Below are 57,671 nucleotides of genomic sequence, written 5' to 3' on the forward strand. Positions count from 1 at the left end.
CTGTCTTGAAATAGGGTGCGATTAGGTAGTCCTGTGAGCGTATCGAAGCTGGCAAGAAAGCGTAAATCTTCCTCGGCCTTTTTACGTTCTGTAATATCGGTAAATACCGCGACAAAGTGGCTGGTTTCACCTTTTACGTCGATAACTTGGTTAATCTCGAGCCAAACGAGAATCGCCCGGCGGGCCTTATTGCGGATCCAAATTTCCCCCGCCCAATGTTTATGGCGCAGTAACTGTTGCTCGATGCTATTAAACAGATCCCGTTGTTGTCTGCTATAGGCTAGATGAATTAAGAATTTATCGCTGATTTGCCGCTCTGAATAACCTGTGATAGCGCTAAAGGCCGGATTGACTGAGCGAATTCGATAGTCTAAGCCTGCAACGACTACGGCTTCATTCATGCTGTTGAGTACTTGGGATGAGAGCACCAGTTCATTTTCGATCAACTTGCGCGAGGTGATATTACGGGTTGTCCCCGTCATTCGGATAGGGCGTTGCTGTGCATTGGTTTCGACCACTTTGCCCCGCTCAAGGATCCAAACCCATTTGCCCGGTGAATGCTCAATGCGGTATTCGACTTCAAAGAATGGAGAGTGGCCTTGTAAGTGTTCGGTCAGCTCATACTTAAATCTTTCCCTATCCTCGGGGTGAGCATTGTCGTGCAGCAGATGGTGGCCGTTCCATTGCGGAACGGCAATATCGGTATTGGTTCGATACACTTGTTGCTCTTGGATATTCCAGTCCCACAACCCGTCGCCAGAAGCCCAAAGGGCTAGTTTAAGCCGCTCCTCCGAAGCGCGAATGCTGGTTTCAAACTCTTGTTGTTGCGAGCGTTTTAGCTTACGCCACCTAAAAGCCCACCCCATTAAACCCAGAGTTAATAGGATATAAAGCGCATACGCAAATGGGGTGCGATAAAAAGGCGCGTTGACGGTTAAATTGACCAAAAGCGCATAGTTACCTTTGCTGTTGTACTCTAGAGAGTGACGCACGTGCAGTAGGTAGTTGCCAGGATCGATATTGGTAAAGGTGATTTCATTACCAGTGGGTAAATCGTGCCATTGATTATCAAATCCTTCGAGGAAATAACTAAAGCGATTTTTTCCTGGGTAGCTGAAATCCAGTGAGGTCACTTCAAAACTGATTAATTGATCTGCATAGTTCATCACGATTTGCGGAGGATGGCTAAGATCTAAGATAGTCTGTTTTTGACCGGCAATTTTATATGCAGTGAGTGCGACTCTGGCTTCACTTCTTTGATTAGGCAAGGTTTTGGGGTTAAAGCGATTGATGCCATTAATCCCGCCAAACCATAGATCGCCATCACTGTCTTTCAGTTTAACGCCACCGTTAAATTCCAGCGCCTGCAGGCCTTCCTGTTCGTTGAAATTGATGATTTTGCCATTATGAGGATTCAACTTGCCGATTCCTGCATTGCTGCTGAACCATATGTGGTTGTCATCATCCTCCAACAGGGCGTAAATTGTATCGCTGGGCAAGCCTTGCTCGCGGGTATAGTCGCTAAAAATAGGGGATAAGGCTTGAGCTGATAGCCTGCTAATGCCCCCATGGGTAGCAAACCAGGTATCACCATTACTTGCGATGAAAATGTCTCTAATGCGATTGTTGATAATGCTATTTTTATCATGGGGATCATGATAAAAAACTTCGCCATGTTCCGTTTTCATATCCCATTTCACTAGGCCATTAAGCGAGCCAATCCATAGGATATTTTTATCCGATTTAAGCGTCAGCAACAGGTTTTGAATTGGATGGAAATTTTCAATTCCAGTGAGTGGCACAGGGGTGAACTCATCATTTACGCTGGATTTTCGGTATAGCGCATGGGATGTCGCCACCCACAGCCTATCTTGATTATCTAACTCTAGACTACGGATATAGTTAGCTTCTGCTGAAGTATCTTGGCTATCTGCAACATTAAGCAGGTTAAACTCACCATTGGGAGTGAGGCGCCCTAATCCATAATTACTGGCAAACCAGAGAATGCCTTGCTTATCTTGGATAATCGAGCGCAGGATTAAATTTAACTGCTGAGTCTCTTGCCCTAACGCTTTGGCAAAAAAGGCGGTGTAGTGCTCATATGTGGTGCTATTGGCGGCTAAGCGTTTAAGGCCTGCGCCTTCAGTTCCTATCCATAGCGCCTGATCTTGGCTGCGGTAAATGGTGCGAACATTGTTGCTCTGCAGCGGTAATTCGGTGGTATATTCAAACAAATGCTGAAAATATTGCCGGCGGGTATTGATCTTATTTAAACCTGAATAGCTTGTGCCAAGCCACAGGTTACCGAAGGTATCTTCAAGCAGGCACAGGATATTATTTTCACTAATACTGTTTGTGCGCTTCATATCGTACTTATGGTATGAAGCGATAAAATGATCAGCATCTGGCTCTAGTTGGATTAATCCTGCCCCAGGGCCCACACCCCAGAATTGTCCTTGGGGTGTACGGATAAAATCTTTGATATACGGAATATTCTTTTCTGCTTGCCAAAGCATTTTTCCCTGCTGAGTCGCCAGATCATAATGCCAGAGTTGATTATCTAGAGCTAAAGTAATGGCGCGGGTTGAGTTTGCTTTGATTTGATATGCTGTCTTGTCCTGAGGGACGTTGAGTCGAGTAATTGTATTGGCGCTGACTGCAAAAGTCCCACTTGCCTTAGTGCCCGTAAGTAAATAGGTGTTATCAACGTTGGCAAGGCTGGTAATGTAAGGTTCTATGCTAGTCCCTAATGAAACCTGTGTAAGTCGCTTGGTTTTGGTCGAGACTGAAAATAATCCTCCCTGAGTACCAATCCAAAGGGTATTACCCACAATATTGAGTTTAGTGACTCTTGGGTCTGTCAGACCTTGTTCAGCTCCAAAGCGCTCAAAGGTACCCGTTTTTAAATCTAATCGATTAATCCCTTGGCTAAAGGTTCCGACCCAAAGATAGCCATCAGCATCTTGAATAATATCTGATACATAGCTTTCTGAAATGCTTTTAGGATCATTAGGTGAGTGGATAAAAAGATTGAAGTTATAGCCGTTATAGCTATGGAGACCATCCTGAGTGCCAATCCACAGCATGCCAGCATTGTCCATAAAAAGGCTAGTAATCGTATTCTGGTTTAACCCTTCTTCACTACGGATGTGTTCAAATTTCAGCTGTGTGTTAGCTGCATTTAAAGGTAATGCCAAGCCTTTGGGGGGCACCGCAAAAAAACTGATAATGCAGAGCACGCTAAAGATTAGTCTAAGGATTGGTTGACTCAAAGCTACCCCTATAAATCCCAACATTGGGAGGTATTGCTAACTTTACTTTGGGGATATCGCGTTAAGAATAAGGTAGACGCGAACTCAGTTTCAGAATAATGATTAATTTATTCACAGGTTTATGCAGCCCAAAGGATTTTATAATTAGCAGCTGTAACCAAAGCAAGTTTAGCATTTTTTACTGAATGCCAACATATCGGGATTAACTGAGCAGAGAAATAAAAAAGACCTTGCCGGAAGGAGGAGAAGCAAGGCCTTTGGTTGAACTCTATATTGGTTTAAGGTTTCGGCACGCGAACAAAACCTTCCATCAGTACTCGAGCGCTGCGACTCATAATGGCTTTGACTACTGTCCATTCGCCATTTTCCTGTATTGCCTGTGCTCCAACGCGCAGCGTGCCAGAGGGATGACCAAACCGTACTGCTTCTTTCTCTCCACCACCTGCGGCGAGGTTAACTAATGTTCCGGGAATCGCTGCGGCAGTGCCAATGGCAACTGCAGCGGTGCCCATCATTGCATGGTGCAGTTTGCCCATGGAAAGGGCGCGAACCAGAAGATCGATTTCCTCTGCCGCTACGGTTTTACCGCTGGATGACACATAGCTCTTCGGTTTAGCAACAAAGGCGATTTTTGGGGTATGTTGGCGGGCGGCGGCCTCATCAACATGCTTTATCAGTCCCATATGTAGAGCGCCGTAAGCACGGATGGTCTCAAATTTGGCAAGAGCAGCGTTATCGCTGTTGATATCGTCCTGCAGCTCTGTGCCTGTATAACCCAAGTCTTCGGCATTGATAAAAATGGTCGGGATACCCGCGTTAATCATGGTGGCATTGAAGCCGCCAATGCCGGGCACTTCCAGTACATCCACTAAATTACCCGTGGGGAACATGCTTCCCCCTTCACCATCATCATCGGCGGGGTTGATAAATTCGATTTGGACTTCGGCGGCGGGGAAGGTCACGCCATCGAGCTCAAAATTGCCAGTCTCTTGCACCATGCCATCAGTAATCGGCACATGGGCAATAATGGTTTTTGCAATATTGGCTTGCCAAATACGCACGGTGCAGATACCGTTTTGCGGGATGCGCGCAGCATCAATCAGCCCATTGCTGATGGCAAAGGCGCCGACGGCGGCGGTTAAGTTGCCACAGTTACCGCTCCAATCCACAAAGGGTTTGTCGATAGACACTTGGCCAAACAGATAGTCGACATCGTGGTCGGCTTGGCTGCTTTTAGACAGAATAACCGTCTTGCTGGTGCTGGAAGTTGCGCCGCCCATACCATCAATTTGTTTACCATAGGGGTCGGGGCTGCCAATGACGCGCAGCAGTAGTGCATCACGGGCTGGGCCGGATACTTGGGCTGCTTCGGGTAAATCATGCAGACGGAAAAATACCCCTTTGCTAGTGCCACCACGCATATAGGTTGCAGCCACTTTAATCTGGGGCGGGAAAAGTTTATTACTCATGCTATTAACTCCAAGGGGAATAGCGAAAAGGTACGTGTCGATATAGGCGGCAAGTTTGTCGGCATTGCCGCCTTTTAGCGCGAATCTTACTTCAGATTCGACTCTAAAAAATCCTGCGCAAACCGTTGCAGTACGCCGCCAGCTTCATAGATTGATACTTCTTCGGCGGTATCTAAACGGCAAGTTACTGGCACTTCGACACGCTCACCGTTTTTACGGGTGATGATAACGGTCAAATCTGCTCTTGGCGAGATATCACCATAAACATCAAACACTTCAGTACCATCGATGCCATAGGTGGCGCGATTCTCGCCCGCTTTGAACTCCAGTGGCAACACGCCCATACCGACTAAGTTAGTGCGGTGAATACGCTCGAAACCTTCGGCGACAATCGCCTCAACCCCCGCTAAACGCACACCTTTTGCCGCCCAGTCACGGGATGAGCCTTGGCCATAGTCGGCGCCGGCGATAATGATCAGCGGCTGCTTGCGATCCATATAGGTTTCAATGGCTTCCCACATGCGGGTGACTATGCCTTCTGGCTCGATACGTGCCAGTGAGCCTTGCTTAACTTTGCCATCGACTATCGCCATCTCGTTTTTGAGTTTAGGGTTGGCAAAGGTCGCGCGCTGGGCGGTTAAATGGTCGCCCCTGTGGGTCGCGTAGGAGTTAAAGTCTTCCTCTGGCAGGCCCATTTTGTGCAGGTATTCGCCCGCCGCGCTGTCCATCATAATCGCGTTTGAGGGCGATAAATGGTCGGTGGTGATGTTGTCGCCTAATACCGCGAGTGGGCGCATGCCCTTGAGGGTGCGCTCGCCCGCTAATGCGCCTTCCCAGTAAGGTGGGCGGCGGATATAGGTTGATTGTGGACGCCAGTCGTACAGCGGGCTGACCTTATCGCCGTAGTCGACGCTCAAATCAAACATGGGCTCGTAGACTTTGCGGAACTGCTCAGGCTTAACGCTTGTGGCAATCACGGCATCGATTTCAGCATCCGTTGGCCAAATATCGATTAAGCGCACTGGCTTGCCGTCTTTATCGAGGCCTAACACATCCTTCTCGATATCGAAACGAATGGTACCCGCAATCGCATAGGCCACCACTAACGGTGGCGATGCGAGGAAAGCTTGTTTGGCGTAAGGGTGAATACGGCCGTCGAAGTTACGGTTACCGGATAATACGGCGGTGGCGTAAAGATCGCGCTCGATCACTTCCTGCTGGATAACCGGATCGAGGGCGCCGCTCATACCGTTACAGGTGGTGCAGGCAAAACCGACGATACCAAAGCCTAGAGACTCAAGCTCTGGCAGTAAATTGGCTTCTTCTAAATACAGTTGCACCGCTTTAGAGCCAGGGGCGAGTGAGGTTTTCACCCAAGGTTTACGACTTAAACCCTTGGCATTGGCGTTACGTGCCAGCAGGCCTGCTGCAATCACGTTACGTGGGTTACTGGTGTTGGTGCAGCTTGTAATAGCCGCGATAATCACTGCACCATCTGGCATTAACCCTGGCTCGTTTTCAACCACGCCACTGATGCCGCGCGCGGCCAGCTCTGAAGTTGGAACGCGAGCATGGGGGTTAGATGGGCCTGCAATGGTACGCACAACCGATGACAGGTCAAAATGCAGGGTACGTGGGTACTCGGCCTGCTTGAGATCATCGCTCCATAAACCTGCGGTCTTGGCATAGGTTTCAACCAATTTAACTTGCTCATCGCTACGGCCCGTGAGGGTTAGGTAGTCTAGCGTTTGTTGGTCGATATAGAACATGGCGGCGGTGGCGCCAAATTCTGGCGTCATGTTAGAGATAGTCGCGCGATCCCCAAGGGTTAAGGCCTCAGCACCTTCACCGAAGAACTCAAGGTAAGAAGAAACCACTTTTTCCTTACGTAGGAATTCGGTCAGAGCCAGCACGATATCGGTTGCAGTGATACCCGGCTGAGGTTTGCCTGTTAGCTCAACGCCGATAATGTCGGGCAGACGCATATAGGAGGCGCGGCCTAACATCACGCTTTCGGCTTCAAGCCCACCCACACCGATGGCGATAACGCCCAGCGCGTCCACATGGGGAGTATGGCTGTCGGTGCCGACTAGAGTATCTGGGAAGGCCACACCGTTGCGAGCATGGATCACGGGTGACATACGCTCTAGGTTAATCTGGTGCATGATGCCGTTACCCTGTGGGATCACATCGATGTTTTTAAAGGCTTTTTGCGTCCAGTTGATAAAGTGGAATCTGTCTTCGTTGCGTCTGTCTTCAATGGCGCGGTTTTTCGCAAAGGCGTCCTTATCGAAGCCGCCGTATTCTACCGCCAGTGAGTGGTCAACAATTAGCTGAGTTGGCACAACGGGGTTAACCTGCGCTGGATCGCCACCCTTAGCGGCAATCGCATCACGCAGACCCGCAAGGTCAACCAGCGCGGTTTGCCCTAAAATATCGTGGCACACCACGCGGGCCGGGAACCATGGGAAATCCAGTTCCTGTTTTGATTCAATAATTTGTTTTAGTGAGTCTGTGAGTGCTTCTGGCTCGCAGCGACGCACTAAGTTTTCCGCTAACACGCGCGAGGTGTAAGGCAATTTCGCATAGGCGCCGAGGCTGATGGTTTCAACGGCTTCGCGGGTATCGAAATAGTCGAGTGCTGTGCCGGGTAAAGGCTTGCGATATTGGGTGTTCATAACAGTGCTCATAACATCATCCATTTCGGAAAATGAAGTCGGCGCGAGACGCACATTGAGTGAAGTCTCGCGCTAAGTGTGGTCAGTTTTGCTTAACGGTTGGCAATGGGTACCACTTTGCGTGGTGATACACCCACATAATCGGCACTTGGACGAATAATGCGGTTGTTTGAACGCTGCTCCATCACGTGCGCCGTCCAACCTGTTACCCGTGAGCAAACGAAGATTGGGGTAAACAATTTGGTTGGAATGCCCATGAAGTGATAGGCGCTGGCGTGGAAGAAGTCGGCGTTACAGAAGAGTTTTTTCTGTTCCCACATCAGGGCTTCACAGGCGACCGATACGCGGTAGAGGCGATCATCGCCATAATCTGCGGCCAGTTTTTCAGACCATTCTTTGATGATGGCGTTACGAGGATCTGAATCACGGTAGATAGCGTGACCAAAGCCCATGATCTTCTCTTTACGCTCGAGTTTACCCATGAGTACGTCGCGGGCATCGGCTTCGTCTTTCATATCTTGGATCAGTTCCATCGCCGCTTCGTTGGCACCGCCATGCAGCGGGCCGCGTAGTGAGCCGATAGCGCCAGTGACGCATGAATGCATGTCAGATAACGTCGATGCACACACACGGGCGGTAAAGGTTGAAGCGTTAAACTCATGCTCTGCATACAGAATTAACGAAACGTCCATTACCTTAGCGTGCAGCGCCGATGGGGCTTTGCCGTGTAGCAGGTGTAAGAAATGGGCGCCGATTTGCTCGTCAGTGGTTTCGGTGTCGATGCGTACGCCATCGTGGCTAAAGCGATACCAGTAGCAGATAATCGATGGGAAGGCCGCCAGCAAACGGTCGGCAATTTCGCTTTGCTCGCTAAAGCTGTGCTCAGCTTCAAGGTTACCCAGCATAGAGCAACCGGTACGCATCACATCCATTGGATGAGCGTCGGCTGGAATGCGCTCTAACACTTCTTTTAATGCCTGTGGCAGGCCGCGCATGCCTTTGAGTTTGGTTTTATAGGACTCGAGTTGTGCAGTGGTGGGCAGTTCACCGTAGAGGATGAGGTAAGCGACTTCTTCAAAGGTGGCGTTTTCGGCCAGATCCTTCACATCGTAACCGCGGTAAGTTAGGCCGCTGCCCGATACACCTACAGTACTTAATGCGGTCTCACCCGCGCTTTGGCCACGTAATCCTGCACCAGTTAATTTTTTTGCGTCTGACATAATCCTTCCCTTCCGTTAACGCTATGGTTATTGCAGACAAGCTCAATATCGCCGTCTACTTTTTTGGTTAAAGCTGCATAATGTTTGCTAAATACAATGTTTTAGCCTTATGTAGGGTTGCAGCGTGTCGGTGATGAATAAGCCGTTATTTGAGGTCACAGCTTATGCATCTGGGTATCAGTAACAACGCGAAGCCTAAGCTTCTACTGACGTCCATGGTCTGTACTTATCTTTTACTTATCTTGGCTAAACAGTTGGTCTAACTTGTCTTCAAAGGCGTGGTAGCCCAAGTACTTATACAGATCCGTACGGGTCTGCATAGTGTCTAAGACATTGCGTTGATGACCATCATTAATCAACGCTTGCATCACTTTCAGCGCGGCTTGGTTGGCAGCGCGGAAAGTGCCGAGTGGGTAAAGCACCATGTCGGCACCCGCTTCGGCAAGTTCTTCTTTGTTGAATAATTGGGTTTGGCCAAATTCGGTCATGTTCGCTAGGATCGGCGCCTTAACCTGGGCCTTGAAGTGACGGTATTGGTCGAGCTCAGTTAAGGCTTCGGCGAATATCATGTCGGCACCGGCGGCTATATAGGCTTTTGCACGTTCGATACCCGCTTCTAAGCCTTCAACGGCAACCGCATCGGTACGCGCCATGATCACAAAGTTAGGATCAGTGCGGGCATCAACGGCGGCCTTGATACGGTCAACCATTTCCTCGGTACTGACGACCGCTTTGTTGGGTCTGTGGCCACAACGCTTTTGCGACACTTGGTCTTCCATGTGCACCGCGGCAACACCGATTTTCTCAAATTCTTTAATGGTGCGGGCGATGTTGAAGGCGCCGCCCCAGCCTGTGTCGATATCGACCAGCAGTGGCAGTTTGGTTGCTGAAGTAATACGACCTGCATCGATCAGCACATCATTCATCGAGGTCATGCCTAAATCCGGTAAACCGTAGGAAGCGTTCGCGACGCCTGCGCCCGACAGATACAGGGCTTGGAAACCGGTTTGCTCCGCCATCAAGGCGAAATACGCATTGGTGGTGCCAACGATTTGTAAGGGTTTTGAGTTAGCAAGAGCTTGGCGAAAACGTAATCCTGCGCTTTGGGTCATGGTCTTGTCCTTATCCAATTAAAAAGTACTGAATGATCAGTATTCGATGCTTATGGGCTGCGACTTAGCTGATATTGGCTAAGGTTTCTTTCGCGGCGGCGTTAGCTTGTAATTCAATCAAGCGTAATTCGGTATTTTTACGGCCTTGCTCAATATGGCGGCGCATCAACAGGCTAGCGAGTTCACCATCGCGCTGGGCAATGGCTTCGACTATGCGTCTGTGTTCGGCAATGGCTTTTACTGGGCGGTTCTTATTGGTGCATTGATAGCGATACATCCGCAGCAGATGATAGAGCCCGCCAATTAAGGTTTCTTGCAGATGCTTATTGCCGCTGGCTTGAATGATTTGGTAGTGGAAATCGACATCACCTTCCTCTTGGAAATAGGTATCGCCATTGGCCAGCGCGGTTTCTTGCACCGCGAGTAAGTCTTGCAGTTTCGCAAGCTGTTCTGGAGTAATACGGCTGGCGGCGAGTTCGCAGGCCATGCCTTCTAGCACGCTACGTAATTGATATAAATCGTTTAACTCGCTCACTGTGAGTTGAGCGACACGGGCACCGACATGGGGCGCTCGGACTACGAGGCGTTGTCTTTCTAAGGTTTGCAGCGCCTCACGGGTCGGGCCGCGGCTGATGCCGTATTTTTCGGCGAGGGCTTGCTCGTTGATCTTACTGCCCGCAGGCAGTTCGCCTTTGATGATGCTGGTTTGTATTTGCACCAAAATTTGATCGGCTAAGGTGGTCGACGATTTTTCGCTGGCGAGGGATTTCACCTTATTCGTTGGGCTCGTCGCGGCATGAGCCACTGAGCTTTGGGTGTCATCTGTGGGGAATATGGTCTCTTGCTTCAACATACTGCGCATCACTCGTTGATTGCTGGATTGTCGACAATGAGTAAAAAATAGTCCCGTTAAATGCCATTGTCAACAATATGTTTACTTAGACGTAAGTCTATATTTCTGCTGCTTTAGGTTTTAATTGCTGTATTTGTTGATTATTTTGTGTTTTATTTGATTTTTATAATTTTATCTTCTCTATTTTTCAATTGGTAATTGTCGACAATTTTGGTGTTGAGTGATGTCAGATGGTGCGATCAAGCACAGCTTTTACCCCATTGCGACTTATTGAGTACAATGCAGAGGAATTATTGGTCGGCACTCACAGGGTGAAGGTATAGAGGGGCAAGATGGAGAAAATCCTCATTAGCAGTTGTTTGCTCGGGCAGACGGTACGTTATGACGGCGGTCATAATCTGCGGCAAGACGAGTGGATGCTGCGATGGCAACGAGAAGGTCGTATCGTGGCGTTTTGTCCTGAATGCGCGGGCGGATTACCCACACCAAGGCCTGCGGCCGAGCGTGTTGGCGATCTAGTGCTAACAGCGCAGGGTGAAGATGTAACGGCGGCTTTTAGGTTGGGAGCACAAAAGGCGCTTACTTTGGTTCAGGAGCAAGGCATTAAGGTGGCGATTTTAAAGGCGCGTAGTCCTTCCTGTGGCAATCAGCAGATTTATGATGGTAGTTTCAGTAAACGTTTAATCGCAGGGCGGGGGATGGCAGCCGAACTTCTACTGGCGGCAGGTATTAGTGTGTTTAATGAAACGGAATTAGCAGAAGCGGCAATGAGGCTGGCACAGCTAGAAGTGGAATAAGCGGGCTAGGTAAGCCTAACCCGCTATCGACTCACTTACGTTAGTGAAGCTGTATTCGTTAATCTGTATTAGTGAAGCTGTGTGTGGGTGCTGGTGGCACTATCCGTTAGCTGCTGATGTTGCTGCAAGAGTGCAGCAATTTGATCATCTTTCTCGGCCCAAACTTGGTTTAACCAACGTTGGAACTCGACGCGATATTCCGATTCTGAAAAGTAGCGACTGGCATCGACCTGTGGTACTGGCAGAGCGCGCACGCGAACGATAATTTTGCGTACTTTGCCGTTCATTACCCCAAATAACACATCGTCTGGCGCATCGGGGTACACTAACGTCACATCCAGTAGGTTGGTAAATTGCTCACCCATGGCGGAAAGTGTAAAGGCAATACCACCTGCTTTAGGCCGAAGTAAATGACGGTAAGGCGAACCCTGGCGCTGGCGTTTATCTTCGGTAAAGCGGCTGCCCTCAACATAGTTGATAATTGATGTGGGCATGTTTTTAAACTTTTCGCAGGCTCGGCGAGTAGTGGCTAAATCTTTACCCTTAAGTTTTGGATTTTTCTTGAGTTTTGCCGGGCTGGTTCTGTCCATAAAAGGCATGTCGAGCGCCCAGCAACCTAGGCCCATAATGGGGACATAGATCAGCTCTTTTTTGAGGAAGAATTTCAACATGGGGATATGGTTACGCAGCAGGTAAGTCTGCGCAGCAATATCAAAGCCACTGAGGTGGTTACTGATCAGCAAGTACCAACTGTTTTGATTCAGTGATTCAAGTCCTTCAACATCCCATTCGATTTTGGCAATCAAATACAAAATGCCGCCATTGCAGGTTGCCCACCCCCACATAAACCGGTTCATTAACGCCGTGACGGCATTACGCGCGCTTTGAACCGGCATCAACATTTTCACCAAACCACCGAGGCAGACCAAACTTCCCCAAAGGGCAGTATTAATGATCAGCAAGCTCAGACTGAGAATAAACAGTACTGGACTGGGGAGGAAATTCAACATAGGAGCGTTACCTTACTTCTTTGTCTGCTTGGCTAGCGAGTTGGCTAATCACTTGATCTTTAGCGAGCCAAAGTTCGTTCAATTGTTCTTGGAAGCTAATTTTAAAATCGCGATCATTGATATAATCGCCACGCATATCCGGCGAAATATCCGTCACTGTTATGTGTACTTTAACCTTTGGCAGCTTGCCTGTCAGGTAGTCCCAATAGCTTGGAACGCTATCTGGGTAGTAGATCGTGACATCCACTAATTTGTGGATTTGCTCTCCCATGGCCGATAGCGCAAAGGCCATACCGCCCGCTTTAGGTTTTAACAGATGCTGGAACTGTGAGTTTTGCTTTGTATGTTTGGCCTTGGTAAAGCGTGTTCCTTCGACAAAGTTCATCACGCTCACGGGCTTAGTTTTAAACTTTGCGCAGGCTTTACGGGTGATTTCGATATCCTTGCCTTTGAGTTTCGGATTCTTTTTGAGCTGTGCCGTGCTATAGCGGCGCATAAAGGGGAAATCTAATGCCCACCATGCTAGCCCTAACACGGGCACATAAATCAGTTCTTGTTTCAGGAAGAATTTCAAAAATGGGATACGGCGATTAAATACGCGCTGCAGGATCAAAATATCCACCCAAGATTGATGATTCGCAATCACCATATACCATTCTTTGGTGGAGAATTGGGTCTCGCCCGACAGCTCAATGTGCACTGGGTGCAGCACACGTTCAATCACCCCATTGACGCTTATCCAGGCGCTGGCGCAAAAGTCGAGAAAATAGCTTGTCGCCGTTCTTAGCACAGGCAAAGGAATAAGCTTAATCAAGCTACCCAGAACAATGGGCACAACCCAAAACAGCGTATTCACGACATAGCCTAAAAACGCTATGCACCCTTTTAATTGTGAAAACAAGGTCCCCATTCGTGCCCCCTGATAAAAATTGGAGGCCTATGTTACTCGGTGTCGGCGTTTGGCTCAATCTTACAGCAGCTGGTCGGGGCATTTGTTAATACCAATCACATTAAATATCTAATCAGTTCAGAGCCTCACAGGCATCTCAATCCAAGGCGCATTGACGCAGAAATGGTTATTCCCTTTTAAGTCAATGTAACACGGGAGTGAGATGTTTGTGAGGCTCCCGAAGGGCGGGGTTGAACGTGCTTTATACTGCGTTTAAGGCTTTCGACAGAGCGCCACTATGCCTTCAAGCCTTCGCCTTGTCTAAAGCCCGTTTAGCTCCCGCTGAATGAACAGATATTTAATACGATTGGTATAACATTTCGAGCCTCAGTACTGTTGGGATAAACGGGCCAATAATTTATCCATAGCCCGATATCCCAAGGCTTGGGCGAGGTGACGCCTTTCGGTATTGGGGGCCTGTTCAAGGTCGGCAATGGTGCGGGCGACCCGTTGAATGCGGTGGAAGCTGCGCACGGATAATCCGAGTTTGACGACACTTTGTTCTAAAAAACTCAGATCGGTATCACTGAGGCCACTAAATTGCTTAAGTTGTTTACCTGATAGTTCGCTGTTAAGCACGCCCGCTCTGGCGAGTTGAATATCGCGGGCGCATTTTACTCGTTGGGCGATTTGATGGCTGGTTTCGCCTTGCGCCGACTGTTGGGTTAGGGTGCCAGCGGGGAGCTTAGGCACTTCGATAGTGAGATCAAATCTATCGATAAATGGGCCAGAGAGTCTGGCTAGATAACGCTGGATTTGGTCTGGTGTAGCTCTATTGGGGCCGTCGATATCGCCGCTCGGGCTGGGATTCATGGCGGCGATCAGTTGAAAGCGGCTTAAAAAGGTCAGTTTTGCCGCTGCGCGGGAGATCACCACTTCACCTGTCTCCATAGGTTCACGCAAACAGTCGAGCACTTTACGTGGAAATTCGGCGACTTCATCCAAAAACAATACTCCGCGATGGGCCAGTGAGATTTCGCCTGGCTTAGGAATGCTGCCGCCACCGACTAAGGAAATAGAGGAGCAAGTATGGTGCGGCGCACGAAATGGCCGCTTAAGAAAATCCTGAGGTTTGATATTGATGCCCGCTACTGAATGAATTGCAGCGACTTCTAAGGCTTCTTCATAATTGAGTGTCGGTAATAGCGCCATCATGCGACTGGCTAACATAGTTTTGCCAGTACCAGGCGGGCCTAACATCAATAGGTTATGGTTGCCGGCGGCAGCGATTTCAAGTGCTTGTTTAGCTTGGTATTGACCTATCACCTCGCTAAGGCAAGGTGCGGATTCCACTGGCTCATTCGAGATCCACTCGAGTTGTTGCTCCAGCATGGGGAGTGGCGCTTGTCCATGGAGAAACGCCGCTAAACTTTGCAAATGGGAACCAAAGTAGACCTTGGGATAACCAACTAACTCGGCATCGTGGCGATTCTCGAGTGGCAGAATTAACTGATTATTATGGCGTTTAGCCGCAATGATCGCAGGCAGCAGTCCTTGGCAGTGGCGGATTTGCCCTGAGAGGGCAAGTTCGCCGACAAATTCGGTATCCTTAAGGCTCGTGGCGGGGATTTGCTCTGACGCGGCTAGAATGCCGATGGCGATAGGTAAATCGTAGCGGCCGCCCTGTTTGGGTAAATCTGCGGGGGCGAGATTGACGGTTATCCGGCGCATCGGAAACTCGAATCCCGCATTGATCAGGGCACTGCGCACCCGCTCACGGGCTTCTTTGACTGAGGCTTCTGGCAAACCCACCAGATTAAAAGCTGGCAGCCCATTACTGAGATGGACTTCAACCGTGACTTCGGGAGCTTCAACACCACAACTGGCTCGGGTATGTACACAGGCTATCGCCATAAACAAATCCTTTTGTTGATCTTTTTGCGCTGAATTTGAGTGTAGCAGTAATTCGCCTAAGGGTTTTCAATTCATAGGATCGCTGCCCGCCTGCACCGCAAGCTGTTGACTCAGGCTTTAGCGTTAGCGTGATAGCCTCGGCAATTTGAGCTGTTAAGCGATAGCAAATATTTGATAGAAATGATAAAAAGCCAATATTGGAGTCGTGAGGTAAATATGGATATGTTGTTAGCAGAAAATTCCCCCATTCGTCAGCAGCTGCTCGAGCAAAAGTTGGCGCAGTTTAAAGACCCGCATCTTGCCCATACGCTTTCGGCATTTATTCGCAGTAGTGTCGATCTCTATCCCTGTGCAATCGAGGACTATGCCCAATTAGGTAATAGCCGACTGGGTGGATTGCCGGATTTGCCTATAGGCATGGATTATCCAGTGACCTTGGTCGGAAGGGAGGAAATGTTGGATGCTTACGCTGAGGAATTCGACCATACACGCGAGTATATCGAGGAGCATTATTGTTGGTCGCAAGATTCGGACTGGGACGAGGCGGCGCAGGCCTTTCGTGTACCCATGCAATTTATCGCGCAGATCAATTGTAGCGAACTGAAGGCGTTACAATCCTACTTGCCCCGAGAAGGGCGATTGTTGTTCTTTTTGGAGCGCTGGCGATTCTCAGAAATGCTTCGCGGCCATGTCTATTATGTCGCTGAAGATCAGCAACTGAACTCTGGGAAAGCGATTGCTGAACCTAAATTCGACGATGCTGTATGTGGAAACTATGAGTATGAGGCGGCTTATCAACTTCAGGGAATTGCCAGCATTAAGATGATAGCCCCTGACATGATTAATAGTGACAACCCGCATTTAGTAAAGTTAGCCAAGGCACGTTTACAAGCGCTACCAGAACCGCAACAAGCTATGGTGCTGGATGCCCTAGCGGTTGTGGATGATGAATTGGCTCCAGAGTGGCAAGATCAGCTCTATTTCTTTGATCTGATGAAAATGAATAAACACGGGTTAATCCCCGGTCAGATTCTCACTCAAGCGCAGTGGGCGGCACTACCTGAATGGCAGTCATCCAACGTGCAGGAATTGCTCGTTCCCGAGCAGCCGCTGCCTTATTTCGATGGGATAGCCAGTATTAATGGCCATGGTGATAGCCGCTATAAAGCCCCTGAGCTTCACGCCGCGGCTGAATTAGGCGGTAATGCCGAAGATTATCTAGTGCTGCTTAAAGTCGTCTACAGTGAGCATTCTATGCAATTGAATTTTATTATCCACCGAGACGATCTCGCATCGGGTAAATTCGAGCGCATTTACTGCATTTATGATTATTAGTTCATTTAAAGGTTGGCTACAGCCAACCTTTTTGCTTGGCGATACGGGCGGCATCAATTCGGTTGCTCGCATTGAGTTTGGCGATGGCCTCGGATAAATAGTTACGAACAGTGCCTTCGGCAATAAACAGCATCTCGGCAATTTCGGCGGTAGATTTGCCTTCGCTGGCAAAGCGTAAGGCGCGGCGTTCTTTATCATTGAGGGGATCGATATCACCAATTGCCATCATGGCAAGCTCAGGATCGATAACGCGTTTACCCGCCATCACTTGTTGAATTGAACTGACGAGGGTTTCCGAGGGCGCATCTTTTAGCAAAAATCCACCGACACCCGCTTCGATAGCGCGTTTAATGTAACCTGCGCGGCCAAAAGTAGTGATCACCACCACTTTGGTTTGGCTATGTTGCTCCTTTAGCCAAGCGGCTAGCTCTAGGCCGGTCCGTCCCGGCATTTCAATATCCGTCAGTAGCAGGTCAAAATGTTGTTGTTTGAGAAGGGTTAACGCTTCGTCGCCATCGCTGGCTTGAGTAATGGTAAAACCGCCAGCAAGGGTTAGCAGTGCCGCTAGTGCGCCGCGCACCATGGCTTGATCTTCTGCCAATAGAATCTTCATTAAACGGTTGCTCCCTGCAGAGGTAAACTGACGGTAAAGGTATATCCCTGCTCAAGATTATAACTGAAATGACCTCCGAGGCTATCGAGACGCTCACGGATCCCTGTTAGGCCATTACCCTCGATAAAGGGGCTTGCTGAGGCATTATCTTTGACTTCAACAAAGAGCGTATTCGCCTGCTCGCGAAACGTGATACTGCATTGGCTGGCGCTGCTGTGGCGCAAAATATTATTTACAAGCTCGGTCAAAATGAGTCCGAGCTGGCTTTCTGCTCTGGCGGGCAGTTTTGGTAATTCCCCAATCAGCTCCACATAGATGCCTTTATCCCGGAGTGAATGACATAGCTGAGTGATGCAACTTGCTAAGCCTTTGTGTTTATAGTCTGAGACGGTATGCCTTATTTGGCTCAAGCTTTCCCGCGCGATTTGTCCTAGCTCTTGTAGTTGAGTCGTTGCAAGTTGATATTCTTGTTTCGTCAGTAGTTTTTCGGCCAATTCAGCCTTTAGAGCAATCGATGACAAACTGTGCCCCATAATATCGTGCAAGTCTCTGGCGATACGCTCCCGTTCAACCATAGTGGCTAAGGTGCTGATTTCCTGAGCACTTTGTAGTTCCTTCAATCTATGCTGGTAACGTCTTCGCTCTGCTTTACCGAGCATGCCAACCCCTAATATTAAGGCTGAGCCGTACATTGGAAAATAGTAGCTATTGAATTGACTAACATAGTTGAGCAAGAACATTGTAATTAGTATCCCGAGCCAGCATAACAGGCTAACTCTAAAGGAATAAAAGAAACCAATAAAGAAACTGGCAAAGGTAAAGAATGAGATGGACCCGGGATTAATAGGGGTAATGGCTATAGCAAGTACTAACATGCCGATAATAGGCCGATAGGCGCTACGAAAATTACTGCGATAGGTCCAGAAATAGCAGTAAATAAAGGGAGCCAGCACGGCTAAAATTAAGATAATTTGCCAGCTAGGATAAGGCTTAATAAACAGCGGGATCAGATAAAACACGAGATTTATCAAGTAGACCCATGCGAGCTTGCGTTCCAATTGTAGGGGGGTGTTTGTCATATCGCTTCGCCTTAGATCCTTTTGTGGCTGCTGATAGCGGGATTGGCAGCAAAATTGTGCCAATCCGCTGTTCAGGTCGCTTCGCGGTTATTTTGCACTTATTTGCTGATTTTGTTGAAGTAAAAACTTAGCCCAACCATAATCTTTTTCCACTTGCAGCGCCTGTTGCCAATCTTCGATAGCCCCCTGTGCGTCACCTAACTCCTGTTTTGCGAGTCCGCGCCAAGTGTAAGCCTCTGACTCACCCCAGCAAATAGTGTCACAGGGCTGGGCAAAGCGCTCAATAGCGGTACTGGCCAGTGTTTTAGCATTTTGCATGCTGCCACCAAACATGACGGGAGTGTTATAGGCGGCAATAGCCTTAATTAATGCAACGCGAGGATTTTGTGGCTCGAGTTGTTCGGCGCTGGCAATGGCTTTGGCAGATTTTCTGCCAAGTGTGGCTCCCTTACTACTGTCTAAGGCGATTTGCATGCCATAAACGGATGATAAAAGTGCAAGGGATTCGGCATCGGCTTGGCTGTTGGTTAAGGTTTCTAAGCTTGCTTGAGCCGAGGCTAAGGCATTCTCTGCCATTGTTTTTTGTCCCATCACATTAGCGCTGATGGCTAAGCGATAGTTAGCATAAGCTGCCTCGTAATCTTGAGTGACAGTGCTGAGCTGTTGCAATTTATCAATATTCAGCGTGTTAGCCGCTTTGTCTACTTCAGCGATATTGGAGCTTGAGTTCGAAGCCGCGAACGCAGGCGTGCAGGCGAGAGTAAGGCTTGATAACAGTAAAAGTGTTTTCATGGTATTTCCTTATTGAAGTGATAACCCATTGCTTGGGGACGGCTTCATTATCAGAAATACCTTGGTCTGAGTGCAGGCACAAAGGTCATCAATAGTGCATGACAAATGTCATGTCTTAACCCTAAAAGCAAAACACCGGAGTGGCTCCGGTGTTTAGTCAGCTTAGATAATAAATGCTTAAATCGTTAGACTACCGCTTGGGTGCTGGCTTGGTTTACAAGGTAAATCAAATAGCCAAGATAGGCGATAAGCAGTGTGGCACCTTCACGGCGGCCAATACGTAGCCCTGTCCACGCGAAGGGTAAAATAACGACGGCTAACGCGAGCATGACGATAAAGTCTAAGGATTGGAAACCAAGACCAGATACAGGATAAACGACGGCGGTCACGCCAAGAATACCTAATATATTGAATATGTTAGAACCAACAATGTTGCCTATTGCAATATCACTTTGGCCTTTGAGTGCCGCTAAAACTGAAGTCACTAGCTCTGGCATGCTGGTACCGATAGCGACAATAGTCAGGCCGATAATGACTTCACTCACACCAAACACTTTGGCTAAATCAACCGCGCCATTCACAAATAAAATGCCACCGCCGACAAGCATACTGATACCGACAGCAATAAATAGCAGCGATAATAAAGGATTCTTGGGTCCTTCTTCGATAACCTCACCATCAGCATCGTTAGTGTTTTTAGCGCTGAAATAGCTGAAAACTAAGTAGCCCAGCATGAATGATAATAAAATCACCCCATCAATCAGGCTGAGTTCGCCATCTAACAGCAAACCCCAAAACAGCATTGATGCCAAGATCATGATAGGAATATCACGCTTAACCATTTCTGATTTGACTTCGATAGGACGTATTAACGCGGTGATCCCGAGGATCAGGCCGATGTTGACAATGTTGGAGCCAATGACGTTCCCAAGAGAGATACCACTGTTGCCAGCAAGAGCCGCTTTAACGCTGACCGCAAGCTCTGGGGCGCTGGTGCCAAAGGCGACAATGGTTAAGCCAATCACTAGGGGAGTTATGCCTAAACGCAGCGCAATTGTGGTTGCTCCGCGAACTAAGGCTTCTGCGCCCAGGGTTAAAATAATAAAGCCGCCGATAATTGAAAGTGCAATAAGCATTTTGGACTCTGTTAAACCTGATTGATTGAATTAATTTAAGGTGTATCACCTTACGCCGATAGGCGCACATGATACGTGTTTTTAATCTGCTTTGACAGAATATGTCATAAAAAAGCACACCTCAAGGATGTGCCTCAGCCGTTTGAATACTCACATGGATTTTCAACGGTTATTTTGTCACTAACTCATCTTCCCAACGTACTTGAGCACCACGGATCCCATCGACACGTTCGCTAAAGGCTTTCTCGAGTACGTGGCGTTTGATCTTAAGCGTTGGCGTTAACACATCGTTTTCGATAGACCATGGCTCATTCACTACTACAATGGCATCAACATGTTCGTGGGATTCTAAATGTGGATTCACACTATCGAGTGTCGCTTTAAGGGATGTACGCACTTCTTCGCGGGCTTGTAAGTTGGCACCTTCAGAAAGTTGCACTAAAGCGACTGGATGCGGTAAGCCTGAGCCGATAACGCAAATCAGCTCCACATGAGGATCTTGTGCAAGCTTGCGCTCAATTGGCACTGGCGCCACATATTTGCCCTTAGCGGTTTTAAAGTTATCTTTCACTCGGCCGGTAATAGTCACACAACCATCGGCATCGATAGCGCAGAGATCGCCGGTATGGAAGAAGCCATCAGCATCGAAGGCTGCTGCTGTCGCTTCAGGTTGCAGATAATAGGCGGTCATTAGACCTGGGCTCTTGATGAGCAGCTCACCATCCTCACCTTGGCGGATGTGGCAGTCCTGCACGGGTTTACCCACAGTGCCGATTTTGCGCGCATCGAAGGGGTAGTTAATAATGGAGTAAGCACAGTTTTCTGTCATACCCCAGGCTTCACAAATATTCAGACCAATGCTGTGATACCAATGGATCAGTGACGGTGGAATCGGCGCTGAGCCAGAGCCGAGCAAACGGCAATGGTTGAGCCCTAACCCTTTGTGGATTTTGTGCTTCACCAGGCTACTAATGAGCGGGATCTTGAGTAACAGATTGAGCTTGCTGACACCAATTTTGTCGATAATGTTCTTTTGGAACAGGCTCCAGAGGCGTGGAACGGAGAAAAATACCGTCGGTTTAGCCCGTTGCACGTCGGCTACGAAGGAGTCCAAACTTTCAACGAATGCGACAGTACTGCCTGAATAAAAAGACGATCCTTCGATCGCGACTCGCTCGGTAATGTGGGCCAAAGGCAAATAAGATAACAATCTATCGTTACCATTAGTGCGTAGGTCGCGCACCACCGCTTGGCACGTCCAACCATAGCTGGCAAAAGTTTGAATCGCACCTTTAGGTTGGCCCGTTGAGCCCGAGGTATAAATCAGCGTCATTATCTGGTCGGGTTCGGGTAATGGCGCTTCAATCAGCGGGTTGCCCATATTGAGCAATTGTTCCCATTGATATTGGGCTGGCATGGTGTCGTAGGGCATCGCAAGGCGCAATAATTCGCCACCGACGCCAGCCTCTTGGTCAGCCCAATGATCGAGTTTACCGAGGAAAATCGCTTTCGCACCACTGTGTTGCAACACATAGCGAATGGTATCCGGATTCGCCGTCGGATAAATAGGAACGCTGATATAGCCGCCGTGCATCAGGGCGAGGTCGGTGATAAACCATTCGGCACAGTTTTTAGACAGAACGGCAATCTTATCGCCTGGCTCTAGGCCTAAATGACGTAGTGCGCCGGCGAGTTGTTGGACTTTTTCTTGCACTTCATTCCACGTGAAATCAAGATATTGCCCCTTGATTGGTTGGCGCAAATAAATCTCATCCCCACGCGTATTCGCCCAGTGCGCCAGCATTTCAATTGGCGTCTTAATCGCTTTATCCATAGGCAATTCCCTGTTCTTTATTGTTATTTTGAACCCCAACTTAGGTGCTCAGTATGGCGAGTTTTGTGATGCGGCGCAAATAGTTTGCAAGATTGTAAAATTGCTAAATCTACAAAATAGCCTAATGACCGAATATGAAATCAAAATGAACTTAATAACAGGTCAGATCAGAGCTTTTATACCAATCACATTAAATATCTAATCAGTTCAGAGCCTCACAGGCATCTCAATCCAAGGCGCATTGACGAAGAAATGGTTATTCCCTTTTAAGTCAATGTAACACGGGAGTGAGATGCCTGTGAGGCTCCCGAAGGGCGGGGTTGAACGGGCTTTATACTGCGTTTAAGGCTTTCGACAGAGCACCACTATGCCTTCAAGCCTTCGCCTTGTCTAAAGCCCGTTTAACTCCCGCTGAATGAACAGATATTTAATACGATTGGTATTACTGCGCATTGGCGCAATAAAAAAGGCGCCTAAGCGCCTTTCATATCAGTTGAAGCTTACAGCTCCATCACGCCGTCCATTTCGACTTGCGCATCTTTGGGTAACTGCTTCACACCGATAGCAGCACGTGCTGGATAAGGCTGGCTGAAGTAGCGGCTCATGATTTCATTCACTTTGGCGAAGTGGCTTAAATCGGTGAGGAAGATATTGAGCTTCACGATATCGTTGATCGTGCCGCCAGCCGCTGTACAAACAGCGGTTAAGTTTTCAAATACTTGCACGACTTGCGCTTCAAAATCATCGCTCACGATTTGCATAGTGCTTGGCACTAGCGGAATTTGGCCAGATAAATACACAGTGTTGCCCACTTTTACCGCTTGTGAATAAGTGCCAATTGCCGCAGGAGCGTTTTCAGTCGCGATAATGATTTTTTCTGCCATGACGTTCTCTCTAAAATAAGTGGATTAACGATTACGAGATGTGCGTAGCACCTCGGGCAGTACCCGGATACGGCGCATCACGTTAGCTAAATGGATCCTGTCTTTCACCGAAATCCGCAGGTTAATCAGATACACTCGACCATCGCGCTCTTCGGTGCTGAGGTTGTGAATATTTGAGCCTTCGGCGGCGATAATCGAGGTGATCTTGGCCAGCGCGCCTTGGTGGTTAACAATTTCCACCCGCAGATTGGCTTGATACTCAACACCTTCGACATTGTCCCACTGGACGGGAATATATTTATCAGGCTCGCCTTGATAGCCACGAATGTTGGCGCAGTTTTCCATATGTACCACCAAGCCTTTGCCTTGGCTCACGTGGGCAATCACCGCATCACCAGGGATCGGGCGGCAGCAGTTAGCGAAGGTCACTAACATGCCTTCGGCGCCACGGATTGGCATTTGGTGGGAATCGCGATTTTCTTGATTCTCAAGATTATCGCCAATTAAACGTTGGGCGATAACGATACTCATGGCATTGCCAAGGCCGATATCGGCGAGTAAGGCGTTTAAATTGGCGTGCTTAGTATCGCGCACCACCTTTTCAATCTGTTCCGCTGGAATACTATCGAGCTTAGTCTTGCCGAGTGCATGGTTGAGCAGGCGGCGACCGAGTGCAATCGCATCATCACCCTTAAGGCTTTTCAGCACTTGGCGGATTTTAGCGCGGGCCTTACCTGTTACCACAAAGTTCAGCCAAGCAGCGTTCGGGCGCGCGCCTTTGGCGGTAATGATCTCAACGGTTTGGCCGGAGATTAATGGCTGGCTTAACGGATAAGCTTGGCGGTTAACGCGGGCACCAACGCAAGTGTTACCCACATCGGTGTGGACTTCATAGGCAAAGTCGACGGCGGTGGCGTTAACCGGTAATTCTAAAATGCGGCCTTCGGGAGTGAACACGTAAATCTCTTCGGGGAAGAGTTCGGTTTTAACGTTTTCTACGAATTCGAAGGAGGTGCTGGCGCTCTGTTGCAGTTCCAGCAAGCTTTGCATCCACTTACGGGCACGCACTTGTGTTGTCGTGCCTTGGCCATCGGCACCACCTTTGTAGGCCCAATGGGCTGCAACCCCTTTGTCGGCCATTTGATCCATATCTTCGGTCCGAATTTGGATCTCGACGGGCACACCGTGGGGGCCGAATAACGAGGTATGGAGCGACTGATAACCGTTGGCTTTGGGGATTGCAATATAGTCTTTAAAGCGACCGGGGCGCGGCTTATACAGACCATGCATTGCACCGAGCACGCGGTAACACGTATCGATGGAGTCGACAATCACGCGGAAGGCATAGATATCCATGACTTCTTGAAATTGCAGCTCTTTACTCTGCATCTTGTTATAGATGGAGTAGAGATTTTTCTCACGGCCTTTGACTTTGCCTTTAATGCCCGCATCGTTTAGGCGGGTTAACACTGCAGCCTCAATACCTTGAATGAGTTCTTTACGGTTGCCGCGGGCGGCTTTCACCACTTCCTTTAATACCCGATAACGCATGGGATAATAGGCTTGAAACCCCAAATCCTCTAACTCAGTCTTGATATTGTGAATACCAAGTCGGTTGGCAATCGGCGCGTAAATCTCTAAGGTTTCACGGGCAATACGACGGCGTTTGTCAGGACGCAAGGCGCCTAAGGTGCGCATGTTGTGGGTGCGGTCGGCAAGCTTGATGAGAATAACGCGGATATCCTGCGTCATCGCCATCATCATTTTGCGAAAGTTTTCCGCTTGGGCTTCTTTCTTATCGCGAAATTTCAGCTTGTCGAGCTTAGACACCCCTTCAACCAATTCAGCCACCGATTCACCAAATCGCTCGGCCAAATCCTCTTTGGTGACATAGGTATCTTCGATGGTGTCATGCAGCAATGCCGCCATCAGCGTCTCATGGTCGAGACGCATTTCGGCGAGGATGCGGGCAACCGCAACCGGATGGGTAATATAAGGTTCGCCGCTAGTGCGCATTTGCCCTTCATGGGCATCACGCGCAACTTGGTAAGCCTGCTTGAGCAATTCTACCTGTTCAGGTTCTAAGTAACCGGAAGCAGACTCCTTTAGACCTTCAAACAGATACAAGTGGCAGCTCTCCTTTACCCAAACAGGTGTGACTCAATCAAACTTATAGTGAACGGCCTTCAGCGATAGCTGCAACAGCTGCGATTTCAGCAGCTTCACGCTCACGCACGGTTTGACGCTCATCAGCATCTAAAGTGTGAGCATTCACTAAACCTAGTTCGATTTCACGCAGGGCGATAACCGTTGGTTTGTCGTTCATCTCTTCAACCATAGGGTCTTTACCCTGCACGGCGATTTGGCGAGCACGACGCGCCGCAACCAGGATCATATCAAAACGGTTGCCGATTTGTTCTACGGCGTCTTCTACAGTTACGCGAGCCATGTGTTGAAACTCCAGTTTATCTAGGGAAAAAATGACGCAAAATTGTACACTATGGCAGTTAGCCTGCCAACAGATCGTTAAGCATATCATTTTGCGCGTGGATCTGACTAGCACCCGTTAAGCGTTGGCTGCGAATGATCGCCCGCAGATCCGCCAGTGCTGTGTCAAAATCGTCATTAACGATAATAAAATCATATTCTTTATAGTGCGACATTTCAGAAACCGCCTGTGCCATACGGCTGGCGATTACATCTTGGCTGTCTTGGCCGCGGCCAGTAAGGCGACGTTCTAGCTCATCCCGTGAGGGGGGGAGAATAAATACGCCCACTGCATCTGACATCACCGCTTTCACTTGCTGTGCACCTTGCCAGTCGATATCGAGAAATACATCGATACCTTGGGTTAACGTGTGCTCAATTACATGGCGCGATGTGCCATAGTAATTGCCAAACACTTCGGCCCACTCAAAAAAGGCATTCTGCTCGATCAGTGCTTTAAATTCTTCAACATTCACAAAATGGTAGTGTTGACCATCAACTTCACCAGGGCGAGGCGCGCGGGTGGTGTGCGACACTGAAACCTGCATATCGGCAGGTTTGTCTTTTAACAATGCCGAAATCAGCGAGGATTTACCCGCACCACTTGGCGCTGACACAATAAATAAATTTCCGCGTGCGGTCATGAGCTAAATATCCAGTTGGTTAACACAAGAAGGGCCAAGAAAGCAGAGTATTATACAGATTTTGACCTTAAAAAGGCTAGCTACCAATGGCACTCAATTGGTGGTTTTGTGGTCGACACGAATTCCCTTGGACGATTTTAGCGGTTAAGTGCTAGCTCGAGCTTGCTTGTTTAAAATATCTACACATCAGCATCGGCGCTAATCGAGGATTTAAGCCTAATTTAGTTTTAGCCTATTAGTATCAGCATTTTTATATGTCTAGCGCCATATTGCACTGACAATTGCAGCTAAATTCGTTACGCTCATGCCTATACGGCATTTAAGGTCGTGTGCGCTTGGATTATTTCACTATAAAGGAAGGGTCGTGCTGTTAAAATCTCTTTTCTGCCTTCACGGGCGTGATTCCCGCCCCCGCTTTGTTGCTATCAGTGTTGGTGTCTATTTAGGCATTTCATTGGCTGTCGCCGCATTTGGGGCGAATTTTTTAATGTATCTTTTAGCGCTAGTGGGCCTACCTTTGCTTAGCTTAACTGCGCTGCGTCGTTTAACCGATGCGGCTAAGCCTAAGGCCTTAGTGGTGGTGCTTATTCTGCCACTTATTGTGTTATTAGCGCTGCATATCGTGGCTGCACCGCCAGTATTGGCAATGTTAGGGTTAGTGTTGGGTGCTGGCGCAACGTTTTGGGGCGCTCGTTTTAGTTCGCCAACCTTAGTTGATTACCGTTTCGGATATTATGGTCCGGCATTCGATACGCCAACCTCGCAGGCGATCCCTCGCCGCCGAGTTGAGCCTGTGATCACGCCAAAGGCAGCGCCGAATGTGTCAGTGGATGTTCCTGTTACTGCTCCGGTAGTGGCAGATACCCACGCAGAGCCAACCATTGCACCATCGGTGACGGCTCCAGAGCTTGAAGCGCTAAGGCAAGATGAGCTGCGTTTTGATGCCTTAACTAAAATGACTGCCAATCCAGCGGATTTTGTGGTGCCTGATGCTGTAATTGAGGGGCATGCCGATTTTCATCCCGTCAAGCAGAGCCGAGTAGAGCAAGCCCCAATCGACATCGCCGATGTAGATCGAGTGCAGGTCAATTTACCGGACGAAGATGTTAAACGAGCGCCGCTTGATGCTGAGCAACGTGATGAGCCGGTGTGGCGCTTTGATCCCGATGACGATGGTGAGGTATTTAATGATACCGAGCATGCTGAAGAAGTACGTCGTCGCCGCGCCGAGGCAAAAGAATCCGGTTCTATGACTGAATTGTTTAGGGGCGTTGCGGAGTTTTTCGCCCCTTATCGTCGTTATATTAAGTTGCCTACATTACCTAAGCTGGAACGCCGTTACTGGTTACCCGTTGGCGGCGGTGTGGGTGCGGTATTGTTAGTGCTGTTAGTGCTGTTAGTGTGGGGATTATGGCCAAGTTCTGATGAGTCGCAGGTAGACGAATCAGTTGTGCCAGCAGTGCCTTCAGCACCTATTGCAGCAAGCGATCGTGTGACCTTAGAGCTGCCCGATGGTTTTTCGGTGGCGTTAGAGCAAGATGTGCTAATTATTCGTTGGTTGGGTGAACGCGACAAGCCGCAAAACCTGTGGTCTATTGCCACTGCAAAGGGCGATAAGAGTTGTAGTGCTCTAGTGTTTAATAATGGCACTGAGTATCGCACTATCACAGTGGATTTGCTTGCAGACTCTGCAACTGAGGCGCGTTTCACGCCGCTTGATACCGCTAATATTATTACCGATTTAGCCCGCCGTGGCAGCATTGGTTTGTGTGGCTACAAGTTCAGTTTAAAGGGCAGCCAAGCGGTTTTAGAGCCAAATCGTGCCTTTGGAACTTATTTAGCCCGTTAAATAGATAAAAATAAGCTTAAATGCTAGTCAGGATTAGAGGGGTAGATTACACTTTTGCTCCTCTTTTTCTCCAATCTTGTGTTACATGCGCTCGCATAGCCGATGACGGCGAGGTTCGGGAAAATATCTTTAATACGAACTGAAAACTCAATCCCACATGAATACAGATTTGACCTTAGTCATTATGGCGGCGGGCCTTGGTAGTCGTTTTGGCGGCGATAAGCAGTTAGCCTCCCTTGGGCCTGCTGGCGAACCCATGTTGGTGTTATCTATTTTATCGGCTATTCGCAGTGGATTTCAGCGCGCCGTATTAGTGATCCGCCCTGAGCTTGAGGCGGAGCTCTCCGGGATATTGACGCAGTTTTTACCCGCAAACTTTGAATATCACTTTTGTTACCAGTCATTAAGTGATTTACCACAAGACGCAATGCTTGCTGATTTTAGCCATCGTTTAAAGCCTTGGGGGACAGCACATGCGCTCTGGTGTGCCCGCGATTGGGTAACAGGGCCAATGGCAGTGATCAATGCCGATGACTTTTACGGTGACAGCGCCTTTGCCTCACTCGCGAAGGGATTAACCGCCAGACCTAACGATTGGATGATGGTGGCTTATCCTATCGAGCTGACGTTATCTGAGCATGGCGGAGTAAATCGTGGCTTATGCCAAGTTGAGCATGGGCAGTTACGCTCGGTCGCCGAGTGGTTAAATATTCAAGCGCAAGATGATGGTTTTGTTGGCGAAGGTCCAAATGGATTGGCAAAGCTTCCTCCACAGTCGCTGGTGTCTATGACCTGTTGGGGCTTTTCGCCAAGCATATTTGATGTTATTAAACAGCAATTAACCGCATTTATTGAACAACAGGGCCAATTGCCGAAATCGGAGTGCTATTTGCCTGCTGTGGTTCAGGCGGCAATTGAGCAAGGAGTACCCGTCTATGTTGATGTGGGCAGCGAACCTTGGCTCGGTGTGACCTATCCGCAGGATTCTGTCTGGGTAAAGCAAAAATTAATGGAGTTATTGGGTGATAAAACTCATTAGGCAGTCAGTGTTGCCTCATTTTGGAATTGAAGCCGACGAGGCAAAAATCTCAGCGTTAGGGAATGGTCATATTAACGACACCTTATTAGTGCGTTGGCCTACGGGCGAGCTCGTTTTACAACGCATTAATACTCAAGTGTTTAAGACGCCGCAGGCGCTGGTGAGTAATGCCGATAAAATTAGCCATCATTTATGCGCCAAGGCATTGCAGCAGCAATATGGTCTGCAAGTGGTCAGCCCTTGTCTTACCCAAGAGGGTGAACTTGCCATCGACTTAGGTGAGCAGGGATTTTGGCGTGCGATCAGTTATTTACCCCATAGTTTAAGTATCGAAGTGGTGAAGTCCGAAGCGCAAGCTGAAATGGCCGCCAAGGCCTTTGGTCACTTTGCCTGTGCATTAAGTGATTTTGACGCCACTGAGCTTGAAGATGTGATCCCGCAGTTTCATCACTTGCCAGGGCGGATGGAAATGCTGCGCCAAGCGGTGCAGCAGGATAAAGCCAAGCGCTTAGAGTCGTGCCGTCAATGGGTTGATTATGCGCTGTCGCAGCAGAGTTTATTGGATGAACTGGCCGAAATCTCGCCGCAGTTACCGCTGCGGATCTGCCATAACGACACTAAAATCAACAATATGCTGTTTGATAAGCGTGATATGTCGAGCATGGCGATTATCGATTTAGACACCTGCATGAAGGGTCATCTGATGTATGACTTTGGCGATATGGTGCGTACCTTCTGTTCGCCCGAGGAGGAAGATTCTACCGCCCTTGAAAATGTTAAAGTGCGCCAGTCGATCTTTGCCGCCATTTGCCGTGGCTATTTAAGTGAGCTCTCCGAGGTATTAACTGAGGTCGAAAAACGCAGTCTTTGGCTTGGGGCGCGAGTCATTTGCTTGATGATTGGTGTGCGTTTTTTAACGGATTATCTGAATGGTGACGTGTATTTCCATGTGCACCGTGAGGGCCACAATCTGGATAGGGCTGCGAATCAATTTACCTTGTATCAAAGCCTGTTAGATCAAGAAGCCGAGTTAAAGGCTTGCTTCTAGCCCTAATCAAACGCCCCAAACGGGGCGTTTTGTTTTTTGCTTATATACGACATAATTGCACCATTAAAAACCCTCAGTCTCATATGGATTTGGCTTGGAATGGGCAACCACGAAGTACCCACCGCATTAACTTGCGCGCGCCGTAGTGCCAGAAATCTTTGGTTAAGATGTACTCTGCGCCGCTCGCAGCAGGAAGCCGTTGCCTCATCGATGATGACGGCAACCAGCGATAACTTTTTTAATGCTTACGCGATTTTTCTCGGCGCCAGTCTTGCGCAAATGGGCTTTGTTACTGGTTTACCGCAGCTCTTCGGGGCGATGTCGCAGTTAGTTTCCGTCTGGTTGGCGAGCCATTTTTCCCGTCGCGGGTTTATCGTTTGCTGCGCAGCTTTGCAGGCGGTTGTGGTATTGGCAATGGGCGTGTTGGCGGCCTTTCGCCCCGAACACGCAGTGTGGATATTTATCGCGCTCGCCGTGGGGTATCACGGTTTTATTAATCTTATCCAACCCCATTGGCGTGCGTGGATGGGGTCGATTGTACCTGAACGTCGCCGTGGTACTTTTTTTGCGGCGCGCACCCGACTCACTATGGGCGCATCCTTAAGTGTATTCTTTATTGGCGGTGGCATTCTTACCTTTACCGATTCGCGGCAAATGGCGTGGTTGGGTTTTACGCTGCTGTTTTCGATTGCCGCCATGGGGCGTTTTGTCTCGGCTTGGTTATTACTGCAAATGCACGATCCTGATCCGCGCGAAGCCAAGCAGCGGGGCGTATTTATCCAAACTATCCGCAATTTTCGCGGCGCATGGAAGGATAAAACCTTTCGCCAGTACAGCTTGTTTGTGGCCAGTATGCAGGCGATGGTGGCCATCTCGGCGCCGTTTTTCGCCGTGTATATGCTAGAAGACCTGCACTTTAGCTATATCGAATTTGTGCTCGCGAGCGTGGCCTCGATAGCGACTCAGTTTGTGACGTTGAAATTTTGGGGACGATTTAGCGATCAATTCGGTAATCGTTTGGTGATGATTATTACCAGTTGCATGATCCCAAGCTTGCCATTGTTATGGCTGTTTTCCGATAACTATCTGTATATTCTCCTTATTCAGGCATTTTCTGGGCTGGCGTGGAGCGGCTTTACCTTAAGCACCGCCAATTACCTTTATGATATTCGTCCCTTTCGCAGTGACTTTGCGACCTATGCAGCGCTGCAAGCGTCACTCAGTGCGGGATTCGTATTTGTGGGGGCGATGGTTGGCGGCACGATTGCCTCCCATGCGGCGGACTTTTTAGTGTGGTCGGGTTGGAATACTTGGCTCAGTAGCCCGATTTTTGTGGTGTTTTTAGTGTCGACCATATTGCGCGCATTCGTGACGCTGTGGTTTATTCCGCGCTCGGTCGAACCTAAAGTCAGGCCTAGGCCGCAGTTACTGCAACTTATCTTCCGTATCCGTGGCTTTAACGCGATTTCGGGCGTGAGTCTCGACTGGTTAACTGTGGTTAAGTGTCGGAAAAATAATGATTAATCTAGAATCTAGGCCCTAGATTTTATAATCAAAAAACTTACGTTTGTCAGGCCCCGAGGCATTGGCGCTGATCTTATTCGGGTGTTTATATTCATCCCAACTGGCGACGTTGCGGCCGACATTGAGCTTAGGAAAGTTCTGCTGATTTTCGGTAGCGGCTAGGCCCATAAAAGCCAATAGCTGACCGAGGGCTCCTTGTTGGCTCACATCAATACTGAGTAAGTCTTGTCTGCCCGCAAAGTAGTTAACCACCTCAGCTTTATGACGTTGATAACAATCGATAAGATGTTGTTCATCCTGCGGATTTTCGACTATACCTACGCCAAAGCTATGGCGAAAGCTGCGCTTCATGATTGGGTGAAATCGGCCGGTTTTGGCGTCCAAATGTGGCAGCATTCGGCTGAGTAACATCTGCATCGACGGCACCCAAGAGTCTAACTCGCGGTCAATATAGACAAATTTGGCCTCGGGGAAGAGTTTATCTAACTGCTTGAAATCACTAAAACAAGGTGCATCGGAAATCGCATCGGCCTGCATAAAGGCTGCTTTAGTAAACGCCATATGTGCCACTTTTAAGCCTTGCTCCAATAGCGCCACGCTTACGCTCGTTGTCCCTGTTCTGGGTAAGCCGATAAAAATAACCTTCTGTTTTTGCTCGGCAACCACAGATTCATGCTTAATTGCATTTGGCCTGATGTCATTGGGTTTAGTTGAATCGCACTGTGGCTGATTGAGCTGCACATCTGCACTATGGTTATGCCCTTGAGAATCGGGAAGGGTGGCAATAGTTGGGTTATCAGGCATGGATTGGGCTCAGCATTCTTGTCAGCGTGGTCGCGATGGGTGTGTAAATTGGGGTTTAACATTAGCGTTTTATCAACGCTGGCAGTATATCGCAGTGCACAGGTTTTGGCAGCGCAAAGCTGGCGTTGCGTTGTAGGGGCAATCAACAGCATAAATCCCTTTATGCTAGAAGCAGTTGGGCAAGATGAGGCGATAGTTGATATTATTTGACTCATTATATGAGGCGAATAGATTTGTTAATTGACTCATTATGTGAGTAGAATAGGCTTGTTATTTGACTCATGGGGTAAGATATGTGGATTTGGCAGCAAGCCGATTGGCCTAAGTTTCATTGGAATATCAGCAGAGTTGATGCCCTGCTGCGTCAGGTATATTTCAATCAGGGCCAACTGCTCGGCAAGCAAATGCTAAGTCACGACGACAGCCAGTTAACATCAGCGGCAGCACTCGACACCTTACTTGCTAACATTATCCACTCCAGTGCCATTGAAGGTGAAAAGCTCAATGCGGCTTCGGTGCGCTCATCCTTGGCTAAAAAACTCGGTGTGTCCGAAGACAAACCGTATCCGACCACGGCACAAACCGATGGTTTGGCCGACATTATGCTCGATGCCTTAAAAAATTTAGATACAGAGTTAACCCTTGAGCGGATATTAGGTTGGCATAAACAGTTATTTCCCCAGGGTTATACGCTGTTTAACCCCGTTATTGGTGGAGCGCTACGTGGCGATACGCCTATGCAAGTTGTCTCAGGCCGGATTGATAAACCAAGGGTGCATTTTGAGGCCCCCTCTCGAGCGACTTTGGACGCTGAACTCTCACTGTTTATCGAATGGTTTAATGCTTCACGGCAAGAGCCTGGCTTAGATCCGCTTATCCGCGCGGCGATAACTCACCTTTGGTTTGTGACTCTGCATCCGCTTGATGATGGTAATGGGCGCATCACGCGTTTATTGACCGATTTAGCTTTGGCGCAAGCGGAAAAACGCTCGATTCGTTTTTACGCTATGTCGGTCAGTATTCTGGCCCGTCGCCAAGCCTACTATGACATTTTAGAGTCCACTCAAAGGGGGAATGTCGATATTACTCCTTGGTTAGTATGGTTTTTTGAAACCCTCAATGATTGTTTACTCAATGCGATGGCTGATGTGAACAAGACTCTGCTAAAAACGCAGTATTGGCAAAATGCCGATCAATCCTTATTGAGTCAAGAGCAAGCCAAAGTGCTCAATCGGATGTTAGATGGCGATTTTGAATTAGGGATGAATAGTAGCCAGTATCAAAAGGTCGCTAAGGTGAGTCGCGCCACCGCCACCCGTCACCTTGCGCAAATGGTCGAGCAAGGCTTTTTAGTGAAAGCCGACGCTGGCGGCCGAAGTACGAGGTACTTATTGCCGAGTGGGAGGTAGATGGATTCAGCGCCAATAATCATTTTGCATTTTGTTAGTGATTACCCTGCGTGATCTTATGCCCAAATCATTATGTGCTAGATTGAATGTGACTCATAGTCCGTAGACGTATTGTCTACAAGTAAAGATCATCATGAAAACTCTTAGCAGGATTATTCATGGAAGATCATTTGCTTACCTCATTTGGTACTCATCTAAAAAGTTTGCGACTTGAGAGATCGTTTTCGCAGGAGCAGCTCGCATTCAAAGCGGACATGGACAGAACCTATGTCAGCGGCATTGAACGTGGTCAGCGTAATGTGAGTTTGATTAATATATTCAAGCTCGCTGAAGCCTTAGATATTCCCGCAAAACAACTTCTAGATTTTACCGTTGAGGGATCATTATGACTCAACGATCATTTTATTCGGCGAGTTTTAAAGATTTTCTATCAGCAGAGCCCGATGCGATTACCGGGCAGATATCACGTTTCCATACACAGCATTTATTGCATTCACAAACTCGCGCTTGGTTGACTGAAATTGAAATTCTCAAACGATCCTTGGCCGAGAGTGTTGAGCGAGAAGGGCATATTTTCATTGAGTTTATGATCCCACGAATGGGGCGACGTGCCGATGTCGTGATGATATTTAAAGGGATTGTTTTTGTAGTAGAGTTTAAAGTTGGCGCAACAGTATTTATTGCTGCCGATATGAGGCAGGCTCATGGATATGCCTTAGATTTAAAGAACTTTCATCGCGGTAGTCATGATAAATATCTAGTCCCTCTGCTTGTCGCCACCAACGCGACCAGCCAATCGGAAAATCCAGTATTCGCAGGCGATAATGTTGCTTTGACTTTGTGTATTTCGCCCGGTGAATTGTTTTCAAGAATGCGCCTAATTGCTGAGCGGTTGAATCAACCTACTTTTGATCCAAACTTGTGGGCTGATTCTGGTTATTTGCCGACGCCAACCATTATCGAAGCGGCACAAGCTCTGTATGCGTCGCACAATGTCGAAGATATTGCTCGTAGTGAAGCGGATACACAAAATCTTGGGCAAACGAGCCAGCAATTACTTCAGTTGATTCACGATGCTCGTATCAATAAGCGAAAAATAATTTGTTTCGTTACCGGCGTTCCGGGTGCGGGCAAAACCCTCGTAGGGCTTAATATTGCGAGTATTCACGCAAACAGGGAAGAGAATGAGTATTCTGTTTTCCTCAGTGGTAATGGCCCCTTGGTGGCGGTATTACAGGAAGCCTTAGCTAGGGATCGATCTTCTAGAACTGGTGATTCTATCAGTGCAACTAGAAAGGAGACTGAATCATTTATTCAAAATATCCATCGCTTTAGGGATGAATATTTGCATGGTGGCGTGCCGCCTGAAAAAGTGGCCATATTTGATGAGGCTCAACGGGCGTGGGATAAAGAGCAGGCAAGCGATTTTATGCGTCGTAAGCGAGGTATTGTCGACTTTGATAAATCAGAGCCTGAATTTCTCATCGAAGTAATGGACCGTCGTCAAGACTGGGCGTTTATTATTGCGCTAGTTGGTGGTGGACAGGAGATTAATAAAGGTGAGGCAGGACTAGCTGGTTGGTTGGATGCGCTTAAGGCTAAGTTCTTAGATTGGGATGTCTATTTTTCCACAGCTTTATTGTCAGGTGAGTATGTTTCGCTAGGGGTTGATCTGAATGCGGTTTCAAGGGCTAATGTCTTACCTAACTTACATCTTGCCACATCCATGCGATCTTTCCGTGCTGAAAAGTTGTCCAGTTTTATTCATTACTTGGTAGCTGGGCAATGCGGGCTTGCTATTAACGTTTATAAAGATCTAGAGCATGTCTACCCAATCAAAGTCACTCGCGATTTAGCTAAGGCTAAATCTTGGGTTCGGCAGCACAGAAGAGCTAATGAATCTATGGGAGTTCTTGCTTCTTCTAACGGCATTAGGCTTAAAGCTGAAGGGATTTTCGTTAAAAATGAGATAGATCCTGCAAAGTGGTTTTTAAGTGGAGTTGAAGATATTCGTTCTGCTGAGTTTTTAGAGGATGTAGCCACCGAGTTTGACGTACAAGGATTAGAGCTAGACTGGTGTGTCGTTGCTTGGGATGCTGATTATCGTTTCAACGGCCAAGTGTTTGAGCATTGGGAATTTAGAGGAACTAAATGGGAAATGCGGCATAAAGCTGTACGTAAGAGATATCTTGAAAATGCTTATCGCGTATTGTTGACTCGGGCTCGTCAGGGCATGGTGATATTTGTTCCTAAAGGCGATAAATCAGATGAGACTCGAGATCCCAAGTTTTATGATCATACCTATAAGTACTTGATCAATTGTGGGATTGGTGTGATTTAATAAAAGCAAGGGTCGAAATTGTTCGACCCTTTTGGTTATTTTGAAACGAAAAAATTAATAAATTCATCAAGGTCACTAAAGACTTTGATTTGTTTGTCTTGAATATTACTTGCAGCAGTTTTTATCCAGTCAAAAGCTTTTTGTTTATAGCCTTTCCCACCGAGTAAAATGACTAAATTTTGCTCTGGTGCGAGGCGGAGAGACTCTAGGAAAAAAGGAAATTTTTGATCGACAGAGCCGCTTTGCTCTTGCTTGTGAGCTTCAATTCGGACTGCTCCTAGTGTTTGATGTTGTACTAAGAAGGCTGCCTTTCGAATTCCACCATACATATCTGTATAAGGCACATTTTTAAGGAACTCGTTTTGAGATGGAACACCTTGTGCTTCACAAAAGCCTAGCGCTACAAGGGATTGTTCTACTTGATCACAAAATTTCTGATTGGATAACATGCTTGCTTCATATTTACCTGTGTCTACTTCAGGTAAATCTTCAAAAAGTGATTCTTGGTTCATTCTCCATCCTTGGTTGTTAAATCGCCCTTTAATGTAGCATTGAGAGTGTCTGATTTTCAATCAGTTAGAGCCACTACTCAAAATTGTTCTATCACTTTGAAATTTATCCAACCTTGTCACTCGCCAACCTCTCCATCAAAAACTCAATCAATACCGTCACTTTGGTCGGGAGGTATTTTCGCTGTGGATACACAGCGTAAATGCCATGTTCGGGTAGCGGATAGTCTGTAAGTAACGCCTGTAAACGTCCGGCTTGCAGATCCGGCTCAATAATAAAACGTGGTAGGTTGGCGATGCCGAGACCATCGAGACAGGCCTGATGGATGGCATCACTATTATTGACCTGATAGTTGCCTTTGGGTTGAACACGTTGCACGCCATCGGGACTGTGGAAACTCCATTCCACACCATCTTGAAAGTAACTGTAAAACAAACAGTTGTGTTGAGTTAACCCGCAAGGAGTAAGAGGTGAACCGTGCTGCGCTAGATACGTTGGGGACGCGCAAATAACGCTTAAACACGGGGCTATTTTGCGGGCGATAAGGCTGGAGTCGGGCAGTTCGCCGATACGAATGGCTAAATCAAAGCCGCCTGCGATTAAATCCGTTGTCTTATCATCCATTTGCATTTGCAGCTGGATATCGGAGTAACGCCTTAAAAATTCAGCTATTAATGGCGCAATATATCTGCGTCCAAACACCATAGGTACTGAAATCCGCAAATTGCCTCTAGGTGTTTGCTGCAATTCAGAGATCGCATCCAATCCTTCTTGGGTGAGCTGTACCGCCGGGCGAATGTACTCGAAATAGCGCGCGCCAGCATCGGTTAGGCTTAAGCTGCGGGTGGTGCGTTGTAATAGTTGAATCCCTAAGTGTTGCTCCAACTGTGTGATTCGTTTGCTGATGGCTGATTTACTCAGTCCAAGCTTTTGTCCCGCCGCAGAAAAACTACCGCATTCGACCACAGTGACAAAAATGGGTAATGCCGAAAATTGCTCCATGGTGTCCTTAGATTATCTTGTCCCCTGCCATTATTGTTGATAATACCTCAACAGTCAGTTTTTATTATCGTGGTTATCATTGCCCTTGATGCAAGGTAGACTAATGCACTTGCTGATTGCGGGTGTTGACTGTGAAGCCTCGTTATTTTTGGATTCATCACTCTTTGTTTATCGCTTATCTTGATTACTGTTCGGCAACTTGCCGCAGCAGTGCCGCAATTGCCGATGTACCATTCTCTGATGCCTCTGAACGGCATAGGAATGGAGCTTAGCTATTTTGTTAGAAAGAGAGTTCCTATGTCATTGCCATACCAATGGATTCTGTTCGATGCCGACGAAACCCTATTTTATTTCGATGCCTTAAAAGGGCTTAAGTTGATGTTTGGTGAGTTTGGGGTCGATTTTACTCAAGCGGATTTTGATGAGTATCAGTTAGTTAATAAACCGCTATGGGTTGACTATCAAGACGGTAAAATCACTGCTGCCGAATTGCAAACCACACGTTTCGAGCCTTGGGCTGCCAAACTTGCGGTAGCGCCGCAAGCGCTCAATAGTGCCTTTTTATCTGCTATGGCTGAGATTTGTGCGCCGCTGCCTGGTGCGCGCGAATTGCTATCGGCATTGCAAGGTAAGGCTAAACTGGGGATTATCACTAATGGCTTTACTGAGTTGCAGACGGTGCGCTTACAGCGAACAGGCTTGCAGCATCATTTTGATATTTTAGTAATTTCAGAAAAAGTTGGCATTGCCAAACCCGATGTGGGTATTTTTGAGCATGCGCTTGAGTTAATGGGGCGGCCAGCGCGTGAGCAAGTATTAATGGTCGGTGATAACCTGCATTCCGATATCCAAGGTGGTCTCAATGCCGGTATTCATACCTGCTGGTACAACGTCCATGGTCATGCCGCATCTGCGGGGATCACTCCAAATTATCAAGTGAACTCCCATCAAGAGCTGCAACAGATACTGGGGCTTTAAGACAACATTTGGGGTACATATTGCCGTACATATAATGCGAAAAGGGGTTAACCTTTGCAGGTTAACCCCTTTTCTAACAATCACTTAATCGAAATGATTAGTTCATGCCGTATTTCTTTAATTTCTTACGCAGAGTACCGCGGTTGATACCTAGCATGTTTGCTGCGCGGGTTTGGTTGCCGCGAGTGTGTTGCATGATGATGTCAAGCAGAGGTGCTTCAACTTCACTTAGCACCATTTCATACACTTCTTGTGCTTCCTGACCGTCCAACTGTGCGAAGAAGTTAGTTACGGCACGCTTAACAGCGTCACGTAATAACTGGGGCTTGATAGTGCCGTTTGCGGTTTCGATTTTGCCAACGGTAAGCTGGTGAACTTCTGTGTTAGTTGTCTGATCAAACATTCTATTCTGCTCTTTATTAATTCTGTACTAATTCATCAAAATAATATTCCACGAGGGAATACTGTTCTGCAGCGGTTTCCAGCTGATTAAAGTCAGCCCGGAACTGGCGCTGATCCTCCTGGTCTAGGTACCATCCAATATGTTTTCTGGCGAAGCGGATACCCTTATATTCACCATACAAATCATAAAGTTTGGTGAGGTGTTCCAGCATCACTTGACGCTGTTCTGCCACCTCAATGGGCGCTAGCTTATTACCCGTCTCCAAGTAGTGCTGGATTTCTCTGAAAATCCAAGGTCGTCCTTGAGCACCCCGTCCTATCATCAGAGCATCGACACCGGTGTAATCCAGCACAAAGCGGGCTTTCTCCGGACTGTCGATATCCCCGTTTGCGACAACAGGAATCGAGACATTCTGTTTAATTGCTTTAATGGTGTCGTACTCGGCGTCGCCTTTGTACATGCATTGTCTCGTGCGGCCATGAACGGCCAGTGAGGCGATGCCACAATCCTCGGCAATCTGGGCGATTTGAACACCGTTCCTGTGTTCAGGCTCCCAGCCTGTGCGAATTTTTAACGTAACGGGCACATCTACTGCGGCAACCACGGCTTGTAAAATGTCTTTTACGAGGGACGGATTTTGCATTAGGGCTGAGCCAGCCAGCTTTTTATTCACTTTTTTTGCAGGACATCCCATGTTGATATCAATGATATGGGCGCCTTGTTCAACGTTGAACTGGGCGGCCTGCGCCATTAACTCTGGATCTGCACCTGCAATTTGCACTGAGCGAATACCTTCCTCACCAGAATGTGTCATACGCTGGCGGCTTTTATCTGTATCCCAAACCTCAGGATTGGATGAAAGCATCTCCGACACCGCTAAGGCTGCGCCATAACGAAGACAGAGATTACGGAAAGCTTGATCGGTGACACCTGCCATTGGTGCCACGATCAGCTGATTCTTCAGTTGATAGGGTCCAATCTGCATTTACTGTTTCACCTTAGCTCTTCAAAGGGGCGCTATAGTAGCCCTTTTTATTGGCCGTGAAAAGGTCAATAAATGACCTAGGAGCAATTTTTTTTCTTGACTTTTTAGCCTTGAGAAGTCATCGACAAAATAAGCCTAAGCCAGTGGTGGCGCATGTTGCGCCACCCTTTAGCGTTATTTGCGCGTACCTGTCAAGCGGCTCCAATCTTCTTTGTGAGCCGCTTCGTCCATGTCGAACCATTGGCTATAAAAGTCAGAGATTTCTTGCGCTTGCTCTTTTAGGAGTCCAGAGAGGGCTAATTTACCACCGGTTTTGACTCGGTCGGCGATAAGGGGGGCAAGTTCGCGCAGTGGGCCTGCGAGAATATTGGCAACTAATACATCGGCCTTAAGATCGGCGGGTTGATCTTCAGGTAGGTAGAGTTCGAGTTGGTCGGCAACATCGTTACGCTCGGCATTGGCTTTTGAGGCGTCAATGGCTTGGTAGTCGATGTCGATACCGGTGACTTTTTTCGCGCCCAGCTTTAGTGCGGCAACGGCGAGAATGCCTGAGCCACAACCAAAGTCGATCACTTCTTCGTTGCTCAGATCTAAGCTATCTAACCACTCTAAACAGAGTGCGGTGGTTGGGTGAGTACCTGTGCCAAAGGCAAGACCTGGATCTAAGATCACATTTACCGCTGTTGGATCTGGCACTTCACGCCAGCTTGGGCATATCCACAGGCGTTTACCAAATTGGATCGGGTGGTAGTTATCCATCCACTCGCGAACCCAGTCTTTGTCTTCAATCTGCTCGATTTTATGGCTGAAGTGTTCACCTAAAAACGGCAGTGTTTTCAACATCTCAATGGTTGGCGTTAGATCGGTATCTGCCTCAAATAGCGCGACAACCACGGTATCACGCCACAGCGGGGTTTCACCCAGTTTAGGTTCAAAGATCGGGGTGTCTTTACCATCTTCAAAAGTAATAGAGACTGCGCCTTCTTCCATGAGTAAGTCGCTGATGGTTTCAGCATCATCACTGTTAGTGTTAATGCGAAGTTGGATCCAAGGCATGGGGTAAATCCTGTGGCTAGGGTTAAAAAATATCGCGCTATTGTATACCTAAACCATCTTAAGCGGCAGGATTTGGCGAGAAATTACCATAACAAAGCCGTTTTTAACTCTGGTTGTGTAAATGGGTTTCTATCGTCACGTTTAGATAAAAATGGCTTTTATTCCTGCATTGACAAGGCGTTATTGGGTCAGCATTTTGTTGTACGCAAATGCAAACCACTCGTTTCGATATTTATTATAAAGCTATGAAATATAATGGTTAATTGGTTTTACCTTTGTTTGGTTTTTTACCTTGTTTTTGTGATCGCCTTCTAAGAGTTGATGTTCACCCCGTGAGTTATCTCACGCTTTAAATCTGTGACGCTCAGTTGGGTATTTTGTTACTGCTATCGTGTAGTTTGCAAAGAGGTGTCAACAAACCATCAAAGGGTAAAAGCAGGATGATAAGCGTAACGCGCGTTCACACTAGGGTGAAAACACAGGGGATAGGTCACCCTTGGTCGGCGAAGGCCGATAGATTACAGAGCGCGACAGGCATTATGCTGGGATGCTTTCTGTTGTTGCATATGCACTTCGAGTCGAGCATTTTGCTGGGTAAGGAGGCATTTTACCAAGTCGTACAACTGCTTGAAGGCGGCATGTTTAGTAGTACTGGCCATGGTTTTCCGATGGTCACTAAAGTCTTTTCGGTTTTTATGCTGTTGGTGGTGATAGTACACGCCGCGGTTGCGCTTAGACGGTTTCCGGCACAACTGGGCCAGTGGCGGGCATTGCGCTCGCACTTAGGTGGCATTAACCACCGCGATACCCATGCTTGGTTTTGGCAGTTGATCACTGGTTTTATTCTGTTTTTCCTTGTGCCAGTGCATCTGTTTACCATGATCTTAAATCCTGAGATTGGCCCACATTTATCCGCCGAGCGTGTTTATCACGATAATGCTTGGCTGCTGTATGCCTTATTGCTGCCCGCTGTGGTGATCCACGCCATGATTGGTTTGTACCGTGTGGCGGTTAAGTGGGGCATAACGGCTCAGCGTTCAGGTTTACGCAAACTCGCTAAGGTTTTGATTATCTATTTGTTGTGCCTTGGTAGCGCCAGCTTGGTTGCTTATATGTTTATCGGCAGCGAGTTGAGCGTTCCTGTGCAGCCCTATGTGCCCCAGTGATTTGAATGCCAATCCTGCTGCGTTGTCCTGTAATGGGGCATCTCGGTAGGATTTTGTTTAGCTGCGACTCGTTTTAATTTGTTTTACCGCGAATAGTTAAGCATTCGATGAATTATTCACCCTCTAGTTGATCTAACTCAGGTTTGTTGTTGGATTTGTGAGCGATATTAATTTTCGAGGATAGGACTTAATCACTCTGGCTTGATGAAGCTGGTGGCTTAATGAAGCTGGTAGCGTGAGGCGAAAGCAATGGCAATCAAACTAAGTATAAAAAAATGGAGTGCGTGGCTGGATTTAAGCCAGAGTGTGTCTGGTGTCATTTTGGCGGTGTTTTTATGGACTCACTTAGTGCTGGTGTCGTCTATTTTATTGGGTGGCGATGCCATGCACTGGGTGGCTCGTGCGATGGAGCTGAGTTTTCTCTCCAGTGATGGCCGCGGCTTCCCTTGGGTTGTGACCTGTATTGCTATCGGTATCGCCGCTTTAGCGTTAGTGCATGTGTTAGTGGCATTGCAAAAGTTACCCATGAGTTTGCGCCAGCAAAGGGCGCTGCAACAGCAGATGCAAGTGATTAACCACAGTGATACTCGCCTATGGCGCTGGCAGGCCATTACGGGCGTGGTGATTTTGTTGTTCTTGCCTGTGCATCTATGGCTTATCGCTTCAGCCCCCGAAACCATAGGTCCGCAAGGGAGCGCCGATCGTATTTGGAATCAAGGTGTGTGGATGGTTTATCTGCCTTTGCTGCTCACTGTGGAGTTACATGCAGCAATTGGTATTTACCGTGTGGCACTTAAGTGGGGCGCGGCGCGGGATCTTAATAGCCGCAGCCGTTTACGCAAGATCAAAACCATTGTGAGTGTGGCTTTTGTCACCGTAGGGCTTGCCTCATTGCTAGCATTTTTACCCTATGCAAGTTGAGCAAAACAAATAATAAAAGCGTGTTATCCCAAAATAATCATTGCAGTACCCGTTAAGGAGCAGGCGTGAAACTGATTTATACCGATTCATTAGTGGTGGGGGCCGGATTGGCAGGGCTCCGGGTAGCCATTGCCTCTAAAGAGCGTGGGCTTGATACCTTAGTGCTTTCGCTTATTCCTGCTAAACGTTCTCACTCTGCGGCGGCGCAGGGGGGAATGCAGGCAAGTCTTGGCAATGCTGTTAAAGGCATGGGCGATGATGAAGACGTGCATTTCCAAGACACAGTGAAAGGATCGGACTGGGGCTGCGATCAAGAGGTCGCCAGAATGTTTGCCCATTGTGCGCCTAAGGCGGTACGTGAGTTAGCTAACTGGGGGGTACCTTGGTCACGCGTCAGTGCAGGTCCAAGAGAAGTGATTGTTAACGCACAAAAAGTCACACTGCAAGAAGCCGAAGAAGCCCACGGGTTGATCAATGCCCGCGATTTTGGCGGTACCAAGAAATGGCGCACCTGCTACACCGCCGATGGAACGGGTCACTCGTTGCTTTATGCGATGGATAACAAAGCGATTTCAATGGATATTCCGGTCCATGAGCGCGTCGAAGCGCTGGCGATTATCCACGATGGAGAGCGCTGTCACGGGGTGATTGCCCGTTGTTTAATCACGGGCGAATTGCGTGCCTATGTAGCGAAATCAACCACCATCGCCACTGGTGGTTATGGCCGAATTTATGAAGTGTCAACTAATGCGATTATCTGCGAAGGCATAGGGCAGGCGCTGGCGCTCGAAACGGGCGTGGCAACGCTTGGTAATATGGAAGCGGTGCAGTTCCACCCCACGGCGATTGTGCCAGTTGGCATTTTAACCACCGAAGGTTGCCGCGGTGATGGTGGTTTATTGCGGGATAAAGACGGTTATCGTTTTATGCCGGACTATGAGCCTGAGAAAAAAGAACTGGCATCGCGGGACGTGGTATCCCGCCGCATGACCGAACATATGCGTAAAGGTAAGGGCGTCGATAGCCCCTATGGCCCGCATTTATGGCTCGATATCACCCTGCTTGGGCGCAAACATATCGAAACCAACCTGCGTGAAGTGCAAGAGATTTGTGAAAACTTCCTCGGTATCGACCCCGCGAAGGATTGGATCCCCGTGCGTCCAACCCAGCATTATTCTATGGGTGGCATTCGCACCAAAGCCACCGGCGAGAGTCCGCAGCTTAAGGGCCTGTTCAGCGTGGGCGAAGCCGCCTGTTGGGATATGCATGGCTTTAATCGCTTAGGTGGTAACTCGCTCGCGGAAACCGTAGTGGGCGGTATGATTATCGGCAAGTATGTCGCTGATTTTTGTGAAAATAACAGCCTTGAAATCAACACAGCGCTTGCCGAAAAGTTTATGCAGCAGGTGCAGACTGAAATCGACACCTTAGTTGATGGCGATGGCCACGAAAACCCCTTCGAGCTTAAGCACGCAATGCAGCGGATTATGATGGATTACGTAGGGATTTTCCGTAATGGGCCTGAACTCGATAAAGCGGTGGCTGAGCTTAAAGCCCTGCTTGAGCGTTCACGCAAGCTCGGCATTAAGTGCAAAAAACGCCACGCCAACCCAGAGCTGGTGGAGGCGCTGCGGGTTAAGCGTATGCTCAAAGTCGCGCTGACCGTTGCTTGCGGCGCTGCCGCTCGCACCGAAAGCCGCGGTGCCCATGCCCGTGAAGATTATCCGCAGCGTAACGACCGCGATTGGCTTAATCGCACCCTTGCCAGTTGGCCCGATGCTAATGCGTTAGAACCCGTATTAAGCTACGAGCCGCTGGATGTGATGAAGATGGAGTTGCCACCGGGATACCGTGGTTATGGTATCGACAATGCCATTGCTCACCCTGATACCGCTAAACGTGAGCAACAAATCACGCAGATTTTGGCAGAGCTTGGGAAGGATGCCGATCGTTATCAACGCCAAGCGGCACTGATGCCTTTCGAGCTGCCGCCCAGCCTGCAAGCTAACAATGAACGTTTAAGTGATACCTTACAAAGACCATCCGCCAATGCGCTAGGAGAAAAATCATAATGAGCCAAGGTCGTCAGTTAACCTTTAATATTTTTCGTTATGATCCGCAGGAGCCAAACGATAAGCCGAAGATGGTGCGTTACCAACTCACTGAAACGCCAGGCATGACGGTGTTTATCGCCCTCAATAAACTCAGAGAAGAGCAAGATACCTCATTGCAGTTTGACTTTGTCTGTCGGGCAGGCATTTGTGGCAGCTGCGCCATGGTGATCAACGGTTTTCCAACATTGGCTTGCCGCACCTTAACCGCCAAATATCCCAAGGGCGAGATCACCCTGATGCCATTACCTGGCTTTGAGTTAATTGGCGATCTCTCGGTGAATACGGGTAAGTTTATGCGTGAACTTGCTGAGCGGTTAAAGCTGTGGTTACACCCAAAGGCGAATGATATCAGCATCCATCGCCTCGAAGATCCAATGGCGCCGGAAGAAGCTGCGCGCTTGTATGAGTTAGAGCGCTGCGTTGAATGCGGGGTTTGCGTATCAGCCTGCGCGACCAAGCAAATGCGCGAGACCTTTGTTGGTGCAGTCGGCATGATGAAGATCGCCCGCTTTGAACTCGATAGCCGTGATGCCCGTACCGCTGAGGATTTTTACCATGTGATTGGTAATCAGGACGGGGTGTTTGGCTGTATGACCTTACTCGGCTGCCAAGATAATTGCCCTAAAGATTTACCCCATATGCAGCAGATTGCTTATCTACGCCGTAAAATGGCAATGACGCTGGTTTAGCTCCTTTTATTACTTTGATTTTAAAATAAAAAGCGCCTTTGTAGGCGCTTTTTGTTTGGGAGCTTAACAGGCAAAAGTCTTATGAATATCCACCTGTTTAACTAATGCCGCCGAGACGGCTAAAAAAGCATTAAAGTGCGGACTTGCCATATGTGCCTCCAGCGCCGCTTGGGATTGCCACACTTCATACATCCAAAAGTGATTTGCATTATCTAAAGATCGATGCAGCGTATACTCAAAACAACCGGCCTCGGTGTGGGTGTCACTCACCAGTTGTTTGAGGATGTTAAAGAGCGCATCACTCTGACCTGAATGCGCTTGGATTTGCGCAAAAACCGTGATTTTCATTGGCTAAATCCCTCAAGTACAATTTTACCAATCGCTTTACCCGACTCAATTTGTGCATGGGCTTTAAGTAAATTTTGCGCATTGATCGTGCCGTAATGCTCACCAAAGGTGCTTTTTACTGTGCCGGTATCGATAAGCTCGGCAATACGATTGAGTAGATGGTGCTGGGCAATCATATCCTCGGTTTGATACAGGCTGCGGGTAAACATCAGCTCCCAATGTAGCGACAGGCTTTTACGCTTCAGTTTCATCACATCTAACGGGCCGACAGGATCATCAATCAGTGCCAGTTTACCTTGCGGTCTGAGCACTTTTACGATTTCGTCAAAGTGCTTATCGGTTTGAGTCAGGCTAATCACATGGGTGACATCGGCAATATCGAGCTTAGCCAGCTCTTGCGAAAGGGGTTGGTTATGATTGATGACGGCATCTGCACCTAAGGTTTGCACCCAAGTTGCGGATTCTGGCCGTGATGCGGTACCGATAACCTCTGCTCCAGTCAATTTGACCGCCAGTTGAGTGATAATCGAACCCACACCGCCAGCCGCACCGATAATCAGAATACGTGCATCTGTGGCTGAGCCATCTTGTGGTAGACCTAAACGGTCAAACAGCAATTCCCAAGCCGTGATACTGGTTAAGGGAAGAGCCGCGGCTTGGGCGTTGCTGAGGGAGTTCGGTTTATGGCCGACAATGCGCTCATCGACTAACTGATATTCAGCATAACTGCCACTGCGACTAATATCGCCGGCATACCAAACCTCATCGCCCACTTTAAATAGGCTGACCTTGTCGCCAATGGCTTTTACAACGCCGACGGCATCCCAACCGAGGATTTTATATTCCCCTGCGGGCGCTGAGCTGGATGCGCGGATCTTGGTGTCGACGGGGTTAACCGATATGGCTTTAACCTCGACTAAAAGATCAAAACCTGTTGGGGTGGGTTCTGCTAATGTGATGTTTTCTAATGCATTGTGTGCATTGTGTGCATTGTGTGCATTGTGTGCATTGTGTGCATTGTGTGCATTGTGTGCATTGATTGCACCTGCTGTTTGGTAACCTACGGCTCTCATAATCATTCCTCACTGGCGACTCGTGTCAGTCACTTGTCATTGAGTGCCATTGTGTGAAATATTAACCTTTAAATAAACGGGGGAATGTTTGTAATTTTTTCAAAGGAAATTTGATAATCATGCTGCTCAATGATCTCGCATTATTTGTTCGGGTTGCCGATTGCGGCAGTATTTCGGCCGCCGCGGCTGAATTGGAACTCTCGGCAGCGTCGGCCAGTGCAGCGATTAAGCGCCTTGAAAAACAGCTTGATACCAGCCTATTTGTGCGCACAACTCGCAGCCTTAGGTTAACCGCTCAAGGTGAGCGTTACCTAATCCATTGTCGCCGCGCCTTAAGTGATCTCGCCCTGGGAGAGCAGGCGATCGCCAGCGATAAAGGTAAGGTCTCTGGCACCTTAAGCCTGTCGGTTTCATCAGACTTTGGGCGTAACTTGTTCGTCCCTTGGCTCGATGACTTTTTACTGGATTTTCCACAGCTGCAAGTACGTTTGCATTTGGGCGACAATATCAGCAGTTTTTACCACGATAAAATTGATGTGGCAGTGCGCTATGGTAAGCCGCAGGATTCTAATCAAGTTGCCTTTCCGATTTGCAGTGCCGACAGAGTGTTATGTGCATCGCCAGAATACCTTGCCAAGTTTGGTCAACCCGAGACATTAGAGCAGCTAACACAGCATAACTGCTTATTTTATAAACTAGATGATCGAACCCACGACCAATGGCAATTTGAGCGTGATGGCCAGGAACGTAAAGTAAGAGTCACAGGCAATCGCAGTGCCAATGATGCTGAAATTGCGCGCCGCTGGGCGGTTGCGGGTAAGGGGTTGGTGTTTAAGTCGAGTTTAGATTTGGCAGAGGATATTATGGCTGGGCGTTTGGTGCCCTTGTTGCCAGAATATCGCGGCGAGTCGGTCAATTTGTACTTAGTGTGTCCTGGGCGAGAGCATGTCACTCCGGTGGTATTACTGCTTCGCGAAATGTTACGTCAGCGTTGTAAAGCGTTGCAAACGCAGTTGGCGGCTCATCATATTCCCCCAAAACACCGTTAAGCAATTGCATAGTGGTAGTATATGTAAATAAGCGTATCGCATATTGTTATTTATTTTAAAATAAAGTTTTTAAAATTGTTTTTGGTGATGAGATTAGTTGTTGCTCCTTGTGTTTATTATGTTTAATTTTGCTAAGTTTTTCTGATCTAACTCATATTTATTTTAATTTAATATGAGTTAGCTCTTGCGTGAGTTGAAAAGATTTTTTGTTCATGCGTATGATGCAATAAATGTATCTTTTTGTATCTTTGGCTGCGCGGTCGCAGTGGAGATTATTTATAGCATGACGTATTGACGAGCAATGTTAATTAAATTAGCCACAAAAAATTATCCAAAAATATCAAAGCGTTTTCTTATCGCTGTGGGTGAGTGGCTGATATTTGGAATATTATGGGTGAGCTTACCCGTGAATATTGCCGCTGCGTCTGATTCATGTGTTGTTGGAAAAAATAGCTTATCAATGGCTTCTGTGATGGTGTCTCACTGTGAACCTGTTAGCCATCAGTCAGCCGTAATAGTTGGTGAATATGGCGCTCCCCTTTGGACTGGTTTTAGCCAAACGGATTTTGAAAGCATATTTTGGGGAGCGTCCTTTTTTATTTTTTTTAGTTTTATTTATTTAATCTTAACCATATTTATTCGTGGTTATATTACTAATATAGAAAACTATTATTCAGTTTTACTTAATTGGATGAAATCAGTTCAAGCAAGTACATCCTAGTGCTACATAGAGCGAATGCTCACTATCAAAATTTTCCATTAAAAATATAAATCAAGGTTTTATTATGCAACCAACGAATAATCAATATTATTCGTCGATTTCTCGTCGGCGAAATAAATGGTCAGTGCTTTTCTGCGTGCAGGTGATGCTAGCCAGTTTCTCATTGGTCGGCCAAGCATTGGCCGTCAATGAATTTGAGTTAGCAACGGATGCACAAGCCGCAAAATGGTCTGGCTACGTTAATGTGGGTTTTACCCGAAACATTTATGACTCAGATAGTTATTACGCCTATCAAGCCTTTAACATCGATAGCCGGATCGATTACAAGGCAAATTGGGGCAATGTGCTATTTACCCTTGGGGGTGAAAAGCAAACATTACATGGCAAGGAGTCCAGTTTTTATGACCCTTTGCTGGAGTACCGCACGCCACTGTATGCCTTGACCGATACCATTTCATTGAAAGGTAGTTTGGGTGTGTATCTGCCCGCAGAACGTGAATCAAAATTGGATCGGTTGCAATATGCACCGCGTATTGCTGGGTACTTATTTTGGAGCCCGCTAGATAACCTAAGTTTTTATTTTTCACCGCGCTATCGCTACAACGCTTACCAATACAAAACCGCAGGTGAGCGCGTGTTAGTTGAACAGCAACTCGATGGATTAGTCGATGCTTATTGGCAAATTACGGCCAATTGGTATTTGGATATCAGTGGTCGTTATCGGATTTCCAAAAACTATTACGGTCGCCGACTCGACGATCAATTTACCTTCGCCCAAGAACTCGGTTGGTCGTTTAAGCCTGATTGGGTGTTGGCTGTTGGTCACAACAATAGTGGTCGTTTCTATAACCCAGAAGTGGGGACATCTCAGGGATTTGAGATTTATGACAAAAAGAGTTCAACCTTTTATTTGTCAGTTACTAAATATCTATAAAAACAGTAGTTAAGAGGAATCTATGAAGAAGTCAATGGTATGTCTGGCGATCACCAGCGCACTGACCCTTGTGGGGTGTGGTGCTGGCGATGAGCCTTATAAAGAACTCCCGAAAGATGAAAAGCAAGTCACCACTGCCGACATCGATAAAGCCGCTGAGCGGCAGTATCTCTACATTCGCAGCGTGGGTAAGGCTCCGCGTTATGCCGCTGAGGTGCGAGGTTTTACTCAAGGTGATCCTAAGTTGGTGACCTTGCATAAAACTGAGAATGGCATCCAAGTACGTCAAATAGATCGAGATAATATCGGATTAGGCCATGACAGTCGTTATCCTAATGAATATAACCAAGCGCCAGTATTAACTATTCCTGGCGAATATATCGACTTTAAATGTACTGAAGATAAATGGCGTGAGTGTATTAACGTGGAGCAAGTTAATACCGATGCTAATTTAACATGGCAGAATAAACGCTATTTTGTCCCTGATTTTGCCAAAGCCAAAATTGCCGAGTTGGGCATTAATGATATATTTACCTTTGGGGAATGCGTGACTGAAACCGAAGCGCCCCGTTTAGTCAACTCTAATGGCCAAAAAGGCTATGAGATGGATTTAGCTAAGGGCGTGGTCAACTTTGAAATTGAGCATACCTATCAAGCTTCACCAAGTTGCTTTAACCAATTTTACGGTGGCAATCTCGACAACTTATCCTTTACGACCACCGAGTTTATTTCGATTGTGGCGGTGGATCAGTTAGCCAGTAAAGACTATCAAGCTATACCCTATGCTGAAAACGAAAAGGGTACATTTGGCTTCTTTACCTCCTCCCATACCTATCGTGACGCGACTGACTCTGAGGGTGTTGACGGGTATGTGCGCACTTACTTGAATCGCTTTAATCCGGCCAAATCGGAACTGACTTATTACCTGAGTAATAATTTCTACGATGCGAAAAATAAACCCTTTTTGGATGCAGCCATTGAGTCTGTTACGGCAATTAACATTCAAAATAAGTTGTATAAAACCGGATTTCCACAGATAAAACTTGAGCAAGCCCACGATAAACGCCATGGCGACCTACGTTATAGCAACATCACTTTATTCGATGAGCCGCTGGATAATGGTCTAGCGGGTTATGGTCCATCTGCGGCAAACCCGCTAACAGGTGAAATTGTGAGTGCGCGAGTCAATCAATACAGCTCGAATCTAAAACAAGGCGCCGTTCGTTACTATCGCCAAGTGCGTTTAGATTATAACAGAGGCAAATTGGACGCTAATTCAGTGACATCGTTAACGGGTGAGCCATATGTGTCGAATTTAGACAAGCCTGATGTCAGCCTCGATACTGCGCCTGTTGAGGCGGCAGCATTTGAGCAACCGACTCAGCAACTCATTGCGGCACCCAAATCGCTGTTATTAACGCCCAAGGATAATAGCTTCGATGCCTTAGCGGATTTTGATGAAAAAACACAAGCGTTTTGGTCTGAAAACTCAATGATGCATGTGGATACCGTGTTTGCTACAGGGGGGAGTGATCGTGAATTACCTCGCGGCATCAAAGGTCATGAAATTGACTGGAAAAAAGCGGAAATGTGGGTTGATGGCAAAGTGGGCGGTAAGTTAGCGGCATTTGAAGATCTGCCCCTAAGTTTGCAAGACTCACTAACCACAGCCCTAGCTGCACAAGCATTTGCTGGCACCTTGACCCATGAGTTAGGACATACTTTTGGCTTAAGGCATAACTTTGCAGGGAGTCGTGACCACGACAATACCTTTAACCAAGCACAACTAGCTGAATTAAAAGCCGCCTTTAGTGATGCAGGTTATCCAGACATTACTGTTAATGCCGAGTTTTCGAGCCAAATGGACTACAACGTGAATCGGTTTGCGACCACGTTTGAACCCTATGACTTAGCTGCGTTACGTTTTGGCTATGCCCGTGAAGTAGAAACGAAGACCAATGAATTTGTGTCGCTCAAAGCGGAAGATGCTAAGCGTCGTGACGAACTTGCCAAAGGCGTCGTTAACGGTGATACCCGATTTGGCGCGCTTTATAACATCGAGCAAAACAATAGCCTACGTCAGTATTCTTTCTGTACTGATGAGCACGTCTCCCTTAACAGCAACTGTAATCGTGGAGATGCGGGCAAAAACTTGGATGATATTGGTCAGTTTTATATCGAAAAGTACTTCGATAGCTACGAGACTATGAACCTACGCCATAATCGGCAATCTTTGTTTGAAGATCATAGCCTAAGTTACACCATCAATCGTAAAGCTCAGTTTGATGAAATACGTCAATTCATTGAAGATGTGAGCTTTTTAGAGCAACTGTTTGGTCTATCTGAAAACTTTTTCGTCGGTGAGTGTGAACGATTGGCGGCGACTGGAGGCGATGCTTGGTATTGCGCGAATCAGCGGGCGATGAATCAGTCGGCAGATTTCTTCCTTAAGCTAGTGGGAGAAAATGACGCCACACTGGACGTCACATACAAGCAAGCCGATGGCAGCGTAGCCTTAAGGCAACAGTACAATTTTGCCAAAGTACTTGAGCAATATCGTTTTAAAAGCGGCGATATGAAGGCGCAATTTGAGCCGGGTGAGGTGATTAGTCAGTTCTCTGATTCTCCAGAAGCCTTGAAAGAGCTGATCATTAAATCGCAAATTAATCCTAAATTTCAGGATTTATTAACGGCGGATGTCAGCTTTTCGGGTCGCCTACTCAATGGTATTAAAACACCTGCATCTTCACCTAACCATCCTTATGTGAATGAGCGCGACGTGTTGGGTGTGTGGCCAGATAAATTGTTAGCCGTGCGAGCCTTAGTCTCACGTACCACCCCACGTAGCACATCAAGCCGTGGCTATAAAGCATTGGTTGATTTACCGAATGTGGGTCCGGTGTTCCAAGACATGTTGTGTAAGATGACCATGGGTGAAGGTCCTGGCCTTACTCGTGGTAATACGCCGCTCTTTACCGAAAGCTGTGGCGTGAGTGGTAAGCTTGATAGCTATCTGCCTTATTACACTGATTTTGCGCAACAAAGTATTGAACCATTACCTAATTACGACCGTTCAGTATCACGTTACTTCCAATTTGATACTGTTAACGGCCAACCAAAAGGTAAGAGCAATTTACTGCAGATGATATTACGCCAAGTGGTGCTTGCATCCGTGGACAGTGATTATCAAGGTGAGCAAAAAGCTAGGGTATGGCGTGAATACGTTGGTATTCGCTTAGCTGGCCCAGCATTGGCGACTCAAGCAGAAGTGACGGTAAATGGTCGAGTGTATGCAGCGACCGCAGAAAACACTTTAGCGTTGGCATTGATTAACCGAATTAAAGAAATGGAAACCTTTAAGACGCAAGCTGGTGAGGCCACGCTTGCCATCAAGTTAAACAATGGCACTGTGGGTGAGATCATTGATAGGCAGCTAAATCGAGATCAGCTAGTGCTCAGTTATTTACCTGTGCTTGATTAAGTCACTTGAATCGAGTGAGCCGCACCCGCGGCTTTATACCAATCGTATTAAATATCTGTTCATTCAGCGGGAGTTAAACGGGCTTTAGACAAGGCGAAGGCTTGAAGGCATAGTGGTGCTCTGTCGAAAGCCTTAAACGCAGTATAAAGCCCGTTCAACCCCGCCCTTCGGGAGCATCATAGGCATCTCACTCCCGTGTTACATTGACTTAAAAGGGAATAACCATTTCTTCGTCAATGCGCCTTGGATTGAGATGCCCGTGAGGCTCTGAACTGATTAGATATTTAATGTGATTGGTATTACAATGCATAAGCATTTGTAAAACATAGAAAAGGCCGCTCAGTGAGCGGCCTTTACTTTTAATGCAATCTTGTATGGCTTAAGACTTGGCGCGTTTCATCGCGGTGAAGAATTCATCGTTAGTCTTAGTCATCGCCAGTTTATCAATGAGGAATTCCATTGCACTGACTTCATCCATTGGATTGAGGATCTTACGTAGGATCCACATTTTTTGTAGCTCGTCTGGATTTGTCAGCTTCTCTTCACGACGAGTACCGCTGCGGTTAAAGTCAATCGCAGGGAATACGCGTTTTTCAGCGGCCTTACGTGACAGGTGCAGCTCTTGGTTACCAGTACCTTTAAACTCTTCGTAAATCACTTCGTCCATCTTAGAACCGGTATCGACTAACGCTGTTGCGATAATGGTTAAGCTGCCGCCGTTTTCAATGTTACGAGCCGCACCGAAGAAGCGCTTAGGACGATGCAGGGCGTTAGCGTCCACACCACCCGTTAACACTTTGCCCGATGAAGGGATAACAGTGTTGTAAGCACGCGCTAAACGGGTGATCGAGTCCAGTAGAATCACCACGTCTTTTTTGTGTTCGACTAAACGTTTAGCCTTTTCAATCACCATTTCAGCCACTTGTACGTGACGACTTGCTGGTTCGTCGAAGGTAGATGCAATAACTTCACCTTTAACGAGGCGTTGCATCTCGGTTACTTCTTCAGGACGTTCATCGATCAGCAGAACCATTAACACCACTTCAGGGTTGTTGTAGGTAATTGACTGGGCGATATTTTGCAGTAATAACGTCTTACCCGCTTTTGGTGGCGCAACGATCAAACCACGTTGACCCTTACCGATAGGTGAACATAAATCCAGAATACGGGCAGTGATGTCTTCAGTTGAGCCATTACCACGCTCCATACGCATACGTTCTTCTGCATGGAGTGGAGTTAAGTTTTCAAAGAGGATTTTATTGCGAGAGTTTTCAGGTTTATCAAAGTTAACTTCGTTAACTTTTAACAGGGCAAAATAACGTTCACCTTCTTTTGGTGGGCGAATCTTACCAAAAATGGTGTCACCCGTTCGCATGTTAAAACGGCGAATTTGGCTTGGTGAGACGTAAATATCATCTGGGCCAGCTAAGTAAGATCCATCTGCACTACGTAAGAAACCGAATCCGTCTTGGAGTATCTCTAATACGCCGCCACCGAAAATGTCTTCGCCGCTTTTGGCGTGGGCTTTAAGGATGGAGAAAATAATGTCCTGCTTGCGAGCACGGGCCATATTTTCGAGTTTCATGTTTTCGGCTAGCGAAACTAGGTCGGATATCGGCGTGTCTTTTAATTCAGTTAAGTTCATGTTGGGGATCTTGTGTTACGCGACAAAGCTTACCTCGATCAATCAGTAAAGTTTGTGATTCAGGATAGTGATTGATGAGCGAGAAGTGGTTTAGTTAGAAAGAGTCTGGTTATTAAAGTAGCACTAACAAAGCAGGGCGTCCAGAAATTTAGGGGGATTCCGGCACAATTTAATTTAAGCTTGTGCCGGACGTCACTCATAGCGACAACAAATTAGATTTGTGCGTCGATAAACTCTTTTAATTGAGTTTTAGAGAGGGCGCCAACTTTGGTCGCAGCTAACTCGCCGTTTTTGAATAACAGTAGAGTTGGGATACCGCGAACGCCATATTTAGCAGGAGAAACATTGTTTTGGTCAACGTTTAATTTAGCGATAGTCACGCGACCTGCGTACTCTTCGGCAACGTCGTCAAGGATTGGTGCGATCATTTTGCATGGACCACACCATTCAGCCCAAAAGTCTACCAATACTGGTAAATCGGCCTTTAACACGTCGTTTTCGAAGCTGTCGTCGCTCAAGTATATAATTTTATCGCTCATGATGTTCTCCAGTTTGGTTGCCATTGCTGGTTTGTTAATGGCTTACCATGTATATTGGGGCTGAAAAATAGCTTTTCAAGTTACCTTTTACAATGTGGCTATTTCAAACGATCGAGTATCTTATTGCAACCCCAAATGGTATGCTTGCGCTATGAGCCAAACACATTTATCAAATCAAAAATTTGCCGACCTACCTCTACATCCTGAGGTAAAACAGGCCCTTGCCGAGAACGGCTTTGAATTTTGTACGCCAATTCAGGCGTTATCATTACCCGTATTACTTCAATCAAAAGATATCGCTGGCCAAGCTCAAACGGGCACAGGCAAGACAATGGCGTTTTTGGTTGCCACATTTAACCATTTATTGTCATCCTCCATTCCTGAAGGGCGCCAATTAAATCAACCTCGTGCCATTATCATGGCACCTACCCGTGAATTAGCGATCCAAATTGCTAAGGATGCGATTTTACTCGCGAAACATACTCACCTAAAGGTGGGTATTGTTTATGGTGGCGAGAGTTATGATGTTCAACGTAAAGTGCTTGACCAAGGTGTTGATATCTTAATCGGTACTACCGGACGGATTATCGATTATGTGCGTCAGGGCATTATCAATTTAAATGCGATTCAAGCTGTTGTGTTAGACGAAGCCGATCGTATGTTTGACCTCGGTTTTATCAAGGATATTCGTTTTCTATTCCGACGTATGCCTAATGCCGACCAGCGCCTGAACATGTTGTTTTCAGCGACGCTTTCGATGAAAGTGCAAGAGTTGGCCTATGATCATATGAATGATCCAGTGAAAGTCGAAATCGCGCCTGAAGAAAAAACCTCCAAGAACATCAAAGAAGAAATTTTCTATCCTTCCCAAGAAGATAAGATGCGTTTACTGCTAACCTTGATTGAAGAAGATTGGCCTGAGAAAGCCATTGTTTTTTCAAACACCAAGCATAGCTGTGAAAACTTATGGTCTTGGCTTGAGGGTGATGGCCACCGTGTGGGTCTGCTCACGGGCGATGTACCACAGAAGAAACGTATTCGAATCCTTGAGCAATTCACTCAAGGCCAGTTAGATATTCTGGTCGCGACTGACGTTGCTGCACGTGGTCTACATATCTCCGATGTTTCCCATGTGTACAATTATGATTTACCTGATGATTGTGAAGATTATGTCCATCGTATCGGTCGTACTGGGCGCGCGGGTAACAAAGGGGTGTCAGTCAGTTTTGCCTGTGAGGAATACGCACTAAACTTGCCTGCGATTGAAACTTACATCAATCACTCTATTCCTGTGAGTAATTATGATCGCGATGCGCTGCTCGATGATATTCCATCGCCGGTCAAGATTCACCGTAAACACCCTGCGGGTGCCCGTAATTTACGTGAGCGCTCAGGAGCGGGTCGTACTCCAGGTGCTCATCGCAGTGGTGGTCGTCCGCCTCGCCATGACAGGACGCGTAGACAGCCGTAAATGCCAACACCTGCTTATGCTGCCATTACTTTAGGCTCTAACAGTTTTAATATGCTGATCGCTAAGACAAAAGGCGGTCAGCCACATATTATTGCTAAATACAAACGTAAAGTCAGGTTAGCCGAAGGTATTGGCGAAGATGGTTATTTATCACAGGAAGTGATGCAGCGAGGCTTAGATTGCCTCGCCATGTTTGCCCAAATGTTAGCACTGCATAAAATCCATCCCAATCATGTTGCTGTGATTGCCACAGCAACACTGCGTACCATCAATAACGCTGACGAGTTTAACCAGAAGGCCATTCCTCTCCTTGGTCACCCAATTGAGATTATTTCGGGCATGCGTGAAGCTGAACTGATTTATCAGGGGATGGTGGCAACAACCTGTGGTCAAGGTCGACGCTTAGTGATTGATATTGGTGGAGCAAGCACCGAATTTATTATCGGTGATGGTCATCAAGTCCAATTTAAAACTAGCTTGCCGATGGGCAGTGTGACCTTTAATCGACGCTTCTTTAGCAATGCGCCGGTGCAAGAACTCGATTTTGATGATGC

At 47.5% G+C, this 57,671-nt stretch carries 48 protein-coding genes (2 of these 48 running past the window's edge); 20 read left to right on the forward strand and 28 right to left on the reverse strand.

What is annotated here, in order from left to right; translation table 11 throughout:
* The 6 genes from H9J30_RS09185 to H9J30_RS09210 all read right to left on the reverse strand — a co-directional run.
* A protein-coding gene (locus H9J30_RS09185) for an EAL domain-containing protein (protein ID WP_240130753.1) crosses the window boundary here: on the reverse strand, positions 1-3,296 show its 5' portion. 1,252 nt of this gene lie to the left of the window's left edge; only the first 3,296 of its 4,548 coding nucleotides appear in the window; the start codon lies at positions 3,294-3,296; its stop codon lies beyond the left edge, outside the window.
* Between the two features lie 254 nt (positions 3,297-3,550).
* Positions 3,551-4,741: a 2-methylaconitate cis-trans isomerase PrpF gene (gene prpF / locus H9J30_RS09190; protein ID WP_240130754.1), complete on the reverse strand. Its 1,191-nt coding sequence runs from the start codon at positions 4,739-4,741 to the stop codon at positions 3,551-3,553.
* An 86-nt stretch (positions 4,742-4,827) separates the two neighbouring features.
* Positions 4,828-7,431: a Fe/S-dependent 2-methylisocitrate dehydratase AcnD gene (gene acnD / locus H9J30_RS09195; RefSeq protein ID WP_240130755.1), complete on the reverse strand. Its 2,604-nt coding sequence runs from the start codon at positions 7,429-7,431 to the stop codon at positions 4,828-4,830.
* A gap of 80 nt (positions 7,432-7,511) precedes the next feature.
* Positions 7,512-8,639: a bifunctional 2-methylcitrate synthase/citrate synthase gene (gene prpC, locus H9J30_RS09200; protein WP_240130756.1), complete on the reverse strand. Its 1,128-nt coding sequence runs from the start codon at positions 8,637-8,639 to the stop codon at positions 7,512-7,514.
* 233 nt (positions 8,640-8,872) lie between these two features.
* On the reverse strand, positions 8,873-9,751 hold the full coding sequence (gene prpB, locus H9J30_RS09205; protein ID WP_240130757.1) for a methylisocitrate lyase: 879 nt from the start codon (positions 9,749-9,751) through the stop codon (positions 8,873-8,875).
* 64 nt (positions 9,752-9,815) lie between these two features.
* Positions 9,816-10,604: a GntR family transcriptional regulator gene (locus tag H9J30_RS09210; protein ID WP_240130758.1), complete on the reverse strand. Its 789-nt coding sequence runs from the start codon at positions 10,602-10,604 to the stop codon at positions 9,816-9,818.
* A gap of 332 nt (positions 10,605-10,936) precedes the next feature.
* Here H9J30_RS09210 and H9J30_RS09215 point away from each other — a divergent pair, with 332 nt between their 5' ends.
* The gene (locus tag H9J30_RS09215; protein WP_240130759.1) at positions 10,937-11,401 is read left to right on the forward strand and encodes a 2-thiouracil desulfurase family protein; all 465 of its coding nucleotides are present in this window, start codon (positions 10,937-10,939) and stop codon (positions 11,399-11,401) included.
* 68 nt (positions 11,402-11,469) lie between these two features.
* Here the strand turns inward: H9J30_RS09215 and H9J30_RS09220 are convergent, their stop codons facing one another.
* From H9J30_RS09220 to H9J30_RS09230, 3 genes are all read right to left on the reverse strand, one after another.
* The gene (locus H9J30_RS09220; RefSeq protein ID WP_240130760.1) at positions 11,470-12,411 is read right to left on the reverse strand and encodes a 1-acylglycerol-3-phosphate O-acyltransferase, YihG family; all 942 of its coding nucleotides are present in this window, start codon (positions 12,409-12,411) and stop codon (positions 11,470-11,472) included.
* A 7-nt stretch (positions 12,412-12,418) separates the two neighbouring features.
* The gene (locus H9J30_RS09225; protein WP_240130761.1) at positions 12,419-13,321 is read right to left on the reverse strand and encodes a 1-acylglycerol-3-phosphate O-acyltransferase, YihG family; all 903 of its coding nucleotides are present in this window, start codon (positions 13,319-13,321) and stop codon (positions 12,419-12,421) included.
* A 366-nt stretch (positions 13,322-13,687) separates the two neighbouring features.
* Positions 13,688-15,214: a YifB family Mg chelatase-like AAA ATPase gene (locus H9J30_RS09230; RefSeq protein WP_240130762.1), complete on the reverse strand. Its 1,527-nt coding sequence runs from the start codon at positions 15,212-15,214 to the stop codon at positions 13,688-13,690.
* Between the two features lie 216 nt (positions 15,215-15,430).
* Between H9J30_RS09230 and H9J30_RS09235 the strand changes: the two genes are divergently transcribed.
* Positions 15,431-16,549, forward strand: a complete 1,119-nt coding sequence (locus H9J30_RS09235; protein WP_240130763.1) for a DUF1963 domain-containing protein — start codon at positions 15,431-15,433, stop codon at positions 16,547-16,549.
* Positions 16,550-16,565: 16 nt separating this feature from the next.
* Here the strand turns inward: H9J30_RS09235 and H9J30_RS09240 are convergent, their stop codons facing one another.
* The 9 genes from H9J30_RS09240 to gmk form a co-directional block, all read right to left on the reverse strand.
* A complete protein-coding gene (locus H9J30_RS09240; protein ID WP_240130764.1) occupies positions 16,566-17,162 on the reverse strand; it encodes a response regulator transcription factor in 597 nt (198 codons plus the stop codon).
* Positions 17,162-18,241 (reverse strand): sensor histidine kinase, encoded by a 1,080-nt coding sequence (locus H9J30_RS09245; protein WP_240130765.1) that lies wholly within the window; start codon positions 18,239-18,241, stop codon positions 17,162-17,164. Before H9J30_RS09245 ends, H9J30_RS09240 begins: the two co-directional genes overlap by 1 nt.
* An 87-nt stretch (positions 18,242-18,328) precedes the next feature.
* Complete coding sequence (locus H9J30_RS09250; protein ID WP_240130766.1) at positions 18,329-19,033, reverse strand: tetratricopeptide repeat protein; 705 nt, start codon at positions 19,031-19,033, stop codon at positions 18,329-18,331.
* A gap of 185 nt (positions 19,034-19,218) precedes the next feature.
* On the reverse strand, positions 19,219-20,169 hold the full coding sequence (locus H9J30_RS09255; RefSeq protein WP_240130767.1) for a calcium/sodium antiporter: 951 nt from the start codon (positions 20,167-20,169) through the stop codon (positions 19,219-19,221).
* A gap of 169 nt (positions 20,170-20,338) precedes the next feature.
* Positions 20,339-22,003 (reverse strand): AMP-binding protein, encoded by a 1,665-nt coding sequence (locus H9J30_RS09260; RefSeq protein WP_240130768.1) that lies wholly within the window; start codon positions 22,001-22,003, stop codon positions 20,339-20,341.
* Between the two features lie 500 nt (positions 22,004-22,503).
* Positions 22,504-22,887, reverse strand: a complete 384-nt coding sequence (locus H9J30_RS09265; RefSeq protein ID WP_011624341.1) for a RidA family protein — start codon at positions 22,885-22,887, stop codon at positions 22,504-22,506.
* Positions 22,888-22,911: 24 nt separating this feature from the next.
* Complete coding sequence (gene spoT, locus H9J30_RS09270; protein WP_240130769.1) at positions 22,912-25,014, reverse strand: bifunctional GTP diphosphokinase/guanosine-3',5'-bis pyrophosphate 3'-pyrophosphohydrolase; 2,103 nt, start codon at positions 25,012-25,014, stop codon at positions 22,912-22,914.
* 43 nt (positions 25,015-25,057) lie between these two features.
* Positions 25,058-25,336 (reverse strand): DNA-directed RNA polymerase subunit omega, encoded by a 279-nt coding sequence (rpoZ, locus tag H9J30_RS09275; protein WP_007651394.1) that lies wholly within the window; start codon positions 25,334-25,336, stop codon positions 25,058-25,060.
* Positions 25,337-25,394: 58 nt separating this feature from the next.
* Positions 25,395-26,018 (reverse strand): guanylate kinase, encoded by a 624-nt coding sequence (gmk, locus tag H9J30_RS09280; RefSeq protein WP_240130770.1) that lies wholly within the window; start codon positions 26,016-26,018, stop codon positions 25,395-25,397.
* A gap of 364 nt (positions 26,019-26,382) precedes the next feature.
* On the opposite strand from gmk, the gene H9J30_RS09285 reads away from it, so the two are divergent.
* The 4 genes from H9J30_RS09285 (at position 26,383) to H9J30_RS09300 (ending at position 31,478) form a co-directional block, all read left to right on the forward strand.
* Positions 26,383-27,867, forward strand: coding sequence for a hypothetical protein (locus tag H9J30_RS09285; protein ID WP_240130771.1), 1,485 nt, complete (start codon positions 26,383-26,385; stop codon positions 27,865-27,867).
* 157 nt (positions 27,868-28,024) lie between these two features.
* The gene (locus H9J30_RS09290) at positions 28,025-28,906 is read left to right on the forward strand and encodes a nucleotidyltransferase family protein (RefSeq protein ID WP_240130772.1); all 882 of its coding nucleotides are present in this window, start codon (positions 28,025-28,027) and stop codon (positions 28,904-28,906) included.
* A complete protein-coding gene (locus H9J30_RS09295; RefSeq protein WP_055647870.1) occupies positions 28,890-29,954 on the forward strand; it encodes a phosphotransferase enzyme family protein in 1,065 nt (354 codons plus the stop codon). The genes H9J30_RS09290 and H9J30_RS09295 overlap by 17 nt, the downstream gene beginning before the upstream one ends.
* A gap of 99 nt (positions 29,955-30,053) precedes the next feature.
* Positions 30,054-31,478, forward strand: coding sequence for an MFS transporter (locus H9J30_RS09300; RefSeq protein ID WP_240130773.1), 1,425 nt, complete (start codon positions 30,054-30,056; stop codon positions 31,476-31,478).
* A gap of 15 nt (positions 31,479-31,493) precedes the next feature.
* Here the strand turns inward: H9J30_RS09300 and H9J30_RS09305 are convergent, their stop codons facing one another.
* A complete protein-coding gene (locus H9J30_RS09305; protein WP_240130774.1) occupies positions 31,494-32,282 on the reverse strand; it encodes a sulfotransferase family protein in 789 nt (262 codons plus the stop codon).
* Between the two features lie 293 nt (positions 32,283-32,575).
* On the opposite strand from H9J30_RS09305, the gene H9J30_RS09310 reads away from it, so the two are divergent.
* From H9J30_RS09310 to H9J30_RS09320, 3 genes are all read left to right on the forward strand, one after another.
* The gene (locus tag H9J30_RS09310; protein ID WP_240130775.1) at positions 32,576-33,691 is read left to right on the forward strand and encodes a Fic family protein; all 1,116 of its coding nucleotides are present in this window, start codon (positions 32,576-32,578) and stop codon (positions 33,689-33,691) included.
* Between the two features lie 158 nt (positions 33,692-33,849).
* Positions 33,850-34,080: a helix-turn-helix domain-containing protein gene (locus H9J30_RS09315; protein ID WP_240130776.1), complete on the forward strand. Its 231-nt coding sequence runs from the start codon at positions 33,850-33,852 to the stop codon at positions 34,078-34,080.
* Positions 34,077-36,032 (forward strand): DUF2075 domain-containing protein, encoded by a 1,956-nt coding sequence (locus H9J30_RS09320; protein WP_240130777.1) that lies wholly within the window; start codon positions 34,077-34,079, stop codon positions 36,030-36,032. Before H9J30_RS09315 ends, H9J30_RS09320 begins: the two co-directional genes overlap by 4 nt.
* Positions 36,033-36,067: 35 nt before the next feature.
* Here H9J30_RS09320 and H9J30_RS09325 read toward each other — a convergent pair whose 3' ends face one another.
* Positions 36,068-36,544, reverse strand: a complete 477-nt coding sequence (locus tag H9J30_RS09325) for a PD-(D/E)XK nuclease superfamily protein (protein ID WP_047534281.1) — start codon at positions 36,542-36,544, stop codon at positions 36,068-36,070.
* A gap of 103 nt (positions 36,545-36,647) precedes the next feature.
* Positions 36,648-37,544, reverse strand: a complete 897-nt coding sequence (locus H9J30_RS09330) for a LysR family transcriptional regulator (RefSeq protein ID WP_240130778.1) — start codon at positions 37,542-37,544, stop codon at positions 36,648-36,650.
* Positions 37,545-37,841: 297 nt separating this feature from the next.
* Between H9J30_RS09330 and yjjG the strand changes: the two genes are divergently transcribed.
* A complete protein-coding gene (gene yjjG / locus H9J30_RS09335) occupies positions 37,842-38,522 on the forward strand; it encodes a pyrimidine 5'-nucleotidase (RefSeq protein ID WP_427915904.1) in 681 nt (226 codons plus the stop codon).
* 97 nt (positions 38,523-38,619) lie between these two features.
* Here the strand turns inward: yjjG and fis are convergent, their stop codons facing one another.
* The 3 genes from fis to prmA all read right to left on the reverse strand — a co-directional run bounded on the left by fis (position 38,620) and on the right by prmA (position 40,966).
* Entirely contained in the window at positions 38,620-38,925 is a 306-nt protein-coding gene (gene fis, locus H9J30_RS09340; protein WP_006083371.1) for a DNA-binding transcriptional regulator Fis, read from the reverse strand.
* Positions 38,926-38,941: 16 nt separating this feature from the next.
* Positions 38,942-39,910 carry a tRNA dihydrouridine synthase DusB gene (gene dusB / locus H9J30_RS09345; RefSeq protein ID WP_240130779.1) on the reverse strand — a complete coding sequence of 323 codons (969 nt, stop codon included), beginning with the start codon at positions 39,908-39,910 and terminating at the stop codon, positions 38,942-38,944.
* Positions 39,911-40,084: 174 nt separating this feature from the next.
* Positions 40,085-40,966: a 50S ribosomal protein L11 methyltransferase gene (prmA, locus tag H9J30_RS09350; RefSeq protein WP_240130780.1), complete on the reverse strand. Its 882-nt coding sequence runs from the start codon at positions 40,964-40,966 to the stop codon at positions 40,085-40,087.
* 440 nt (positions 40,967-41,406) lie between these two features.
* On the opposite strand from prmA, the gene H9J30_RS09355 reads away from it, so the two are divergent.
* The 4 genes from H9J30_RS09355 to H9J30_RS09370 all read left to right on the forward strand — a co-directional run bounded on the left by H9J30_RS09355 (position 41,407) and on the right by H9J30_RS09370 (position 45,856).
* Positions 41,407-42,132, forward strand: coding sequence for a fumarate reductase cytochrome b subunit (locus H9J30_RS09355; protein WP_240130781.1), 726 nt, complete (start codon positions 41,407-41,409; stop codon positions 42,130-42,132).
* A 249-nt stretch (positions 42,133-42,381) separates the two neighbouring features.
* Positions 42,382-43,053 (forward strand): fumarate reductase cytochrome b subunit, encoded by a 672-nt coding sequence (locus tag H9J30_RS09360; RefSeq protein ID WP_240130782.1) that lies wholly within the window; start codon positions 42,382-42,384, stop codon positions 43,051-43,053.
* A 65-nt stretch (positions 43,054-43,118) separates the two neighbouring features.
* Positions 43,119-45,125, forward strand: a complete 2,007-nt coding sequence (locus H9J30_RS09365) for a fumarate reductase flavoprotein subunit (protein ID WP_240130783.1) — start codon at positions 43,119-43,121, stop codon at positions 45,123-45,125.
* Positions 45,125-45,856, forward strand: a complete 732-nt coding sequence (locus tag H9J30_RS09370) for a fumarate reductase iron-sulfur subunit (RefSeq protein ID WP_240130784.1) — start codon at positions 45,125-45,127, stop codon at positions 45,854-45,856. Before H9J30_RS09365 ends, H9J30_RS09370 begins: the two co-directional genes overlap by 1 nt.
* Positions 45,857-45,919: 63 nt before the next feature.
* On the opposite strand, the gene H9J30_RS09375 is transcribed toward H9J30_RS09370, so the two are convergent.
* Entirely contained in the window at positions 45,920-46,204 is a 285-nt protein-coding gene (locus H9J30_RS09375) for a putative quinol monooxygenase (protein WP_240130785.1), read from the reverse strand.
* Complete coding sequence (locus H9J30_RS09380) at positions 46,201-47,277, reverse strand: zinc-binding alcohol dehydrogenase family protein (protein ID WP_240130786.1); 1,077 nt, start codon at positions 47,275-47,277, stop codon at positions 46,201-46,203. Before H9J30_RS09380 ends, H9J30_RS09375 begins: the two co-directional genes overlap by 4 nt.
* Before the next feature lie 119 nt (positions 47,278-47,396).
* On the opposite strand from H9J30_RS09380, the gene H9J30_RS09385 reads away from it, so the two are divergent.
* From H9J30_RS09385 to H9J30_RS09400, 4 genes are all read left to right on the forward strand, one after another.
* Positions 47,397-48,326, forward strand: a complete 930-nt coding sequence (locus tag H9J30_RS09385) for a LysR family transcriptional regulator (protein WP_240130787.1) — start codon at positions 47,397-47,399, stop codon at positions 48,324-48,326.
* Positions 48,327-48,627: 301 nt separating this feature from the next.
* Positions 48,628-49,047 (forward strand): hypothetical protein, encoded by a 420-nt coding sequence (locus H9J30_RS09390; RefSeq protein ID WP_240130788.1) that lies wholly within the window; start codon positions 48,628-48,630, stop codon positions 49,045-49,047.
* Positions 49,048-49,111: 64 nt separating this feature from the next.
* Positions 49,112-49,981 (forward strand): hypothetical protein, encoded by an 870-nt coding sequence (locus H9J30_RS09395; protein ID WP_240130789.1) that lies wholly within the window; start codon positions 49,112-49,114, stop codon positions 49,979-49,981.
* A 22-nt stretch (positions 49,982-50,003) separates the two neighbouring features.
* The gene (locus tag H9J30_RS09400) at positions 50,004-53,462 is read left to right on the forward strand and encodes a zinc-dependent metalloprotease (protein ID WP_240130790.1); all 3,459 of its coding nucleotides are present in this window, start codon (positions 50,004-50,006) and stop codon (positions 53,460-53,462) included.
* A 379-nt stretch (positions 53,463-53,841) separates the two neighbouring features.
* Here H9J30_RS09400 and rho read toward each other — a convergent pair whose 3' ends face one another.
* Positions 53,842-55,107, reverse strand: a complete 1,266-nt coding sequence (gene rho, locus H9J30_RS09405; RefSeq protein ID WP_011070765.1) for a transcription termination factor Rho — start codon at positions 55,105-55,107, stop codon at positions 53,842-53,844.
* A gap of 212 nt (positions 55,108-55,319) precedes the next feature.
* The gene (gene trxA / locus H9J30_RS09410) at positions 55,320-55,646 is read right to left on the reverse strand and encodes a thioredoxin TrxA (RefSeq protein WP_011070766.1); all 327 of its coding nucleotides are present in this window, start codon (positions 55,644-55,646) and stop codon (positions 55,320-55,322) included.
* A gap of 151 nt (positions 55,647-55,797) precedes the next feature.
* Between trxA and rhlB the strand changes: the two genes are divergently transcribed.
* A complete protein-coding gene (gene rhlB / locus H9J30_RS09415) occupies positions 55,798-57,117 on the forward strand; it encodes an ATP-dependent RNA helicase RhlB (RefSeq protein ID WP_240130791.1) in 1,320 nt (439 codons plus the stop codon).
* Positions 57,118-57,671, forward strand: partial view of a Ppx/GppA phosphatase family protein gene (locus H9J30_RS09420; RefSeq protein ID WP_240130792.1) — the 5' portion only. It continues 373 nt past the right edge of the window; only the first 554 of its 927 coding nucleotides appear in the window; its start codon is at positions 57,118-57,120; the stop codon falls past the right edge of the window.

The organism is Shewanella cutis (assembly GCF_022410515.1).
Lineage (GTDB): Bacteria > Pseudomonadota > Gammaproteobacteria > Enterobacterales > Shewanellaceae > Shewanella > Shewanella cutis.

Excerpts from the sequence above, each read along its gene's own strand:
- H9J30_RS09305 (WP_240130774.1), bottom strand. The coding sequence starts at position 32,282 with ATGCCTGATAACCCAACTATTGCCACCCTTCCCGATTCTCAAGGGCAT.
- fis (WP_006083371.1), bottom strand. The coding sequence starts at position 38,925 with ATGTTTGATCAGACAACTAACACAGAAGTTCACCAGCTTACCGTTGGC.
- H9J30_RS09250 (WP_240130766.1), bottom strand. The coding sequence starts at position 19,033 with ATGAAAACACTTTTACTGTTATCAAGCCTTACTCTCGCCTGCACGCCT.
- H9J30_RS09290 (WP_240130772.1), top strand. The coding sequence starts at position 28,025 with ATGAATACAGATTTGACCTTAGTCATTATGGCGGCGGGCCTTGGTAGT.
- prmA (WP_240130780.1), bottom strand. The coding sequence starts at position 40,966 with ATGCCTTGGATCCAACTTCGCATTAACACTAACAGTGATGATGCTGAA.
- H9J30_RS09230 (WP_240130762.1), bottom strand. The coding sequence starts at position 15,214 with ATGGCGATAGCCTGTGTACATACCCGAGCCAGTTGTGGTGTTGAAGCT.
- gmk (WP_240130770.1), bottom strand. The coding sequence starts at position 26,018 with ATGACCGCACGCGGAAATTTATTTATTGTGTCAGCGCCAAGTGGTGCG.
- H9J30_RS09370 (WP_240130784.1), top strand. The coding sequence starts at position 45,125 with ATGAGCCAAGGTCGTCAGTTAACCTTTAATATTTTTCGTTATGATCCG.
- H9J30_RS09215 (WP_240130759.1), top strand. The coding sequence starts at position 10,937 with ATGGAGAAAATCCTCATTAGCAGTTGTTTGCTCGGGCAGACGGTACGT.
- rho (WP_011070765.1), bottom strand. The coding sequence starts at position 55,107 with ATGAACTTAACTGAATTAAAAGACACGCCGATATCCGACCTAGTTTCG.
- H9J30_RS09320 (WP_240130777.1), top strand. The coding sequence starts at position 34,077 with ATGACTCAACGATCATTTTATTCGGCGAGTTTTAAAGATTTTCTATCA.
- H9J30_RS09385 (WP_240130787.1), top strand. The coding sequence starts at position 47,397 with ATGCTGCTCAATGATCTCGCATTATTTGTTCGGGTTGCCGATTGCGGC.
- trxA (WP_011070766.1), bottom strand. The coding sequence starts at position 55,646 with ATGAGCGATAAAATTATATACTTGAGCGACGACAGCTTCGAAAACGAC.
- prpF (WP_240130754.1), bottom strand. The coding sequence starts at position 4,741 with ATGAGTAATAAACTTTTCCCGCCCCAGATTAAAGTGGCTGCAACCTAT.
- H9J30_RS09380 (WP_240130786.1), bottom strand. The coding sequence starts at position 47,277 with ATGAGAGCCGTAGGTTACCAAACAGCAGGTGCAATCAATGCACACAAT.
- H9J30_RS09210 (WP_240130758.1), bottom strand. The coding sequence starts at position 10,604 with ATGTTGAAGCAAGAGACCATATTCCCCACAGATGACACCCAAAGCTCA.
- H9J30_RS09260 (WP_240130768.1), bottom strand. The coding sequence starts at position 22,003 with ATGGATAAAGCGATTAAGACGCCAATTGAAATGCTGGCGCACTGGGCG.
- prpC (WP_240130756.1), bottom strand. The coding sequence starts at position 8,639 with ATGTCAGACGCAAAAAAATTAACTGGTGCAGGATTACGTGGCCAAAGC.
- H9J30_RS09300 (WP_240130773.1), top strand. The coding sequence starts at position 30,054 with ATGGGCAACCACGAAGTACCCACCGCATTAACTTGCGCGCGCCGTAGT.
- yjjG (WP_427915904.1), top strand. The coding sequence starts at position 37,842 with ATGTCATTGCCATACCAATGGATTCTGTTCGATGCCGACGAAACCCTA.
- acnD (WP_240130755.1), bottom strand. The coding sequence starts at position 7,431 with ATGAGCACTGTTATGAACACCCAATATCGCAAGCCTTTACCCGGCACA.
- dusB (WP_240130779.1), bottom strand. The coding sequence starts at position 39,910 with ATGCAGATTGGACCCTATCAACTGAAGAATCAGCTGATCGTGGCACCA.
- H9J30_RS09400 (WP_240130790.1), top strand. The coding sequence starts at position 50,004 with ATGAAGAAGTCAATGGTATGTCTGGCGATCACCAGCGCACTGACCCTT.
- H9J30_RS09240 (WP_240130764.1), bottom strand. The coding sequence starts at position 17,162 with ATGAAGATTCTATTGGCAGAAGATCAAGCCATGGTGCGCGGCGCACTA.
- H9J30_RS09395 (WP_240130789.1), top strand. The coding sequence starts at position 49,112 with ATGCAACCAACGAATAATCAATATTATTCGTCGATTTCTCGTCGGCGA.
- rhlB (WP_240130791.1), top strand. The coding sequence starts at position 55,798 with ATGAGCCAAACACATTTATCAAATCAAAAATTTGCCGACCTACCTCTA.
- H9J30_RS09265 (WP_011624341.1), bottom strand. The coding sequence starts at position 22,887 with ATGGCAGAAAAAATCATTATCGCGACTGAAAACGCTCCTGCGGCAATT.
- H9J30_RS09330 (WP_240130778.1), bottom strand. The coding sequence starts at position 37,544 with ATGGAGCAATTTTCGGCATTACCCATTTTTGTCACTGTGGTCGAATGC.
- H9J30_RS09360 (WP_240130782.1), top strand. The coding sequence starts at position 42,382 with ATGGCAATCAAACTAAGTATAAAAAAATGGAGTGCGTGGCTGGATTTA.
- H9J30_RS09325 (WP_047534281.1), bottom strand. The coding sequence starts at position 36,544 with ATGAACCAAGAATCACTTTTTGAAGATTTACCTGAAGTAGACACAGGT.
- prpB (WP_240130757.1), bottom strand. The coding sequence starts at position 9,751 with ATGACCCAAAGCGCAGGATTACGTTTTCGCCAAGCTCTTGCTAACTCA.
- H9J30_RS09315 (WP_240130776.1), top strand. The coding sequence starts at position 33,850 with ATGGAAGATCATTTGCTTACCTCATTTGGTACTCATCTAAAAAGTTTG.
- H9J30_RS09225 (WP_240130761.1), bottom strand. The coding sequence starts at position 13,321 with ATGGGGACCTTGTTTTCACAATTAAAAGGGTGCATAGCGTTTTTAGGC.
- H9J30_RS09355 (WP_240130781.1), top strand. The coding sequence starts at position 41,407 with ATGATAAGCGTAACGCGCGTTCACACTAGGGTGAAAACACAGGGGATA.
- H9J30_RS09235 (WP_240130763.1), top strand. The coding sequence starts at position 15,431 with ATGGATATGTTGTTAGCAGAAAATTCCCCCATTCGTCAGCAGCTGCTC.
- rpoZ (WP_007651394.1), bottom strand. The coding sequence starts at position 25,336 with ATGGCTCGCGTAACTGTAGAAGACGCCGTAGAACAAATCGGCAACCGT.
- H9J30_RS09245 (WP_240130765.1), bottom strand. The coding sequence starts at position 18,241 with ATGACAAACACCCCCCTACAATTGGAACGCAAGCTCGCATGGGTCTAC.
- H9J30_RS09375 (WP_240130785.1), bottom strand. The coding sequence starts at position 46,204 with ATGAAAATCACGGTTTTTGCGCAAATCCAAGCGCATTCAGGTCAGAGT.
- H9J30_RS09220 (WP_240130760.1), bottom strand. The coding sequence starts at position 12,411 with ATGTTGAATTTCCTCCCCAGTCCAGTACTGTTTATTCTCAGTCTGAGC.
- H9J30_RS09255 (WP_240130767.1), bottom strand. The coding sequence starts at position 20,169 with ATGCTTATTGCACTTTCAATTATCGGCGGCTTTATTATTTTAACCCTG.
- H9J30_RS09390 (WP_240130788.1), top strand. The coding sequence starts at position 48,628 with ATGTTAATTAAATTAGCCACAAAAAATTATCCAAAAATATCAAAGCGT.
- H9J30_RS09310 (WP_240130775.1), top strand. The coding sequence starts at position 32,576 with ATGTGGATTTGGCAGCAAGCCGATTGGCCTAAGTTTCATTGGAATATC.